The organism is Phycicoccus flavus (assembly GCF_004025965.2).
Lineage (GTDB): Bacteria > Actinomycetota > Actinomycetes > Actinomycetales > Dermatophilaceae > Phycicoccus > Phycicoccus flavus.
This window is the reverse complement of the sequence record NZ_SAYU02000015.1, coordinates 1-57,671: the sequence shown is the minus strand read 5'-3', so window position 1 is coordinate 57,671 and position 57,671 is coordinate 1. Positions and strand designations below refer to the sequence as shown.

Sequence of the window (57,671 nt, the reverse complement as noted above, 5' to 3'; positions counted from 1 at the left end):
GAAGGGACCGGTGATCGCGGTGTCCTGCTCGATGACGTACCAGCCGTCGTAGCCGGAGGCCTCGAGGGTGCGGACGACCTCGGCCAGCGGCAGGTCGCCCTGCCCGAGCGGCGGGAAGAGGCCCTCCTGCACCCCGGCCATGATCGAGGTCGACCGGTCCATGAGCCGCGGGACGAGGTCCATGCGGACGTCCTTGAGGTGGACGTGCCCGACGCGCTCGGCCGCGCGACGCGCGAAGTCGACCGGGTCGGTGCCGCCGATGGCCAGGTGGCCGGTGTCGAGGCACCACTTGACGTCGCAGTCGTCGAGGACGCGCTCGACGTCGGTCGAGGTCTCGACGACGGTCTGCAGGTGCGGGTGCAGGACCTGCGTGAGGCCGGCGTCGGCGCAGATGGTGTCGACCTCGCCGAGCATCCGCACGAGGTGGGCGTGCTCGTCGCGGTCGAGCGGTCGGGGCACGGACCAGTCGTCGTCCATGACCGGGCACGACACGAAGGTCGAGGCCCCGGCGCGGCCGAACAGCCCCGCGACCTCCTGAACCCGCGCGAGCTCGTCGTCGCGGCGGGCGGGGTCGTGCAGCACGAGGGGGGTGAAGCCGCCGAGCAGGCTCATGCCGTGGCTGCCCAGTACCTCACGGACGGCGTCCGGCTCGACGGGGAGGAACCCCGGCGCGCCGTACTCCGTGGCGGTGATGCCGAGATCCGTCATCTCGGTGAGAACCCGGTCGGTCGGGAGCATCTTGCCCCACCCCGGGACCTCGCAGATGCCCCACGAGATGGGGGCGGACGCCACACGGTCGAGGAACACCATCGAGCCTCCTTGCTGGAACGGTCCAACAAATGTTCGCACATAGGTCGCCGCCGTCGCAAGGGACTCCTTCCCGGGGACGACGCGCCCGCGGCACGCATCTCCAGCCCCGACGCCGGCCCCGCCACCGCGCCGGCGGACCATTGCAGGCGCACGTCCAGCGGCTAGAACCTCAATAGCGAGTAACGCACTGGATCGACCGCTGACGAGGCGGGAGTCGGCTCTGGCCAATTTGACCCTCGCCCCTATCGAGGCTTCAACGACGCCCACTCGAGTGGTGCTTGCTGGCTCGCGGGCAGCGACCACTGCAGCCGTTCTTGCGCGATGGACGCGTCAGGGGCCCGTCGCGAAGTTCGCGAAGGGCCTCTAACCTGCGGTGGAGCTAAGGGGACTCGAACCCTTAACCCCCTGCTTGCAAAATCCCCGAGAGGGGTCCGTGAGCCGGTGCATAGGCGCAGTTCAGGGCGCTGCGAGGCAGCTGATCGCGCCACTTTCACCCCCCCGCTGCCGTACTTTTGTGGGGTACGAATCCGGGGTACGGCCGGGGCAGGTCGGGGTCACGATGAGGTCCCCTTGGGTCCGGCGTGCCGTCGTCCGGCGGAGAGAACCACCAGGCGAAGCGCGCAACACCTTCTGACCGCAACACCGGACCAAGGCACCGGGCGGCGCTCCTGGTGATGCAGCACGACCCACGCTGGCAGCGTTGGCGCGTCAGATCCCGTTCGCTTCGCTCCGAGGACCAAAGGCGGAGCTCATCTGGAGGCGGTCGCCTCAGAGCGGCTGATCACTGAGTCAGCGCGGTCTGCTTGTCCTCTAGCCAGGTAGGGATGTCTTCAAGTTGAGCGCGAATGATCTCCCACGGCTGGCCCAGGTCTAGTGTTCGAGCACCGATTCGGTTGCCCTGGATGACGACGTCGAGGTCGGGCTGCTCCGGTGCGTGTGTGCGTGCGTAGAGCAGCAGGCCGCTGACGGATCCGTCACGATGGACGTCGGCGTTCTTCGCGTATGCCAGCATCTGGTAGAGGTTCGCCGAGTGCACCGTCGGCTTGCCCCACATGCCGACCTGCATCGACTGGCCGTAGTACTTGGCGTCCACTATCAGCGTGCGCTGCCCCGACCGGAGCGTGACGTCGGTGCGCATGGCTGGGAGCTGTTCGACCCCGTGAGCGTTCGTGTCGTCGAAGTCCCAGGCAACCGAGGGCGCGCCCGGCGACAACTCCGGGTGGTGGAGCACGAAGTACTCGCGCACGAACCGTTCGTATAGCCGGTTCATCTGCTCGTCCGACACCCACGAGGTGAGCCGCATAGCTCCGGGGCCTTCGGTAGGTAGGAGTCCGCGGACGACCAACTCACATACGCCAAGCAGCAGCCGGTACGTGGCGTTGGCGCGGTGGAAGGTGAGTGCGTCCCAGCGGATCGAGGTCGGTGCGATAAGAGTCACCGCATCGAGGTAGGGCAGCAGTCGGCGCAGAGCAGCCTTGCGCGATGCGTCCACGTCGCCGCTGCGAATCAGGAGCACGATGACCGACTTCAGCGCTCGGTTGTGCGGTGTGTCAGCCTCGTACTCGTCGAACTCGCACACCATCCGCCCCCGCGTCATTGATCGGGTGGCGATGGTCCGGGTGATGTTGATTCGACCGCGAACAGTGGCTAGCTCGTCGCGACGGTTCAGGTAGTCGCGGTGAAGACCGCGCTTGACCTGCGCGCCGACGCCTCGCACAAGGATCTCCGCCAGCAGATCGTGGAGATGGTCGAACCGCTGAGCCTCGATCCGATCCTTGCCCCTGGAGCGAATCGCCCGGAACGCGTAAGCCAACATGATGTACACGTTGGAGATGGCGATCGTCCTGTCGATCATGCGACCGCGGCCCTCAACCTGCCTGCCCACTCCTCGGCCTTGGTCGGCTCATCGAACCAGTACTCGTCCAGCAACGGGATGAGTTCGTCCTCGACGACCGAGCACAGCCATGCATCCTCAGCGTCGCTGCCCATGGGGCGAGAAAGGAAACTGTGTCCAACGGCGAAGCCTTGGCCGAGCGCGGGGTCCGCGGCGATCGCTGCATTCAGCTCGACGACAGCCTCGACCAGGCGATCAAGAGTGGGACTGCCGGCTTCCTGCTGCCAACGACCGAACCCAGCTGAGTCGAAGCCAGGGGACATCTCGAAGAATCCAAACCGGCGGCGCAGCGCGTAGTCGAGTACTGCAAGGCTGCGGTCGGCGGTGTTCATCATGCCGATAATGTGTACGTTCGCTGGGACGGAGAACGTCTCGTTCTTGTACAGGAGACGCAGGTCCTGTCCTCGCTTGTCTGCCTCGATGAGCATGAGCAGCTCGCCGAAGATCCTCGACATGTTGCCGCGGTTGATCTCGTCGATGATGAAGAAGTACTGCCGGTCGTCATCGTCGGCGCGGGCAGCATCGCAAAACCGGTAGAAGGGGCCTTCGGCAAGCGTGAACGCGCCAGACTCTGTTGGCCGGTACCCCATCATGAAATCTTCGTACGAGTAGCTCTGGTGGAACTGGACCATCTGGACTCGCGCGGGATCCTTGGCGCCCATGATCGAGTACGCCAGACGTTTCGCAGCGAAGGTCTTCCCCACACCGGGCGGCCCCGCGAGGATGACGTTCTTCTTGCGTGCCAAGAGGGCGCGCAGCCGCTCGTAGCGCTCCTCCGACATAAATACCTCGTTTAAGAACGCCGCCTTGTCATAGGCCGGGGGAGGCGTTGGAGTCTCCAACAGAGATGGCTCGTCGTCGCCGGTGACGAGTCTCTCGAGCCTCTCGACGTAGTCGTGGTAGGTCGTGATGTCGGTCAGGGTCTTGGTCGCGGCGTCACCGGGATGCTCCCAGGACCCCGTTTGGGTCCACGTCACCGAGCGCACGTGGCGGTACGACGCACGAGCCGGCTCGTGCTGGGCGTCGGAGGTCACCTCGCCGCGCCCGACAATCTCCCGTCGCCCACGCTTAGCGAACACGATGTCGCCGGCGGCGATCTCATTTTGGAACTGCCAGATCGCAAGGACGTCGTTCCTCATCGACCCGCCGGTGCCTGCCGGGTCGAGTGCCTGGCGGATCGCCTCGCGGCTTGGGTAGGTGGCGAGGTCGTCAAGCTCGTCCCAGCCGATGGCCATGATTCCGTCCGATGAGAACTCGTCCCACTCGGACGCCTGCGGGCCCGGGGAGTAGAGCCAGTAGTGCCGGGGCCGGGGCTCTTCCACGACCGAAGATCCATCATGCGACTCGGGCTCGCTCGGAGAGCTGTCCCAGAGCTCGTTCACGCCTGGAGACCAGAAGTGGAACGGTCCCTCGACCTCGCGGGCTAGGGCGGCGCGGATCGCGAGCAGATCACGGTCTATGGCTGCAGGGTCTGTGCCGTTCGGCCCACCGATCCGATCGGCGAGTACATCACGGATCTTCTTCTTCATCGACGCCGACGAGATCGGTTCGAACACGTCAGGCCAGGCGAGGAACTGCAGCACGTTCCGCATGTCGGAGCGGTCGTCACCCGAGGCGAGCATGACGCGCTGCAGCTCCCACGGGTCGTCCCGGGCCTTCTCGCGCTCGGCTGGCGTCAGGCCAGACCAGTGACGCACGAAGGTCGCGGCCCAGATGACGTGCCGCCACAGCGCGCCGTTGTACCAAGTACCCGGCTCCAAGCCCGCAGTTCCAGACGGGCGCGCCAGCCAGGTGGACATTGGCTCGGGGATCGGCACGGGTGGGTCGAGGTGCGCCAGGACCCGGTCGACGTGGGCGCGCCGGGTCTCAGGCTTGGCTGACAACAGGGGGTGCTCCCGGAGAAACACAAGTTCGGCCGCCAGGAGCACTACCTCTCGAGGTGCGTCCTGCAGTTGGTGGTCGAGCTTCTCCCACTGGCCCTGATCCGCCCCGACCATCGGGTTGTCCCCGATCCTCGCCCGGAGTTCCTCCGCAGCCTCGGCCGTCCAGATAGTCGTCGCGGGATCGATCACAGACCGACCGTCACCGAGCAGGTGCCCGATCAGTTCACCGACTTCGTGAGCTATCGCCATGTCGGGGAGCGGCCGCGAGCCTGCGGTGGCAGCGAGAACATCCTCGTCTTCGTTGGTCACTGTTGCATTCTTACGGTTCATGGGACGTCCAGTGGCCCGACAGTCCTGGTTCGCAGACGCGACGGGGCGGAGCGCCCGCATCAAGCTGTCAGGGGTACGTTGTCGTAGAGGGCTCCGCGCGGGGGCTGGTTGGGTAGCAGTTCAACATATTCAGAGGTCTCTCCTTCGAGGCCCGGGGTGTCCACCGAGAACCGGTACTCACCGGCTGCAACAGCAGTTTCAGCGCGCTAGCGTCACTCATACCGCCAACAACGAGCACGCCGACGAGCCTGGGTCCCGGCCCAGAGTCGACCGATTCGTGCATAGCCTCAAGCTGCGACTGTTCGCCGCAGGGGGTGCAGGCCCCTTTGGCTCGGTGCACTCGGTGACGGTCCACCGCGGCCCGGCCGTGAGTAGCAGGGCACGATCCTCGGAGGGTGAGGCCGCACCTCGCCGCCGCTTAGGCGAGGAAGCGCGAAAGGCTTCGTGGGACAGGCAGAGTCCTCCACTATAGATGTCATGCCGCAGGAGGGGGATAGTGCGAATGGTCGCCTGAAGTTTCTCTTGGACTCCAACGTTGTGATAGCGGTCGAGCCGTTCTCAGGCGAGCTTGAGGAGAACATCGATCTCGGCGTGCGCTTCCTCAGATTGGCGAACGAGCAGCGCCACCTGCTCTGCGTTGCCCCTGCGACACGCGATGACCTGCTCGAGGGAAAGGACGCGTCGCGGCGCCGGCAGCGGATCGCGGAACTCGGGAAGTTTCACCAGTTGGCGGAGGCTCCGATCACGTCGGATCTAACGAGCCGGGCTGGCACCAGCGTCCCGGGGTCCAATGATGAGCGCGACTTGCGGCTTCTGGCTGAAGTGGAATCTGGCGCCGTCACGTACCTCGTCACTGACGACGCGCGTCTGCGTCGAAGGGCAGCCCGGGCGGGGCTTGGTGACCGGGCCCTTTCACTTGCAGACGCTGTCACGATACTCGCCGGCTTTGAGCCGACAGAGCTCACTCCCCCTCCTCGGGTCAGTACGGTGCCCTGCTATGCCATCGATCCGGAGGACAAGATCTTCGAAGGGCTCCGATCCGACTACCCCGAGTTTGACGAATGGTTTGCCAAGGTGCGCCAACAGAGTGACACCCGGCGGTGCTTCGTGATCGAGGAAGACGGAGCCTACGCCGCCCTTGGCCTCCTGAAGTTCGAGGGCGACTGTGAGTACTCGATCGCGGGCCCCGTCGTCAAGATGAGCACATTCAAGGTCTCGGAGGACCACTCCGGTGTCAAATACGGAGAGCTGCTGCTAAAGGCCATCCTTCACAGCCTCACCACCACAGAGTCCGCGAGCTTGTACGTGGAAGTGCTTCCGTCACACCCTGAAGTTCTCGACTTTCTCGCGGCGTTCGGCTTCGTGGATCAGGGCTACCAGAGCGCGCGTGGCGAGCACGTCTTGACGAAGTCTCTGCGGCCTCCTCCCGATGGTGGGGGGGTGTCGGACCTCGAATACCACGTGATATTCGGCCCCCCCGCGCTTCTGTGCCGGCAACGCATCTTCGCGGTTCCGATTGAACCCCGATGGCACGACCAGCTGTTCCCCGAGCAGGCTCCGCCCTCCCAGTCCGCGCAGCTTGCCCTCTTCGGGAAGACAGGAGAGCAAACGCACCCGTGGGGCAACGCCCTTCGCAAGGCGTACTTGTGCAATGCCGCGACCAACCAGGTAGCGGCGGGGGACGTTCTACTCTTCTATCTGTCGAGGGGACGACGCTTCAGTGCGGTAGGCATTGTGGAGGAGGTCCTTAGATCCACCGAGCCCGACGAGGTGATGCGGTTCGTCGGCCGCCGCACCGTCTACAGCGCGTCCGAGATCACGGAGATGGCACGGCGTGCCCGCGGGGTCCTCGCCATCCGATTCCGGCAAGATCGGTTCTTGGAACCTCCCATCACCTTGACCGATATGAAGCTGGCAGGAGCGCTTAGATCGTGGCCGCAGTCCATCACCCGCCTCCGCGAAGAGGGCATGCCGTGGATGAGGGACCTGCTCGTCGGGTAGCGCTGATGGCGATCCAACCTGCCTACGCGCAGGCGATCCTGGACGGGAGGAAGCTCGTCGAGTTCCGTAAGCGCCGTCTCGCCAAAGACATCGACACTGTTCTCATCTACGAGAGCGCCCCAACCCAGCGCATCGTTGGAAACTTCACTATTGAGAGGACTGAGCTCGCGACCCCCTGGGCGTTGTGGAAGTCATTCGGGTCCGTCGGATGCATCGCCCGATCTGACTACCTCAACTACTACGGGAACAGTGAGCGAGCTGTCGGCCTCGTCATCAGTCATGCGGAGCGTTACCGGCAGCCAGTCGCCTTGGCCGAGCTCAGTGTGCGGCCGGCCGTTCCCCAGAGTTTCCTGTACCTTCCCGCCTCCGCCCTATCGGAGGCTGAGTCGTTCCAGGTCGTCGAGCCTGGGTGGATAGATCGACTTCTTGGCATTGTCGGGCAGCCAAGTTCGGTTGCCGAGCTTGCCCGCCGAGGCGCATCGGCCGTCGCCTTACTGCGCTGAGCCAAGGACTCTCACTGCCCTGAGCGCCGTCCGGGCTCGTTGCCCCCTGTGTCGCGTCAGCGCGCGCCTGAGGCTCCCGATTGGCGGCGAATCGGTTTCGCTCCGTTCTGTTGCTCCTCCCTGGCAAGCTGCGGTGGGTGACCACTGGGGATGGCAGCCTGCTCGAGGGCCTGTACGAAAGCTTGATCACGCGCGCACTGGAGAAGCGCCTGGCGGGGATCACCAAGCTCGACATTCACCGCGGGCTGATCGACGAGGCCGACGAACCTGACGTTCTGGCCAGGCACGTCCGGGATGTCACCCTGCGAGCCCTGCGTGAGGAGAAGAACGCCGAGCGGCGTCTGGCCCTGGTCAACCAGCTCGTGGAGATGCTCGGTGCCTCGGAGGACTCGCTGTCGGCGGCGAGGCAACTGCTGGCTATTGCCGTTCCGCCGGTGCCTGGAGGCCACCTTCGGTTGCTGAGTGACCGTCCCTCGACTCCGCTCTCCGAGGCGGCCTTGCTGACGAACGCCGCGGGTGAGCCGGGGCTCGGCCATGAAATCCGCGCCGAGCTTGCCAGTGCCGACCGCGTCGACCTGATCATGGCCTTTGTCAAGTGGTACGGGCTCCGCCTCCTCGAAGACAGGCTGGAGGCGCTCAGGGAGCGAAGGGTCCCGCTTCGCGTCATCACCACGACGTACATGGGCGCGACCGATCGCGCCGCCCTGGACCGGCTGGTCCGGGACTTCGGGGCCGAGGTGAAGGTCCAGTTCGACTCCCAGCGGACCCGGCTCCACGCGAAGTCCTGGCTGTTCCGGCGCAACACCGGCTTCGACACCGCGTACGTGGGCTCCAGCAACCTCTCTCGCGCGGCCATGCTCGACGGTGTCGAGTGGAACGTCCGGCTCTCCGCCATCTCCACTCCTGCGCTACTGCAGAAGTTCCAAGCGACGTTCGACAGCTACTGGAACGACGCCACATTCGAGACCTACGACCCGGATGCCGATCGGGACCGGCTCGACGATGCCCTCGCCGAGGCGGCCGGCAAACGGCCTCACGACCGCGTCACCCTCACCCTTTCCGGGCTCGAAGTCCGTCCGTACGCCTACCAGCAGGAGATGCTCGACCAGCTCGACGTCGAACGCCTGGTCCACGGCCGGCACCGCAACCTGGTCGTCGCCGCGACAGGGACCGGCAAGACCGTGGTGGCGGCGCTGGACTACCGCCGGCTCGCAGCCGGATCCGCGACGCTGCCTCGACTGCTCTTCGTCGCGCACCGACGGGAGATCCTCCAACAGTCGCTGCGCACCTATCGCGAGGTCCTGAGCGACGCCAGCTTTGGGGAGCTCTATGTCGACGGGCACCGGCCCGAGCGCTGGGACCACGTCTTCGCGTCCGTCCAGTCCCTGTCGTCGTACGGCATCACCAACATCCCCCCGGACGCGTACGACGTCGTCGTGGTCGACGAGTTCCACCACGCCGAGGCCCGCACGTACCGGTGCATCCTCGACCACCTCCAGCCGCGAGAGCTGTTGGGGCTCACCGCCACCCCGGAGCGCGGCGACGGGCTCGACGTCCGCTCCTTCTTCGAGGGACGAACGGCCGCCGAGCTACGGCTGTGGGACGCGCTCAAGGCCGACCTCCTGACGCCCTTCCACTACTTCGCGGTCGCCGACGGGATGGACATGACCCGGGTCGATTGGAAGGCCGGCGCCTACGACGCCGGCGAGCTGTCCAACCTGTTCACCGGCAACGACGCCAGGACGCGCATCGTGCTCAAGGCGGTCCGCGACAAGGTCGCCGACCTCACCGCCATGAAGGCCCTGGCCTTCTGCGTGTCCCGTGACCACGCCAGGTACATCACGCGGGTCTTCAACGAGGCCGGGATCCGGGCCGCCGTGGTCCTGGGAGACACGACGAAGCCTGAGCGGGACGACGCGGTGCGGGATCTGCGCGACGGGGCGATCCAGGTGCTGTTCGCCGTCGACGTGTTCAACGAAGGCGTCGACGTCCCAGCCATCAACACCGTCCTCTTCCTCCGCCCGACTGAAAGCTCCACCGTCTTCCTCCAGCAGCTCGGGCGAGGCCTGCGCCGGGCCACCGACAAGGCCGTGCTGACCGCCCTGGACTTTGTCGGACACCACCGCAAGGAGTTTCGCTTCGACCAGCGCTTTCGGGCCATGACGGGCAGCACACGGGCCGCTCTCGAGCGGGACATCCAGCACGGCTTCCCGTTCCTTCCCGCCGGAACCCAGATCGTGCTCGACCGACAGAGCCGGGAACTAGTGCTGGAGAACATTCGCAGCCAGGTCACCACGCGCTGGACCGGCATCACCGCCGAGCTGCGGGCCCACCCCACCCATGACCTGACCACCTTCCTCGACGAGTCCGGAGTCGAGCTCGCGGACGTGGTCCGGGCGGACCGCTCCTGGGCGCGCCTACGACGCGATGGCGGGCTCGGGGTCCCCGAGGGAGGTCCCTTCGAGCAGGCGCTCCTCAAGCGGGTACGCGCTTTGTGCCACATCGACGACCCGGATCGCGCAGCCGCCTACCTGACCTGGCTCGCTGACAACGCGCCCGACTACGACCAGGCGGACCCCACTCTCCAGGCCTACGGTCGGATGCTCTTCTTCTCCCTCTGGCCGGACGGCGGCGGCTTCGAGTCGTACGCCGAAGGACTGAGAGCCCTTCGCAGCGAGGCCGCCGTTCGGCAGGACCTGCGGGCGGTCATCGAGATCGCCTTGGGCTCCGCGGAACGCGTGACGTCGCGGCTCCAAGGGTCGCTCGGCCTGCGCCCGCTCAAGGTCCACGCTCGGTACACCCGTGAGGAGATCGTCGCTGCCCTGGACTACGTCTCGATCGACGGCCGCAAGCCCAACAGCTTCCGCGAGGGAGTCCTGTTCGCGGCCCAAGCCAACTCCGACGCCTTCCTCGTGACCCTGCACAAGTCCGAGGCCGACTACTCGCCGACCACGATGTACCAGGACTACGCAATCAGTCCCGAGCTCTTCCACTGGGAGTCGCAGTCAGGGACCACGGTGGCGTCGCCGACGGGCCAGCGGTACCTGAACCACCGCACCAACGGCAGTCACGTGTTGCTTTTCACCAGGCCGCAGAAGGTTTCCGCGTTCGGCAGTGGCGCGCCTTACCTGTTCCTCGGCGAGGCGGACTACGTCGAGCACCGCGGTGAGCGACCGATCGCCATCACCTGGCACCTGCGGACCCCGATGCCTGCGGCGGACTTCGCCGCCGCCAGCGTGGTGGTGTGACCGTCAGCGTCTCGGTCCGCCGGCCCCACGCCCGACAGGCGCTCTGGCAGGAACGGCGCGCTGCTGATGGTTCCGTCCCGTTGACAATCGGTCCCCGTGGTCAGGCGCGCGTCCTGGGAGCTCCGAGAGGGACGCAATCTCGTCGATGCGACCGGCGAGGCGCTCGAGGTAGGCGCCCGCCCACTCGTGGCTGCGAATGAGTCGCGGCACAGCTGGCAACCACCGTGCTGACCCGACGTCGCTCGTCCCAAGGTTCGTGCGCGCAACGTTGCGGGCGAGCGCGGCTGCAGGGTCGTCCTCGCCAGCGAGCTCGTCCTTGGACTGCCACCAGGTGGCCTGCTGGAGGACTTCGTTCGGGGAGTCGCCATCTGCCCATCTGACCGCGATCTGGCCTCGCAGACCCGGGTACCCGGGCTGGGCGGTGAGCCCGTGCATCCATCGTTCGAGCCCGTCGTTGAGGGCACGCATGTGGTCGTCGCCCAGGACATGCTGGGCAAGAAGCGGTAGTGCGTCCTCGTACTGCTGGACGAGCGTCGCGAGCTCGTGGTGTGGGTCGGGCATGCCTGCCCGGGTGGCGGATTCGGCTCGCTCGTCGTGGTCGAGGATGCGGGCGAGTAGATCGCGTGGTCCGTCATCCGGCGGCTGGCTGCCGAGGGGAACATCCTCTGCGGGTGTGGCGTCGTCGCCGAGGTAGAGGTGGTTCTCGCGGCGTCCTCTGGAGAGGGCGACGTAGAGGCTCTGCCGGCTCTCGGTACCCGCCAAGACGGTGTGGGTGGTGTCGACGGTGGCGCCCTGGGCGCCGTGAATGGTGCCCGCGTAGCCGAGCTGGACGTGCTGCTCGACGTACCCAATGGGGAGGGTGACGCTCTCGTGGCCGCCGGCCCGCCGATTGGCTGGGCCGACGAGCAGGGCGCCGTCGGGACCGACACTGCGAACGGCCCAGCGGGCGCCGTTCTTGACCCAGGTGCCGCTGCGCGTGCGGAGGGATCGGTCGTTGTGGCGGGTGACGATGAGGTCGCCGGCGCTGGCGTGGGTGCCGTCGGCGAGGCGGACCTGCCGGGTCGGGCCCTGCCCGGCGAGCCGGTCGGCGCGGGCCCGCTTGTTGAGGTCGCGGACGACGTCTCGGCTGGCGGCGAGCAGGAGGCTGCTCGATCCGGCGGTGATGTCGGCGCGCCAGGCGTCGTAGGCCTGTTCGGCGGCGGTGCCTGCGTCTCCGACGTGGACCCGGCCGCGGGTAAGGTAGTGCTCGAGCGCGGTGGGGTCGCCGTCGCGGATGCCGAGGGTGGCGGTCGCTTCGGCGGGGTCGGTGAAGCGGTGCAGCTCGGTGAGTCGGACGGTGGTGCCGCTGCGGTCGCCGAGCTCGGCGAGGTCGCGGAAGACGCCGCTGGCGGCGACGGCGGTCAGCTGCTGGTCGTCCCCGACCCGCCGGACGCTCCCCCCGCGGGCGAGGACGTGGTCGACGACGGCGGCGAGGTCCTTGGTCCCGACCATGCCCGCCTCGTCGACGACCAAGAGGGTCCGTGGCCCGAGCGCCGGGAACGCGGCGACCCTACGGTCCTCGGTGGTGAGCGAGGCGGTGCGGAGGAACTTGGCGACGGTTTCGGCGGCGGTGTCTATCGCCGCCGCGAGCTCGGCCGCGGCAACCGCGGTCGGGGCGAGCCCAACGACGTCGCCGCCGCCGGCGCGCCAGGCCTTGGCGAGCGTGGAAATCGCGGTGGTCTTGCCGCTTCCGGCGGGCGCGAGGGCGACCTGAACGCGCGCGCCACTGGTGGCGAGCCGGGCGACGAGGTCGGCCTGCCCGGGGTCCAAGGCGGCACCGGCCTCAGCTGCACGATCGACGGCGAGGCGGACGAAGATCTCCTGGATCGTCAGCCCGTCGGTGCGCTCTGCGGCCTCGATCAGCCGGCTTTCGGCGTCGAGCATGCCGATGGAGGTGTAGGTCCGGCTGCCGTGGACGGTGTAGACGGGCTCACCGTCGGAGCGGCGCAGGATCTCTGGCTCGCCGAGGTCCGGGGTCTCGCCAACAGGCACAGAGAGCTGCTGGGTGACCCGCTCGGTGACGACACGGAGCGTCTCATCGAGGTCGGCCAGTGGCACCCCGGCGTAGCGGGCCTGGCGGAGCGCCTCGGCCCGCACGTGCCAGACCTGCCAGGTCGAGCGTGACGCCTCGAGCACCGCGAGCACCCTTGTGGATAGTTCGTTGCCGCCTTCGTACCCACCCCTGTGGACAACGTGTTGCCGCCCGCGCCCGAGCACGCCCGCGAGCATGTCGGCGACCGGCTTGGAGCCGACGCGGCCGGGGCCGGCGAGCACGGTCTCGGCCTCGGCGCGCCACTGCTGGCGCTGGTCGAGCAGGCTGCGGGGTTCGTGCTTGTCCGGACGGGTCTCAAGGTTGGCCTGCTGGGCCAGCGCCAAGGACTGGATGCGAGTGGGTGCGCGGCCGTGGTCGGCCTGGAACGTCTCGGCGAGCTCGCGCTGCCGGTCGGTGATGTCGCGGCGGCGCAATGACCACTCCTCGAGCAGGCGCGGGTCAAGGCCGTCGATCTCGCGGACCGGGCGGCGGCCTTGCGGGCCGGGCCGGTCTACGAATCGGACGCCGAGCCGGTCGGTGAGCTCGGCCTCGAGGCGGGTGTTGTAGTGCTCGCTGGCCATGACCTTGGCCTTGAACAGGATCCGACCGTCGAGGGTAAGCCACTTGCTCCCCTCGGCCGGGAGCGTCTGGACCTTGTTGGAGACCACCAGGTGGGTGTGCAGGTCGGGGTCGCCGGCGCGGGAGTCGCGGTGGTCGAACGCGGCGGCGACGAGTCCGGTGACCGGCACCTGCCGGATGCCGCCCTTTCCGACCCGGGTGAACGCGACCTCGCGCTCGAGCATCGCGAGTGTCGAGCGGACCGCGGCGTGGTGGGCCGCCTCGACCTGGCCGGCGACCTCCGGCGGGGCGAGCGCCCACAGCGCGGAGACCGACTTCACCGGGCTGAAGGTCAGGTCGTAGCCGGCTACGGGGACCTGCGCCGGCCGGGACGAGGCCGCGAGGAAGCCGGTCAGCTCGGCATCATCCCGCGGCGGTCGGCCGTGCTCGCGGGTGAACGCCGCGGTGACGACGGCGGTGCGGATCCGGGCCCGCTCACCCGGTGGGATCGGCGCGTTCCACGACAGGCCCTGGCCGGTGTTGTGGTCGCTGAACGCCTGCGCGACCTCCTGCCGAAGCGTGGTCGCGGCGAAGGTCGGGAAGGCGCGGCCCAGAGCGCCCCACCCCTGGATGGTCGCCTCCGGCTCCCCGGAGCGCGGGTGCCGGCCCTGGCCGAAGAGCAGCCGCATCTGCTCCTCGGTGACCGCGTCCCCGACCGCGAGGTCGAGCCCCGCGAGCCCGGACCCCATCCATCGGCCCGGCGCCTCGCCCTTCTCCTCGTAGTAGCTCGCCAGCCCGGCCTGCCGGATCTCCGTCGCGTCGTGGGCCGCGACCTGCCGGGTCAGGTACGTGTACCCGCTCCCGGCGGCCAGCTTGTGCAGAGTCATCACATATGGAAAAGCCTCCGGGGAGGCCCCTCCTGGACCTGTCGTTGCGGAATCAACCACTTCAGTGCACCGGGTGTGTTCCTGGATCGTGGTGGTGGCGGTCACGTCGGGACCTGGGCAAGCGCTGGGCGGCGGGGGTGGAGAGGTGGGTCGGCGGTCGGGGGCATCGAGAGCGTCGGGAGGTGAGTTCGTTCGAGGTTTCTCGGCGAGGGAGGTCCAGGAAGGGCGGGTCCAGAGGCTTTTTCAGATTGGCGGGCACGTCGTGTCGGTGGTTATCCACAGGTCGCGAGAGCCATCGCCGTACCGGGTGAGACGTGACCTACTGGAGGTCAGCCCGCGACGAGAGGAGTCGGACATGTCCACGGCGGCACAGCAGAACACCGGCGGACCCACCAACGAGCGGAAGGCACCCATCGGGCCGCTGCGGCGGCGCTGGTACACCGTTCCCGAGGTCGCCGAGATGCTCGGGTACGGCACGACGAAGGTGCGGATGATGGTCATCAGCGGCGACCTGCGCTCGCTCAAGGACGGTGGCTCGCGGCGCATCCTGCCCGTGTGGGTCGACGAGTACAGCGAGCGGCGGGCCGCCGAAGCGGAGGCGGACTGGCCGTTCGAGGTGGAGGACGACTGGCCGTGAGCCGGCGGCCGAACGGGGAGGGGTCGATCTACCCGTACCGCAACGGCTGGGCCGCGCACGTCTGGATCACCACCCCGACGGGGCGCCGGCAGCGCAACTCGGTCTACGGGAAGACCCGCGAGGAGGTCCACGGCAAGTGGCTCCGCCTCCACCAGCAGGCGCGGCGGGGACCGGTGGCGCCGGTCTCCCCGCGCCTGCGGGACTTCCTCCGGCGGTGGCTGCGCGAGACGGTTAAGCCCAACCTGTCGCCGACGACCGCGAAGAACTACGAGATGTTCGCCCGCCTCTACATCGTCCCCGACCTCGGCAACCGCCCACTCGACAAGCTCATGGTCCGCGACGTCCAGGTCTGGGTGAACGCGCTCCGGACCCGGTGCCAGTGCTGCGCCCAGGGCAAGGACGCCGCCCGCGCCGTCTCGCAGTGCTGCGCCATCGGGGACTGCTGCCACGAGGTCGCCTCCGACTGGACGATCCACCAGGCGTGGCGGGTGCTGCGCGGAGCGCTGACCCAGGCCGTGCGCGAGGAGCTCGTCTTCCGCAACGTCGCGGCGCTGGTGCGGGTGCCGATGCCGCGACGGAAGAAGCAGCCGGTGTGGACGGTGGAGGAGGCGCGACGGTTCCTCGAGTCGGCACGGCTCGATGACGACCCGCTGTATGCGGCCTACGTGCTGCTCCTGACACTGGGGCTCCGGCGCGGGGAGCTGCTCGGGCTGGCGTGGGAGGACGTCGACCTCGAGCGGGGTGAGGCGCTCATCGCGTGGCAGGTCCAGCGGATCGACGGGCAGCTGGTGCGCCGGCACACCAAGACGCCGAGCTCGGACGCACAGTTGCCGCTGCCGGGGCTCGCGGTGCGGGCGCTCGAGCGCCACCGTGTCGACGAGAACCGTCGCCGGCTCGCGTCCGGCGATTTGTGGGGCGACTGCGGGCTCGTCCTCACAACGCGGCACGGTGACCCAGTCGACCCGCGCAACTTCCACCGCGACTTCAAGCTCCGTGCGCAGAAGGCCGGCGTGCCGGTCATCCCGGTCCATGCAACGCGTCGGACCTGCGCCAGTCTCCTCGTCGCGCTTGAGGTGCATCCACGCGTCGCTATGGCCGTCCTTCGTCACAGCCGCATCGCCCTGACCATGGAGGTGTATTCGCAGGTCTCCACACGGTCGGCCCAGGAGGCGCTGTCACGGTTGGGGTCAGAGTTGGGGCGGCCGGGCTGACTCTGCGGAATCCCTTGGCCATCCCGTCCCGCGGGCGCAGGGGCTATCGGACCCCGGCTTCGGGGGGACCCGGGGGGACGACCACGTTGGTCACTGCTCGACTCAAGGCACGGTTGGCGGCGGACAACTCTGACGCCACTTCCTGCTGAAGCTCCAGTGCGCGAGCCTCGTGCTCTCTAGCCTCGATCAGCAGCACAAGGGCCTCTTCGAGTGCCGCCACTCGATCACTACCGCCAGCCGGGGAGTCCCCCAGCGGCCGCCCATTTGTAGGAGATGGTCCGAGTCCGCGGTGCTGACGTAGGGCGTTGACCGCCCAGACAGGTACCCGGAACGGCGCGTTGTAGCCCGCGCCTCGATGGGCTGGCAACCGACCCGTGATTATCAGTCGTCGGACACCCTCCGTGGAGCTCAACCCGAGCAGGGGTGCGGCCTCCCTCAGGGAGTAGGTGGGGCCCACCTCTGCGCCGATCGGCCGCGCACGGTAGTCCCTGTTGGGGTCATAGGCTTCCGCCATGCCATTTCCTGCCAACACGCCACGGTCATGCTCCGTCAAGATGCCATTCGATGCCATTCTACTGGCATGCTGGCGGTTGCGTACACACGAGACCACCGTCGTAGTAGTCGCACGTGGCGTGTCGATCGCCTAGTCTCGCTCCAACGTGCTATGGACCAGTCCGCCGCGAGCGACGAGTATGGCGTTGACCGCACAGTTGACTGTCAGAGCGCCCGCCTACGTTTGGCCATATCGCCAAGGGTAGGGGAGAGACACCATGTCCCAGTCAGTTGAGTCCGAGGAAGGCGTGACCGGCGTGAAGACCCTGGAACAGCCAATCATGACCTCCACAGATGTTGCCGCCGATGACTTTCCGAACCACGCCAATGTCTTGGCGCTAGTCAGCGCCTACACCCAGGCCACGGGGGAACCAATGCCTTGGGCCGCAATCGTGGAAGTCGTAGAGCGCCTGCAACTCGAAGGCAACCCCGCCGGGCTCGAGATGAGGGGTTCTTTGCGCGTCGGGGAGGCACTCGGGGACATCGTGACCGACCTACGCCGGCTCAACCTGCTGCACTTTGGTGTCAACGGCACCGACCTCACAGCGGCCGGTGAGGAAATGGCCTCGCGTTGGAATGGACGGTTCACCCAGAGGCGAGAGAGCGCCACGACGGCACTTCGGGAGCTCCGGGTCATCTGAAGTTTGCTCGGCAGCACACTAGGCTGCCCGTATGCCTTCTCCGCCGCCGGGCTACTCCGAAACTGATGTCGAGCAGTTCGGCTTGGGGTCGGCGGTTGGAACAACAGACTCCGATCACCGGTCTCCGTTCCAGCACGACGTCGACCGTGTCCTCTACACCCCGGAGTTCCGGGCTTTGTCCGGGCGCACTCAAGTCATCGCTGCCGATCAGCTGGGTGTTTACCACAACCGATTGACTCACTCGCTCAAGGTCGCACAGGTAGGCAAGCGCATGGCCTCACTGCTTGCTGCCCGCGCCGTCCAAGACGGTGAAGGCGGGGCGGGACCGGACCCCGACCTTGTGGAAGCGGCCTGCCTGATCCACGACATTGGCCATCCGCCATTCGGCCACATCGGCGAGAAGCAGATCACGAAGACGTTGGACGAGCTGGCCGGCGGCCGCTACGAGAACGGATTCCAGGCCAACGCCCAGAACCTACGCATCGTCACCTACATGGCCGTAAGGCGGGGACGGATGGCTCGGGGGCTTCACCTGACACGAGCAGCGCTCGACGCGAGCGTCAAGTACCCCTGGCGACGTGGGCCGAAGACTGCCCCCGGCAGCGAGGACGACTTCGCCAGCAAGCACTGGGGCTGCTACGCGGACCTAGAGGACACCCTCTTGTGGATCAGTGGAGACGCACAACTCCCTGACCCACCAGTCGAAGCCAAGGATGCCCCCGCCCGGCCCGTCGAGGAACAAATCATGGACTGGGCCGACGAAGTGTCCTACGCGTGCCACGACGTAGATGACTTCTACCGCGCGGGCCTCATCCCCTTGGCCGACATCCTGAACGGCATGCCGAGGACCGCCCTGAAGGCTGGCGGGCGAAACTCGGCCGGATACGAGACGAATCGCTTCCTTGCCTACTTGGAGCGCACGGAGGACGAGGGCTTCGACATCGACTCGGTGGTGCGTGGTCTCTTTAGTGTCCAGAATACGGTTGGGAGCATTCACCCCTACGAATCCGACGCTTCCGGGCGGGGCGAGGCGTCCGCGATAACGAGTGCTCTCATCTCTGCCTTCTTGAGTCCCGATGCGATCCGTCTTGAGCGTCAGAACGACAGCGAACATCTGACTCGCTACGGTGCATCACTCTCCGTGAACCCAGAGTATCGCGAGGCCGTTGTCGCACTCAAGAAGCTTCTCTGGTGCTACGTGGTGGATCGTCCGGGGTTGGCCACCCAACAGGCGGGACAACGTCGAATCCTCGACGACCTCGTGCGTTGGTACGCAAAGGAGCCTGGGCGCCTCCTCGCTGAGGACCGCCGAGAGGAGTACGAGGAGGCCGATCCGATTACGGGCCAACCCGGGCACAGCGACGCGCTGCGGGCCGCCGCTGACACCGTGGCCTCGCTGACCGAAGCACAGGCGGTCCGCATCCACCGGCGACTCTCCGGAGTCGACTACGGACAGGTCACCGATCTCCTGTAGGTGAAGACCTGGAGCCCTGCGGGGAGTGGGGCGCTCGGGCGCACGAATCAGCGACTGCAGTACTTTGCTGGGGTACAGGCGCGTCAGAGGCCCTTCGCGAACCTCGCGAAGGGCCTCTGACCTGCGGTGGAGCCAAGGGGACTCGAACCCCTAACCCCCTGCTTGCAAAGCAGGTGCGCTACCAATTGCGCCATGGCCCCTGGTGGCCGCGGGATGCGCGGCGGTGTCGGGCCGGCGGCCCGGGTGGAGTCAGCTCCGGGGAGTGTCCGTGGCCTCGGCCCAGAGCTTGTTCTCGGCCTGCTTGTCCTTGATCTGCTTGGTGATCGCGAACGCGCCGGCTGCGGAGGCGAGAAGGACGAGGAGCTTCTTCATGCTGGCACCACCTGGCGGGATGAGGGGGTCGGTGGTGGGCCTAACAGGACTTGAACCTGTGGCCTCTTCCTTATCAGGGAAGCGCTCTAACCGTCTGAGCTATAGGCCCGTCGCCGACCGGCGGCGCGCCCTCACAGCGGAGGGCGCGGTGCACGAGGTTACCGCACCCCACCGGGTCGGCCCAAAACGGGTGCGGGAGCGGTCGATGACACGGGTCGTGGTTCACGAAGCCTCCCCGTGAGCCTGAGTTCTGGGCCCCCGCATGCGCCAGGACGGTCGACGGGGCCGCCTCGGACGGGTCAGCGATCCCACGCCAGGTGTCCAGTTGCGGGGCAGCGTCGGGTGATGGTCGTGGATCCAGGAAGGCTGGGTGTCAGTCCGCGCGGAGGGTGGTGTCGAGGGCCGCGAGGAGCAGGGCGACGCGGTTGCCGGTCTGCGGCACCCGTGGGTAGCGGCGCAGGACGTCGCGCAGGGCGTGCGAGGCGCGGTCGGCGGCGTCGGCGAGGGCCTGGTCGGCGACGACGGCCGCGTCCGGGGAGCCCTCACGGCCGTGGACCTCACCGTCAGCGTCAGTGCCTGCCTCCGCAGCGAGCTCCAGGGCACGGGTGGCACAGGCGGCGGAGCCGAGGATGTGGCGGACCTGCCCCGGGTCGGCGAGCGGGTGCAGGTAGGCGGCAGCCGCGGCATGGCCGGCGGCGCGGGCGGCCTCCCGGGCGGCGAGGTCGGTCGACTGGGCACCGGCCCGGTGGGCGTCGACGCTGGCGGTCCGCTGGATCCGGGACCGGGGCGAGCCGTCGGCGAACGTGCGGGCGGCGGCGATGGCGGCGGCGGGTCGCTCGTCGTCCGGGTGGGCGCGCTCGAAGAGCGGGAGCGCGACGGCCGCGCACTCGGCGGCGTAGCGGGCGACGAGGCGCAGGTCGTGGACGCTCAGGCTGATGGGGCGAGCGGCGTCGGACACGCATTCAGTGTTGACGAATTGACGCCCCGGAAACCGTTGTCGAGCACGAGATCGTCCGTTCGGCGAACTTTGGCACCCGGCCGTCCCCGGCCCCGACCTGCGACAACACCCTCAGGGCCACCGCGGGCTGGCCGTGGGGCAGGACACGCAGCCCGCCTGAAGTGGCCATCCCTCAACTCAGGAAGTCGACGCACGAACACCGGGCCACGGGATCCGGACGACGAGCGACGTGCCCGACGCCGCGTCCGTCAGCCGCGATGTACCCAGAGCTCGACGGACCGGGAGACCAGCGGCCGATCACGTCACCAAGACGCCGCGCAGGGCGCCCGCGTCGCTCAGTCGTCGGTGAGGGTGAGGTTGACGCCGCCGACGAGCGCCGAGGAGACGTTGTAGAGGAACGCCGACAGGGTCGCGATCGCCGTGAAGAGGATGACGTCGACGACGCCGATGACGATGGACAGCGACACCACCCGGGTGAAGCCGACGAAGTCGAGGATGTCGAACTGCTGGCCGTCGGACTCGACGACCTGGCCGATGACGCCGTTGACCTGGTCGAAAACGCCCATGGCGTCCAGGACGGTCCACAGCACGACGGTCATGACGACGAGCGCGATGCCGAGCGCCACCGAGAGCAGAAACGACATCTTCATCGCCGACCACGGGTCGATCCGCGAGACGGTGAGCCGGACCCGGCGGGCGCCGGTGCGGCGCGGCGCACCCGGACGGGCCGGAGCACCCTGACGGACGGGGGCGCCACCGGTCGGACGGGGGGCGCCGGGCGACTGCTGCGGACGCTGGGCCGGGACGGCAGCCGTCCGCGGGGCACCGGGGGCGCCGTTCTCGCGAGCGGCGGGCACCGGACGGGTGGGCTCGCCGGCCCTGTCGCTGTCCCCACCGGCCTCGCGCTTCATCCCGCGGTCCTCGGCAGTGGTGTCACGCCCGCCGTCGCCGGCGAGGCGACGCAGCGAGCCGCCGTCGCCGCGCGCCGGCCGGCCGCTGGGAGCGGACGGTCGAACGGGGCGTCCCGCGTGGTCTGCGGTGCTCACTCACGGCCTCCTGGCTCGGCGCTGCCGTCGTCCGACGACTCGTTCTCGTCAGACGACGGTACGGCATCGCTCGTGGCGTCTGCGACTTCCGCCCCAGGGGTCTCGGCAGTCTCCACCGAACCGTCACCTTCGGCCCCGCCGTCGACGTCCCCGGCGTTCGCGCCACCGGCCGCGCCCTCCGGGGTGGCCCCGGCGGTGGCCGCCGACGCCGGGGTGACGTCGTCGCCCGCGGGCTCGAGCCCGGCCTCCTCGGCCGCCTGCTCCGCGACCTTCTCGGGGTTGCGGGCCACGGCGACGACCCGGTCGCCCTTGCCCGGCTTGACGAGGATGACGCCCTGGGTGTTGCGGCCCTTCGGCGCGATGCCGTCGACCGAGGCCCGGACGATGTTGCCCTTCTCGAACACGACGAGCAGCTCGTCGTCGCCGGTCGTGGTCAGCGCCCCGGCGAGGTCGCCGTTGCGGTCGGTGATCTTCGCGACGGCGACGCCGAGCGTGGCGCGGCCCTTGGCGTTCCACTCGCTCGCGTTGGTCCGCTTGGCCATGCCGTTCTCGAAGACGACGAAGACGTCCGGCTCGGTGCCCTCGGCGAGCACCGACATCGACAGCAGCTCGTCGTCGCCGCGGAACTTCATCCCGGTGACCCCGGAGGTCCCGCGGCCCATCGGGCGCAGCTGGGCGTCGTCGGCGTGGAAGCGGACCGACATGCCCTTCCGGGAGACGAGCAGCAGGTCGTCCGAGGCCGAGACCAGCCCGACGCCGACGAGCTCGTCGTCGTCGCGGAGGTTGACGGCGATGAGGCCGCCGGAGCGCGGGCTGTCGTACTCCGACAGCCGCGTCTTCTTCACGAGCCCGCCGCGCGTCGCGAGGACGAGGTAGGGCGCGTCCTCGTAGGAGCGGATGGCCAGGACTTGGGCGATCTGCTCGCCGGGCTGGAAGGCCATGACGTTGGCGACGTGCTGGCCCTTGGAGTCGCGGCTGCCCTCGGGCAGCTCGTAGGCCTTGGCCCGGTAGACCCGCCCGAGGTTGGTGAAGAACAGCAGCCAGTGGTGCGAGGTCGTCGCGAAGAAGTGCTCGACCATGTCCTCGCCGCGCAGCTGCGCGCCGCGCACCCCGCGGCCGCCCGGCTTCTGCGCGCGGTAGAGGTCGACCCGGGTGCGCTTGGCGTACCCACCCCGGGTGATCGTCACGACGACGTCCTCCTCGGGGATCAGGTCCTCCATCGACATGTCCCCGTCGCCCGGCATGATCGTCGTCCGCCGGTCGTCGCCGTACTTGTCGACGATGGCCGCGAGCTCCTCGGAGACGAGGTCCCGCTGCCGCTGCGGCGTCGCGAGGATGTCGCGGTAGTCCTCGATGCGCTCCTGGATCTCGTCGTGGGTGTCGACGATGCGCTGGCGCTCCATCGCCGCGAGGCGGCGCAGCTGGAGGTTGAGGATGGCGCTGGCCTGGATCTCGTCGATCTCCAGCAGCTCCATGAGGCCGGTGCGCGCCTCCTCGACGGTCGGGCTGCGGCGGATGAGGGCGATGACCTCGTCGAGCAGGTCCAGCGCCTTCAGGTAGCCGCGGAGGATGTGGATTTCCTCCTCCGCCTTGCGCAGCCGGTGCTCGGTGCGGCGGCGGATGACCTCGATCTGGTGCTCGACCCAGTACCGGATGAAGGCGTCGATGGGGAGGGTGCGCGGCACGCCGTCGACGAGGGCGAGCATGTTCGCGCCGAAGGTCGTCTGCAGCTGGGTGTGCTTGTAGAGGTTGTTGAGGACGACCTTGGCGACGGCGTCGCGGCGCAGGACGATGACGAGGCGCTGGCCGGTGCGGCCCGAGGTCTCGTCGCGGATGTCGGCGATGCCGGCCAGCCGGCCGTCCTTGACGTGCTCGGCGATCTTCTGCGCGAGCGAGTCGGGGTTCACCTGGTAGGGCAGCTCGGTGACGACGAGGCACTGCCGGCCCTGGATCTCCTCGACCTCGACGACCGCGCGCATGATGATCGAGCCGCGGCCGGTGCGGTAGGCGTCCTCGATCCCGCCGTGGCCCATGATGAGCGCGCCGGTGGGGAAGTCCGGGCCCTTGACCCGCTGCATGACGGCGGCCAGGGTCTCCTGGCGCGGGGACTCCGGGTTGCGCAGGACCCACTCGGCGGCCTCGGCGACCTCGCGCAGGTTGTGCGGCGGGATCTGGGTCGCCATGCCGACGGCGATGCCGGCGCTGCCGTTGACGAGAAGGTTCGGGAAGCGCGCCGGGAGGACCGAGGGCTCGAGGGTCTTGCCGTCGTAGTTGGGGACGAAGTCGACGGTGTCCTCGTCGATGTTCGCCACCATCTCCATCGACAGCGGCGCCATCCGGCACTCGGTGTACCGCGGGGCGGCGGCGGGGTCGTCGCCCGGGGAGCCGAAGTTGCCCTGGCCCTGCACGAGCGGGTAGCGCATCGACCAGTCCTGCACGAGCCGCACGAGGGCGTCGTAGATCGCGCCGTCGCCGTGCGGGTGGTACTGGCCCATGACGTCGCCGACGACGCGGCTGCACTTGTTGAAGCCGCGGTCGGGGCGGTAGCCGCCGTCGTACATCGCGTAGAGCACGCGGCGGTGGACGGGCTTGAGGCCATCACGGACGTCCGGCAGCGCGCGGGAGACGATGACCGACATCGCGTACTCGATGTACGAGCGCTGCATCTCGGCGTTGAGGTCGATCGGCTCCGTGCGGTCGGTCTCGATCGGCGGCTGCTCGGTCATCGTGGTCCTTCGTCAGAGCGGATGGTTCGCAAGGCATCGGCGGGGTTCGCGTGGCCGGTCGACCCTTGCGGACCCCGGGCTTCCCGGATGGGGCGGGAAAGTCGGGGGCGGGGGTCAGATGTCGAGGAAGCGCACGTCGCGGGCGTTGCGCTGGATGAAGCTGCGGCGGGACTCGACGTCCTCGCCCATGAGGACGCTGAAGATCTCGTCCGCGGCCGCGGCGTCGTCGAGGGTGACCTGGAGCAGGACCCGCTGGTCGGGGTCCATCGTGGTCTCCCACAGCTCCTGGTAGTCCATCTCGCCGAGACCCTTGTAGCGCTGGATCGGGTTGTCCTTCGGCAGGCGCCGGCCCTTGCTCTGGCCCTCGGCGACGAGGGCGTCGCGCTCGCGGTCGGTGAAGGCGAACTCGTGGGCGTGGTTGCTCCACTTGAGGCGGTAGAGCGGCGGCTGCGCGAGGTAGACGTAGCCGGCCTCGATCATCGGCTTCATGAACCGGAAGAGCAGCGTGAGCAGCAGCGTCCGGATGTGCATGCCGTCGACGTCGGCGTCGGCCATGAGGACGATCTTGTGGTAGCGCGCCTTCTCGATGTCGAAGTCCTCGCCGATGCCGGTGCCGAAGGCCGAGATCAGCGCCTGGACCTCCTGGTTGGCCAGGGCCTTGTCGAGCCGGGCGCGCTCGACGTTGAGGATCTTGCCGCGGATCGGGAGGATCGCCTGGGTGTGGGGGTTGCGGCCGCGGACGGCCGAGCCGCCGGCGGAGTCGCCCTCGACGATGAACACCTCGGACACCGCGGGGTCCTTGGCCTGGCAGTCGCGCAGCTTGCCGGGCAGCCCGCCGGACTCCAGGACCCGCTTGCGGGTGGCCTCGCGGGCCTTGCGCGCCGCCATCCGGGCCGTCGCCGCCTGGATCGCCTTGCGGACGATGTCCTTGCCCTCGCCGGGGTGGGCCTCGAGCCAGTGGCCGAACTCGTCGGTCATGGCCCGCTGGACGAAGCCCTTGACCTCGGAGTTGCCGAGCTTGGTCTTGGTCTGGCCCTCGAACTGCGGCTCGCCCAGCTTGACCGAGATGACGGCGGTGAGACCCTCGCGCACGTCCTCGCCGGTGAGGTTCTCGTCCTTGTCCTTGAGGAGGTTGTTGCGCCGCGCGAAGTCGTTGACCAGCTTGGTCAGCGCCGCGCGGAACCCCTCCTCGTGCGTGCCGCCCTCGTGGGTGTTCACGGTGTTGGCGTAGGAGTGCACCGACTCGCTGTAGGAGGTCGTCCACTGCATCGCGAGCTCGAGGGAGAGGGCGCGGCCCTCGTCCTCGACCTCGATGCTCACGATGTCCGGGTGCACGGCGTCGGTCTTCTTGCTGGAAACCAGGTGGCGCACGTAGTCGACGATGCCGTCGTCGTACCGGTAGCTGACCGAGCGGGCCGTCGTCCTGCGGGTCTCGCCGGTGGACTCGGCGTCCTCGGAGTCCTCGACCTGGGCGACGTCGCTGTCGACGCCGTCGAGGTCGGGCTCGCCCTCGTCGTCGGTGGCCTCGACCCGCTCGTCCGTGAGGTTGATGGTGAGGCCCTTGTTGAGGAAGGCGTACTGCTGGAACCGCGCCCGGACGGTCTCGTAGTCGTAGGTGGTGGTCTCGAAGATCTCGGGGCTGGCCCAGAACGTGATGGTCGTGCCGGTGCGCTCGGTCTCCTCCATCGTCTCCAGCGCGCCGGTGGGGACGCCCCGGTCGAAGGACATCCGGTGGGCCCGGCCCTTCTGCCGCACGCAGACGTCGAGCCGGGTGGAGAGGGCGTTGACGACCGAGGAGCCGACGCCGTGCAGGCCGCCGGACACCTTGTACCCCCCGCCGCCGAACTTGCCGCCGGCGTGCAGCTGGGTGAGGACGAGCTCGACGGCGCTGACGCCCTCGGTGGGGTGGATGTCCGTGGGGATGCCGCGGCCGTTGTCCTTGACCCGGACGGCGCCGTCGGCCATGAGCGTGACGTCGACGGTGTCGGCGTAGCCCGCGAGCGCCTCGTCGACCGCGTTGTCGACGATCTCCCAGACCAGGTGGTGCAGTCCGCGCTCGCCCGTGGAGCCGATGTACATGCCCGGGCGCTTGCGGACGGCCTCGAGACCCTCGAGGACGGTGATCGCGGAGGCGTCGTACGCAGGGCCGGCGTCGGCGACGGGGTCGACCACGGGCTCCGTCGCCAGGTCGGCCACGGGGACGTCGGGGTTCTGCTCGGGCTGGTCGGCCACGGGTCTCCTTCGGGCTGGCCGGACCGGCTGCACCGGTCCTGCACACGGAGCGCACCCGTGGTGGTCGTGCCGCTCCGGACCGGGATCCCCCACGGGCGCGCGCTCTGCCCGTGAGTCTACCGGTCGGCACCGACGAGACACCGCCTGGGAGGCCCGTGGCGGCCATTTTCCGGGAGTTGTGGGTGGCTCCACGAGTCCCCACACGTGACCGGGGCCCACAGCGGCCCTGACCGGGCTCCTGCGGCCGGCCCGTACCGGGGAGGACGGACCGGCCGCAGGCGCCTCGCCGACCTCAGGACGAGGCGCGGCTGTGGCAGTCGATGCCGTCGCGGACGAGAGTCGCGACGGCGTCGGCGTGCCGGGTCAGGGCGGTGCCGTCCAGGGGCACGCGCGCCAGCAGCATCCCGACGCCGTGCAGCGCGCGCACCGCCGCGCCGACGTCGAGGTCGTCCGAGGCGTCGAGCAACGCCCGCACCGCGTCGTGCCGGGCGTTGAGCAGCAGCGTCGAGCGCGTCCCGGTCGGCTCGCCGTCGACGCCCTCGTGCGGCCACCACAGCACCGGCCGGTCGGCGGGCGAGACGTCGGCGACCCCGAGGGTCACCCCCTCCGGGAGCGCCGACGACGCCCTGGCCACGAGCCGCTCGGCCGCGGCGGCGTCCGGGGCCGCCCCGACCTCGGCGATGTCGGCCGCGTCGGCGGAGGTGACCTCGCGGAACAGCCGGCCCTCGGGGTCGAAGGCGGCGACCAGGCCCGCGTCGTACGGACCGGAGGCGTCGAGGACGAGCGTGCCGGAGTGGCGCGCCAGCTCCTCGAGCGCGGCGTAGACGGAGGCGTCGGTGACGTAGCGGACCTCCTCGCCGACGGCGTGGAGCCCGTCGAGGGTGCGGTCGCCGAGCGTGGTGCGGAAGGGCATGGTCGAGCGCAGGAGGTCGAGCATGTCGGCGCTCTTCAGCGCGAGGGCCTTGAGGCCGCCGGCGTGCAGGCGCATGACCTCCTCGTAGGCGTGCGGGTGCATGGCCTGGACGAGGATGAGCTCGCCGATGAGGACGTGGCCGAGCCGCTCGCGGGCGACGGCCAGCGCCTCGGACTCCTGGAAGGACTCCCGCGAGGCCGTGAGGGGCAGGTCCCCGCCGTCGATGACCGCGCGGCAGAAGAAGGCCCACCCGGGCAGGACGTGGTTGTCGCTGTCGGCGACGAGCATGCCCTTGGAGTACAGGCGGTCGCCGGTGCGGTGGCCGGGCATCGCCGTGTAGGGCAGGACGAAGCCGACGCCGCGGACCCCGCCGAGCGAGGAGTCCAGGGGCACGATGCCGAGCGGGTCGAAGCCCATCCGCTCGCGGCACCACTCGAGCTGCTCCTCCAGGGGCAGGTCCCACGGCGGGGTGACGCCGGAGACGACGGTGCCGTCGACCTCGACGGTGATGGGCAGGTGCTCGGCGAAGGCGGCCGCGAGCTCGTGGGTGCGCTCGGCGGTGCACCAGTCCAGGTCGTCGGCCCGCGGGTACACGCGGATCTCGGTGCCGGGGGAGTCCAGCGGCTCGTCGGCGACCGAGATCGAGAAGGTGCCCTCGGACCGGCCGACCCAGAGGATGGTGTCGGCGTCCTCGGTGCGGGCCGAGCGCGAGCGGACCTCGACGGTGTCGGCGACGAGGAAGCACGAGAGGAGGCCGATGCCGAACTGCCCGAGCAGCTGGCGGCGGGCCCCGGCGAAGTCGCCGCGCTTGCTCGTCCCGCCGATGGTCGCGAGGAGGGCGTGCATCTCGTCGGCGGTGAGGCCGACCCCGTCGTCGCGCACGACCAGCGGCGAGAAGGGCGTCGCGGGCGTGACCCGGATCCCCCGACCGGGGCCCTCGTCGAGCCGGCTGCGCACCTCCAGGGCGTCCACCGCGTTCTGCAGCAGCTCGCGCAGGTAGACGCGGGGGCTGCTGTAGAGGTGGTGGCTGAGGACGTCGACGATGCCCCGCAGGTCCACCTGGAACTGCTGGGGTCCGGCGTCACCGGAGCTGTCGACCACGTGGAGCGTGTCGGTCGAACGGACGACCCTGGCCTTACGCACGGGCGCTCTCCCTTCTGCACTACTAGCCTGCGCCGCATGGGTTGGTGGAGATCGATGGCACCCGCAGCGGCCGAACGTGCGGAGGCGGTTCCGGACGCAGAGGCGGGACCGACGTCCGCGGACGTCGGCTCCGACTCCGTCCCCGGAGTCGCCCCTGCTGACGTCGACACTGCCGTCTTCGCGCCCCCACCGCCGGACGAGCACGACCTGCTCGTCCCTTCGGCCGACGGCGAGCGCCCGAACGGGGGACGGGTGCCCGCGGGCCCCGGGCCGGCCCTCGTCGAGCTGCCGACCGTGCCGGTCGCGGGCCCCTCGGCGCCGCTGGAGGGGTCGGACCTGCCGGGCGCCGTCGTCCGCGAGGCGATGGCGATCGACGGCGCGCTGGCGGTCGCCGTGGCCGACAGCACGACCGGCTCGCTCCTGGCCCGGACCCCCGACCCGGACCGGCTCGACCTCGCCGACGCCGTCCGCGACTACGCCGCCGTCGTCGCGTCGATGCACGAGACGCTGGCGCGGATGGGACGCACCGACCACGTCGAGGACGTCCTCGTCACGTACGGCGGGCAGTACCACGTCCTGCGGATGCTGGCCGCCGACCCCACCGTCTTCGTGCTGCTCGTCCTCGACCGCCGCTCGGCGACCCTGGCGCTGGCGCGGATGCGGCTGTCGCGGGTCGAGCGCGACCTGCGCCGCTGACCCGACCGGCGGCGCCGGTCCGCGCCCGGGGACCGCTAGGCGGGCGGGTCGGTGTCCCCGGTGTCGTCGAGGCCCTGGCGGACGAAGGCCATCCCGAGCTGGAAGCGGGTGTCGACGCCGAAGCTCTCGAGCATCCCGGACAGGTAGCGCCGCAGGGTCCGCGAGGAGATGCCGAGCCGGCGCGCGATCGCCTCGTCCGTGCGCCCGGCCGCGAGCTCCTGGAGGATGGCGAGCTCGACCTCGCGCGGGACCCGCTCGTCCCCGACGGCCTCGTCCTCGATGCGGCGGCCCCGCTCCCAGAGGAAGTCGAAGATCTGGTGCAGGTAGGCCAGCACCGACGGGTCCTTGACGACGGCGGCGCTGGCCTCGCCGGAGACGACCGGGATGATCGCGTGGTCGTCGTCGATGAGGATGATCCGGTTGGGGATGATCGAGGCCGTGCGGACCTCGGCGCCCTGGCGCTGCATCGTCTGCAGGTAGGCCAGCGACTGGTGGTAGCGCAGCGCCGTGTGGGTGAAGAGCTGCCGGTAGGCGATGCCGCGGGCCAGGAGCCGGCCGTCGGCCTCGAGGGAGGCCTTGAGGACCTCCGGTGAGGCCATGGTCGGGTGGGCCGAGGCGACCGACCGGCGGATGCCGGCGCTCAGCTCGTCCAGCCGGGCACCCACCTCGTCCGAGCCGTACAGCAGCTCGGCGCCCGCGGTGAGGAGGCGGCTGCCGGCGGCCGTCCGGTACAGCGGCGCGAGCTCGCGGAGCATCGTGCGCAGCTGCACCGCCTGCCGGAGGCGCTCGTAGGCGTCGGCCTCCCGCGGACCGACGAGGTCCTCGGCGGCCTCGGTGGGGCTGACGGCCTCGTAGCGGCCCCCGCCGGCCCGGTGGACCAGCCGCAGCGCGGCGAGGCGCTCGAGCGCGCCGTCGACGTCGACCTCGGGTCCGATGACCGGCCGGGCGGCGTCGAGGTCACCCCCGTGCTCGAGCAGCACCCCGTAGACGACACGCATGTCGGGGTCCAGCCGCGGTGGGCCGGACCCCGACACGGTGGTCCTGCGGTGATCCTCGTCCGGCACGCCCCGCCCCCTTCTGGAGCGGCACGCTACCAGCGCGGAGCGGATGCCGTCAGAGGCCTCCGTGCGCGGGCCACCAGAGGCCCTCGACCGTGATCGAGGTGCCCGGGGCCGCGCCGGTGACGACAGTCGGGTCCTGGGCGTGCGCGGCGCTGGCGGCGATGCCGGCGCCGATGATGGCGGTGAGGACGATGACGTGAATGCGCTTGATCATGGCTGCTGTCCTTTGCTGCTGCTGCTGGCGATGGGTGTCGTGCTGGTCCCCTGCGGGGTGCTGCTGCTGGTCGTGCTCGTCGTGCGAGGTGCCCCGGGATGCCCCCCGGTCGCTCCGCCGTCGGGGCGACCGGGATCAGTCAACGGAGCGCGGCCGGGGAGGGACAAGGGGGAGGAGATGTCCGTGACCGGTCAGCCGATGACCGACGTCGGACACGACCTCGACCGGCCCCGACCGGCCCGCGGTTGTGGCTCGTCCTCGGGAAGGGGTGCGCCACAACCTCTTCGAGGGCCGGCTGGGCCGGTGGGCAGGTCCTGACCGGCCGTCCGCGGACGGCCCGCGTCTCACGGGGTGGTCGCCGGACCGGCGAGGGACGGTCCGTCGCCGGTCCCCGCGGCGGTCTTCCCCGGTGAGCCCCCGGGTCGTCGTGAGACCCGGGACGTCACGCGGGAGGACCGCCATGCACCTCGTCCACCGGGAGCCGGCCGCCACGGTTCCAGCCGTCGTCACCGCCGGGCGGCGTCCGTCACCACCTCGTCACGCCCCGGCCGCACCCCTCGGGCCTCCCGGGCCCGCACCGGTCGACCCCGAGTCGCTCACCACCTGGCTCGTCTCCCGCGTCGCCCGGCTGCTCGGGGTGGGTCCGCACCTCGTGCGCGCGGACCAGGACGTGCGCGACCTCGACCTCGACTCCGCGGAGGCCCTGCTCCTCGTCGACGACCTGGAGAAGGAGCTCGGCGTCCGGGTGCCGGCCGGCTGGCTGTGGCTCACCGGGTCGCTCGGCGGCCTCGCGGAGCAGGTCGTCGCGGCCGGGCCCACGGTCCTCGTCGCCATCGGGACGGGCGCGCCGGGGTGGCCGTCGTGACCATGCGCCTCGGGCCGGGCTGTGACCTGTGGGTCCTCGCCGAGGCGGACGTGGACCGGGTGGCCCACCGTCTCGGCGGCCTCCAGGCGCTCTCGCCCGACGAGCGGGCGCGGCTGGACCGGCTGGTCCGGCCCGGGAGCCGCCGCCGGCACCTGGGCGCCCGCGTCCTCGCCCGCTGGGCGATGTCCCGCTACCTCGGGGTCCCCCCGGCCGTCGTTGAGTTCGCCCAGGGCCGCTTCGGCCGGCCGGTGCTCGCCGACCCCGCCCGCGGTCCGGACTTCAACCTCACCCACACCGACGGGATGATCGCCTGCGCGGTGACCCCCCGGGGCCGCGTCGGGGTCGACGCGGAGACCTACCCGGCCCGCCCCGACTCCGTCCGCCTCGTCGGCAAGGTCCTCACCGAGCGCGAGCGCGCGCTGCTGCTCCAGGCCCCACCGGGAGCGCGTCCGGGGATGCTCGCGGAGCACTGGGTGCTCAAGGAGGCCTACACCAAGGCCCTCGGACTGGGGCTGCACCGGCCCTTCGACTCCTTCGACATCCGCGACGGCGGCCTCGGGCCGGCGCTGCACGACCCGCACACCGACGCCCTGCCGCACCGCGACTGGACCCTCCAGCTGCTCCGGTGCGGCGCCGGGCACGTCATGGCGCTGGCGTCCGCCGCCGGCGTCCCCCCGGGGTCCATGCGCGTCCTGGACGCCGCCCTGGTCCTGGCCGACGTCGACGGGGCCACCGCGGCCGCGCTGCCGCGGCTGCAGGCCCGGATGACCGCACCGGCGGCGTGAGATGTCCACACCCGGACAGTCCGCTTCACGCCACCGCTCCTGCGTTGTGGACGCCGCCCGGCGCGGCCCACGATGGGTCACGGAGGCCCCCGGGCGTCCGTCGCTCAAGGCCTTGAGCTCCTTCACCACCGCAGGTCCGACGACGCACCGGCCACGCCTGGCCGGTCCCGCCGGACCGGGGGACACCGCCGTCGGCTCGTCCGACTCCACGAAGGGCTCAACGAGATGACCACTGCACCGACCCGACCCGCCGCGCCCGTGCTCGAGCCCGGCACCCCCGCCCCGACCGAGGAGGCCCCCGACCTCTCGACCCTCGACACCGCGGCCCTCGTCGCCCGGTGCCGGGAGGGCGAGCAGGCCGCCTGGACCGCCCTGACCGACCGCTTCGGCCGGCTCGTCCACAGCATCGCCCGCCGGCACCGGCTGAGCGCCGCCGAGTGCGACGACGTCGCCCAGGCCACCTGGCTGCGGCTCGTCCAGCGCATCGACAGCATCCGCACGCCGGAGAGCTGCGGGGACTGGCTGGCCACCGTGGCCCGCAACGAGTCCCTGCGGATCATCACCCGCGAGCGCCGCGCCACGCCGATGGCCGACCCCGCGGGCGACACCGCGGCGTCGTCCTCACCGCACGACGACCCCCTGGTGCGGGTGCTCCGGGACGAGGAGCTGCGCACCGTGGCCGACGCCCTGGCCTCGTTGGAGCCGCGCCACCGTGAGCTCCTCCGGCTCGTCCTGCTCGACCCGCCGCTCAGCTACGCCGAGATCGGCGAGCTGCTGGGGATGCCCGCGGCCTCCGTCGGCCCGACCCGCACACGCTGCCTGCGGCGCCTGCAACGGGCCATCGAGGAGCGGTCCGTGACCGAGGACCGTCTCGTCGGCTGACCGCCGCGCCGGCGGCCGGCGGTCCGGGCTCCTGTCCGGATCGCGGCCGCCGGCGGTTCTCCTCCCGTGAACGGCGCACACCAGCGCGCCACCGACGGAGCGGAGCACCGCAGTGACCGACCCCAGCACGAGCCCGGGCGACCGGGCCCTCGCCGTCGTCCGCGCGACCGTCGCGACGACGCTCGACCTGCCCGTCGGGGCCGTCGGGGCCGTCGACACCCTCGTGGACGCCCTCGGCGCGTCGTCGTTCGACCTCGTCGAGATCCTCTTCCGGCTCGAGGAGGCCTTCGGGCTCGACCGCCCGTTCGACGACCTCGCCGACCTCCTGCGCGGCGAGCTGCCCGCCGGTGACTTCTCCCGGCCCGACGGCCGCGTCACCGACGCCGGCCGGGCCCGCCTGGCCGCGGTGCTCCCGCCCGCCCGGGCCGACCTCCTGCCCGACCCGGTCCCGGTCGCCGACCTGCCCGGCATCGCCACCGTGGGGGCCCTAGCGTCCGCCCTGGAGCGGCACGCCGGCGTCCGGCCCGAGGGGGCCCGGTGAACACCGGGGGCGGCGTGCGCGTGCACGCCGCGCCGGTGCCGCGCGGGTCGAGCATCACCGCCGCCGTGCGCCGGCTCACCGTGGACGCCCTGGACCCCGGGCCCGCCCTGGCCCGCCTGGACCTGGTCCGGGTCGAGGTCGTCGACCGCGAGGTGTGGGTCGAGCTGCTCGAGCCGCTCGCCTCGTTCGCGCGCGAGAGGGGCTGTCGCACCGTGCGCGCCCACGTCCGCGAGAACGGGGACGCCGCCGTCGTGGCGGTCGTCCTCGTCCGGCACCCCCAGCCCGTCCTCCGGGCTGCCTGAAGGGCCGGCTCGGGCGGGGCGTTGCTGCCGCCCACGTCCGGGTCGAGGGGAGGAGCACGCCGTCCGCACTCTGTCCTGCGGGCGGCGTGTTCCGCTGTCCGCGGGCGGACGCCGGCGCGCTCGCCTCGAGACCCCGCCTCTCCCCCGACGCCCCGACTCTTCGCCGGCGGCCCCCGGCCCCCGGCCCCCTTCTCCTCCGGGGACGAGGCCCGTCCGCCGCGACGTAGCCCCTCCGGGCCACCTCGTGGCTCCCGCCCAGCCGGCCCGGCCCGCTCACCGCCCGCCCGTGCGCGCGCGGACACGCGTGTTCCTCCCGGCCTCGACGGCCGCGTCGAGGTGAACGGCCCCGCTCGCCACCACCACGCGAGGGACCCGCGCTCCGCCGGTCGGGCGGGGCGCGGGTCCTCGGGGGGTGCGGCGGGTGGCGCCGCACGGTCGGGGGGCCGTCAGTCGGTGGCGACGGCCGCCGCGTTCATCCAGCGAGTGCCGACGACGGCCAGGACGAGGCCGACGACTCCCATGCAGATGCCGGACCACGGTTGGGCCGGGCCCATCCAGGCGGTGAGGACGGTGTCGAAGCCGGCCTGCCGCATGAACGGGGAGCCGAAGCCGAGGACGACGAGGGCCGAGCCGATGGCGCGGATGATGCGAGGGTTCACGTGCTTCTCCTTCGGGTGGTGGGGACCGGCGTCAGACCCTCTCGGAGGGCAGCCGGGACAGGGCGGTGAACAGGACCACGGCGAGGACCCCCAGCAGCAGCAACGGCCGCACGAGGTCCCAGGTCGGGGGGGTGAAGCCGCTGAACAACGTGCCGTTCAGCTGGGTGACCCACGTCGTCGGCAGCACCTGCGCCACCTGCTGCATCCACGTCGGCATGATCGTGAGCGGCCACAGGGCGCCGCCGAGCATGGCCGCCGGCAGGGTGACGGCGGTGACGAGCAGGCGTCCCACCGACTCCTTCTCGGTGCGGCTCACGAGGAGCAGCCCGACGCTGATGGCGACGACGTTGAAGAGGGCGTAGGCGAGCACGAGCAGCGCGCCGCGGCCGGGGGACAGGCCCACCGGGACGTGGAAGACCCAGCGCATGGCCGCGACCATGAGGAGGAACTCGGCGACGGCGACGAGCGCGAACAGCGCGACGAGCTGCAGGTAGTAGGTGAGGGTGCTGCGGGTGGCGACGAGGATCCGCTGGGTCGTCGTCATCTGCTTGTCCTTGAGGAACACGAGGATGTTGCTCATCGTCAGCAGGAGCATGACGAAGACGATCATGTTGAACGAGGACTGCAGGACGGTGCGCTGCGGATTGCCGAGCACCTGCGTCGACGTGCGCACCGGGGCCGGCGCGGCGTCGTACCGGTCCAGGGCGCGCTCGAGGCCCTGGGCGGTGTGGGTGGTGCCGGCCAGGTAGGCCAGCGTCGAGACGATGCTGTCGAGCCGGGTCGCGAGGAGGACGCCGTTGGCGGACACGCTCCCCTGGTCGACGTGGGCGTCCAGGGCGTCCGGGTGGCCGGCGACCTCGGCCGGGGTGCCGTCGACGGCGACGAGCACGCCCGCCGCCGAGGACCGGTCCGCGACCGCCACGGTCGTGTGCTCGACCCCGGCGGCGTCGAGGCGGCCCTCGACGAAGCGGGCGAACGTCGGGTCCGGCACGGACACCGCGACGGTGAGCTTCGTGGCGTTCTCGTACTGCAGCACCACGCCCTGGACGAGCACGAGCGGCATGACGACGGCGACGAGCAGGGCGAAGGGACGCTTGAGCAGCCGGCGGGCGTAGAGGAGGAAGACGCTCATCGTCATCGCACCCCCACCCGGCGGACCATGACGGCCGAGGCCAGGAAGACCGCACCGCTCAGCGCGAGGCAGGTGAGCAGCGGGGACCAGTCCGGCCGGATGCCGGAGACCTCCCGGAAGAGCGCCGACTGGAAGACGTGGTTGACGGTGAGGTCCTGGAGCCGCCCGGTGTCGAGCTTGACGAAGCCGCCACCGAGGAAGGTCATCACCGGGATGAGCAGGGAGACCAGCGGGTCCAGCCACGGCCGGCTGCGGCCGAGCAGCCCGAGGAAGAGGCCGAGGACGTTGAAGAGCACCGCGGCGACGGCGACGATCGCGGCGACGACGAGCGGGCTGTGCCCGAGGTCGGCACCGAACAGCGCCACCGCGGCGCCGACGACGACCCCGCCCTGGATGGCCGAGGTGAGGGTCCCCGAGACCACCTGGGCGGCGACGAGCTGCAGGGTCCCGGTCGGCGAGGCGAGGTAGCGGTCGCCCAGCGGGCCGTCGTACTCCTCCTTGACGAAGTTCATCGTGTTGCCGAGGCCGTACAGGAGGATGAGGACGAGCATCGTCACCGTGTAGTAGGTGATGCCGGTGACGCCGGCCGCGGGGTCGGTGCTCGTCGGGGTGCCGCTGCCGACGTAGTCGCCCAGGGTGTACGCCGGGGGGTGGGCGCGCCCCGTGGCCGCCTGCGCCCGGGCCGCGTCGCCGACGGTGTCCAGCGCCACCTGCGCCGCGGCCAGCCGGTCGACCTGGGAGTCCAGGGCGGTGAGGCCGACGGTCGGCGCGGTGCCGTCCGCCAGGTCGCTGCCGTAGCCGGAGGGCACGGTCGCGAGGACGTCGACGTCGCCGGCGGACAGCGCGCCGCGCCCGGTGTCGACGCTCGGGTAGGCGTGGACGGCGAAGGCGCCGCTCGCCGCGAGGGACGCGACGAGGGCTCTGCTGCCGGCCGAGGAGTCGAGGTCGACCACGCCGAGCGAGGTCTCGTGGGTGGCGGTGCTCGCGTGGGTCTCGGACGTGAACGTCGAGGCGAGGGCGTTGCCGAGGATGACGATGAGGAGCAACGGCATGACGACGAGGTTGAGCAGCACCGAGCGGTTGGTCAGCTTGCGGCGCATCGAGGACAGGACGATGGCGGTCACGGTCAGTCCCTCAGCGCCTTCTTGGTCAGCCGGAAGAAGACCTGCTCCAGGTTCGGCGGGATGTAGGTGAAGCGCTGGACCTTGTCGTCGAAGCGGTCGGCGATGAGCCGCATGACGTCCAGCTGGCCCTCGGGGACCGAGACGCTCACGCCCCCGGACCGCTGCTCGAGGATCTCCAGCCCGGCGAGGTCGTCGGCGTCCACCGTCGTGCCCGTCGTCAGCTCGAGGTCGACGATGGCCTCCGGCGCGTGGGCGTGCAGCAGCTCCTCGAGGGTGCCGCCGCAGAGGTAGGTGCCCTCGTCGATGACCCCGATCGTCGTGCAGAGCCGCTCCACCTCCTCCATGTAGTGGGAGATGTAGACGACCGTCGTGCCCTGGTCGCGCAGGGTCTCGATGGACTCCAGGATGTGGTTGCGCGACTGCGGGTCCACACCGACGGTGGGCTCGTCCATGATGACGACGTCGGGGTCGTGGACGATGCCGCAGGCGATGTTCAGCCGGCGCTTCATCCCGCCCGAGTACTCGCCGGGCTGCTTGCCGCGCTCGTCCCACAGCCCGACGAAGTCGAGCACCGTGCGGGTGCGCTCCTCGAGGTGCTTGCCGGACATCCCGTTGAGGCGCCCGAAGAAGCGGACGTTGTCGTGGGCCGACAGGTCGTAGAGCAGGGCCAGGTCCTGCGGGACGTAGCCGATGCGCCGGCGGGTGCGGGTGGTGAGCGGCTCGCCGAACCAGGTGACGCTGCCCTCCCCGGCCCGGTTGAGACCGAGGAGGATCTTCACGAGGGTCGACTTGCCGGCGCCGTTGGGGCCGAGGAGGCCGAAGATCTGGCCCCGCTCGACGGCGAAGGTGACGCCGTCGAGGACGGGGCGTCGCTTGTGGTAGCGGAAGGACACGTTCCGGCACTCGAGTGCAGTGGGCATGCGCGGTCCCCTTGGGGTGAGAGACGTGGGCTGACAGTGGTCCTGGGGAGAAGACCCCGCGGTCAGCGGATCCGGACAGCGCCGGCGGTCATGGCGGCGGCCTCGCCGGCGTGCACCCGGGCGGCGGTCGCGGCCACGACCTTCTCGACCCTGCGGCCGATGACGGGCAGCGGGACCGAGACCTCGGCGGCGAGCTCCCAGCGGCAGCCCTCGCCCTCGGGGACCACCGTGTAGGTGCCGCGCACCCCGCCGCGCCCTTCGACGGACTCGACGACGACGACGGCGGTGAGGGTGGCCGGGCCGAGCGTCCAGACCTCGGTCCGGTGGTTCTCCGGGCCGTGCTGCGGGAAGCGGGAGGCCATCCAGCCGGGCAGCTCGTCGCGGCGGCCGAAGTAGCGGGTCTCGATGCGGACCCCGTCCCCGCTCCCGGCGAAGCGGACGAGGACGGGGTCCTCGCGGCCGGCGGCCTCCAGCCGCCGGACGGCGTGCTCGGGCGTGCGCAGCAGGTCCGCGACCGCGGCGAGCGGCAGGTCCAGCCGGACCGACCGGGTGATCGTCGTGCTCATGGGTGCTCCTGGGGGGTCGGGGGTGGTGGCCGGCTCAGGCGGCCAGCGCGGTGGGGACGAGCGCCTCGAGGGCGCTGATCGTCGGGTCGTCGAGGACGTCGAAGAGGCTGAGCTCGAGTCCGTGGGCGTCGTTGACGGCCGCGACCACCTTCCACAGGGCGATCGAGTCCAGCCCGAGGGCGAAGAGGTTGTCGGCCTCGGCGGGGACCGGGGCCCCGAGGTGCGCCGCGACCAGCTCGCGGATCCCGGTGGCCGCGGGAGCCGGCGCGGCGGCCGACGGGCCGGCCGGGGTGAGAAGGCCCGGGGCGGAGGTCGCCGCCCGCAGCGCCCGCACGTCGGCCTTGCCGCTCGGCATGAGCGGGATGGCGTCGACGAGGAGGATGGCCCGCGGCTGCATGAAGGCGGGCAGGTACTCCGCGACGAGCGGGCGCAGCGCGTCGCCCACGCGGGTGACGGCCACGACGACCTTGCCGTCGTCGACGAAGGCCTTGGCGGTCCCGGCGCCGCACTGGAGGAACGCGTTCTCGACCTCCTGGAGGTCGATGCGGTAGCCGCTCACCTTGACCTGGGAGTCGACCCGGCCCTCGAAGGCGAGGCGGCCGTCCTCGCGCACCGTCACGTGGTCGCCGGTGCGGTACGCACGCCGGCCGCCGACGTCGACGAAGCTCGCCGCGGTCTTGGCCGGGTCGTTGACGTACCCGACGGCGAGGCCGTCGCCGAGCGCGAGCAGCTCCCCGTGCCTGGCCGGGCGGCCGTCCTCGTCGACGACGAGGACGTCGGTGCCGGCGACGGGGGTGCCGATGGCGATCGCGGGCACGCTCGCGCCGTCCATGACGTCCAGCGTCGTGAACACCGTGTTCTCGGTCGGGCCGTAGCCGTTGACGACCGTGACGTAGGGCAGGGCCAGGTTGACGTGGTGCAGGCTCAGCGCCTCCCCGCCGACGATGACCCGCTCCAGGCCCGCGAAGGCCTCCGGGCGGCGGTCGACGAAGAAGTTGAACAGCGAGCTCGTCATCCACATGACGTCGGCGCCGAACTCGATGAGGTCGAACATGACGAACGGGTCGAGCACCTGGCGCGAGGAGACGCAGACGACCGTCATCCCCGACAGCAGCCCGCCCCACAGCTCCACGACGGAGGCGTCGAACTCGATGGTCGACAGGTGGGTGATGCGGCGTCCGGGTCGCAGCCCCAGCCGCGGCTCGCGGAGCAGCCGGAGCACCGCCCGGTCCGGGACGCCCACGGCCTTGGGCACCGAGGTGGTGCCCGACGTGAAGATCACGTACATGAGGTCCTCCGCGGTGCGCGGGACGTCGCGGCCGGCGTCGGGCGTCGGGGGGTCGGGGACGACGTCCGCGTCGAGCACGAGCCCGACGTCCAGCGCGGCGAGCATCCCGGCCAGCCGGTGCTGCGGGTAGCCCTCGCCGATGACGGTGTAGGCGCCGCCGGCCAGGAGGATGCCGATCATCGCCGCCGTGGCGTCGATCCCGCGCTCCCGCTGGAGCACGACGACCTGGCCCCGGCGCAGCCCGCGCCGCAGGATCGCGTCCCGGTAGCCGCCGGCCAGCGCCGCGAGCTCGGAGTAGGTGAGCTCGCGGGCGTCCTCGCGCAGCGCCACGGCGTCGCCGTGGGCGGCGACGACGGCTCGGAAGGTGGTCGTGAAGGAGGTCATGCTGCGGTCCTCTCGCGGTGGGTGCCGAGGTGGGCCACGACGTCGCGGACGAGGGCGTCGCGGCACTCGGTGACGAAGAAGTGCCCACCGTCGTAGACGTGGGTCCGGGGCGGGGCGGCGGTGAGGTCGGCCCAGCGGTCCTGGTGGGCGACGGTGGCGTCGTGGGCGCCGGTGAAGACGACGAGCTCGGTGGCGGCGGGCAGCGGCCGCCGCCCGCGCGCGGTCGGGTACCGGTCGACGGCGAGGATGTCGTTGCGCAGCGCGGGCAGGAACAGCCGCCGCATCGTCCCCTCGGGGAAGGATCCCGGCGAGACGAGGCCGTACTGCGCGCAGTGCTCGAGCAGCTCGTCGTCGGTGCCGAGGTCGAGGTCGGTGCCGTCCAGGTGCGCCGGAGGCGTCGCCGCCATGGCGAGGAGCCGGACCGGGGGCTCGCCCCGGTCCGCCAGCAGGTGCGCCAGCTCGTAGGCGACGTAGCCGCCCATGCTGTAGCCGAGCAGCACGGTCTCGCGGTGGCCGGACCCGCGGCGGGCCCGGTGCTCGTCGATCTCGCCGAGCGCGTCGTGCGCCATCTCGAGGATGGTCGGCGCGAGCGCGCCGTGCACCCGGCCGCCGTGGCCCGGGTAGGTGACGGTCATCGAGGCCAGGCCCGGGACGGCGCTCTCGCACTCGCGCCGCAGGGCGTGGAAGGGGTCCATGTGCGCGCCGGCGAACGGCAGGCACACGAGGTCGACGGGGGTCATGCGGCCTGCTCCTTCGGGTGGGGGGCGTCCCCGGCGCCGGCGGCGTCGGAGAGGTCGAGGACCACGGCGACGCAGCTGCCGTGGACGGAGTACGCGACGAACACGACGGTGGTGAAGCCGTCCGGGTCGGCGGTCAGGTGGCGGAGCGGCCGGGCGGCGAGCAGCTCGCTCGTCGGGTGCGACGCCAGGTCGCGGACGGGGGTGCGCCCGGCCCGGGCGGCGAGCATCCGGACCAGGCCCTGGAGGCCGTGGGCGCCGATGACGTAGTGCCGACCGCCCTTGAGGTAGGCCGTCTCCAGCCCGGGGTAGGTCTCGCGGACCTTCTCCATGGCCGAGAGCTCGGCGCCGTCGTCGATCCGGTTCCCCCGGCCGTAGAGGTCGACGAGCACCGGGGTGGCGGGGTCGACCTCCGCGTCGGCCAGGGCCCGCAGCACGACGTCGGTGACGACACGGCGGTTGACGACCGACGAGCCGAAGGTGCCGTAGGCGTACCCGGCCACCCGGGCCAGGACGGCGACGCCGTCGGCCCGGGCCGACTCCTCCTCGCGCAGCAGGAGCGCCACCCCGCCCTCGGCGTTGTAGTGCCCGGCGGCGCCGTCGGTGAACGGCTCGTGGGTGCGGTCCGCGCCGGCGCCCACCGGCACCGCCTCGAAGGGGATGGGGATGGACTTGCCGCTGGCGGAGGTGACGACACCGGCCGTCCCGCTGCCGTTCTCGATCCGGCTCACCGCGTCGATGAGCGCGACCGGCCCCGACGCCGAGGCCTCGACGGTCCGTCCGACCGACCCGCGCCGGATCCGGGGCAGCCGCCGGTAGAGGCCCATGGGGTCGAAGGCGGCGTCGGCGAGCTCCGGGCCGACCGGGATCCCCGTCGAGGCGACGAAGGTCGGCTTGGAGAGGTCCTCCTCCGGGTCGGCCGTCGACAGGTGCAGGGTGGCCGGCAGCGGCCCGGCCCGCTCGATGAGCGTCTCGGCCAGGTGCAGCGAGACCCGCTCGGCGGTGGTGACGAAGGCGGCGGGCACCTCGGCGAGACAGCCGACCGGCAGCTCGGCCTCCGGGTCGCGGAAGAAGACACCGCGGAACGCGGGGCCGGCGGCGAGCGCGGGCCCGCCGACGGCGGCCAGGTTGCGGTTGAGCCCGGCCACCCGGTCGGCCCAGATCCGCTCGCCCTCGTCGGCGCGCTGCTCGGCCTCGGCCCGGCCGGCCACCGGGTAGACCTCGGCGACGTCGGTGATGACGGCGGTGCGGGGGTGCCGGCGGCGGACGCGGCGGCCGGCCGCCTCGTGGGGTGCAGCGCTCACGGGTCAGTCCTCCTGGAGCTCGCGGACGTGGGCGCTCAGCTCGAGCACCGTCGAGTGGATGAAGATGTCCGCCACCTCGAGGTCGACGCCGAGACGGTCGACGAGCGGGGTGTAGATGCTGAAGGCCTTGAGGGAGTCCCCGCCGAGGTCGGTGAAGCTCACCGTGACGTCGATGGCGTCGGCGTCGAGCACGGAGGCGAACAGCACCGTGACGAGCTTCTCCAGGTCGTCCAGCTCGCGGTCGGTCCCGGTGACGGTGAGGGACGCGTAGTCCTTGATCGTCATGCCGCCGGTGTCCGTCGACGGGCCGGCCGGTGCCGCGGGAGCGGCCGCCTCGGCCGGGGCGGCACCCGCGCGCTCCAGCCACGGGTCGAGCAGGGCGGGTGCGGCGGCCGTGAGGTCGCCGACGACGAGGTCGGTGAAGCTCCCGGCCAGGCTGCGGCGGACGTACTCGGCGCCGGCCGCCGTCGTGAGCGGGGCGAGGAGGAAGGCGTCGTCCGCGGCGTCGGCGACCCCGAACCGCAGGGCCATGCCGGTCTCCTTCCAGCCCGGCCAGCGCACCGTCGACACGGTCCCGGACCCGGAGCGGGCCAGACCCTCGAGGACGGCGTTGGCCAGGGTGTAGCCGAACTGGCCCGGGGCCCCGGTGAGGGTCGTCATCGACGACGCCGCGAGGACCCAGTCGACCTCGTCGCCGAGCGCCGACAGGAGGGCGCTCGCGGCGCCCGCCTTCGGGGCGAGGACGGCCGCGAGGTCGGCCGGCTCCTTGCGGAAGAGCATCCCGTCCTCGGGGACCCCGGCCAGGTGGACGACCCCGCTCACCCGCACCGAGTCCGCCCGCAGCTTGGCGACGGCCTCGCGGACCTCCGCCGGCCGGTCGAGGTCGCACGGGACGAAGCGCAGCTCCATGCCGTCGGCGACCAGGGCCCGGGCCCGGGCGGCCCGCTCCCGGTCGTCGGCGTGGTCGCTGGCCGCGAGGGCGTCCAGGTCGCGGCGCCCGAGGACGACCGCGTGGGCCTGGTGCTCGCGCCACAGGGCGTCGAGGTACTCCAGCCCGATGCCGCCGAAGCCGCCGGTGAGCAGCACGGTCGAGCCCGGGGTGACGGTCCGGGCCGGGAGGTCGCCGGACCGGGGGCGAAGGACCTCCCCGCGCAGCCGGTCCCCGTCGACCCGGACCTTGCGGCCCTCCAGCCCGGGGGAGCGGGCCAGGTTCAGCGCCCGGGCGAGGTCCAGGTCGGCGTCGCTGACGGCGAGGGTGGTGACCCGCGGGTTCTCCATCTGCACCACCCGGGCCGCGGCGAGCGCGGCGTGGCCGAACGGGTCGACGCCGCCGTCCCCGGGCTCGGCCGGGTCGGCCAGGCCGCGGGCGGCGAGGACGAGCAGACGCCCGCCGGTGCCCAGGCGTCGCGGGGCGGCCTTGGCCACGCCGAGGTACTCCTGCGCGGCGGCCGCGAGACCGGCCGGGTCGTCGGCCGCGCCCGAGGGGATCACCCACACGACCGCGTCGGCCCTGTCGGTGCCGGTCTCCAGCTCCTCGGGCGTGACCCGGCGCACCCGCGCCCGTCCGCCGTCGTCGAGGCCGGCCCAGGCGGTGTCGGCGTCGGGGCCGGAACCCACGAGCAGCACCGACGCCGGCGGCTCGGGCGTGGTGGCCGGCCACTCCAGCGCGGTCAGCCCGACCTCGTGGAGGCTCGGCTCCGCGGGCGCGCCGGTGAAGGCGCGCATGGCGTAGCGCTCCAGCTGGACGACGAGCTCGCCGTCCTCGTCGTAGACCCAGACGTCGGCGGCGGCGACCCGCGGCTCGGACGTCGTGTCGTAGCGCAGCGTCGTCCGCGAGGTCACCCGGGCGGTGAAGGGCCGCCCGGTGAAGCGCAGCCGGCCGTAGGAGAGCGGCAGGAACGCCTGGCCCGTGGTGGAGGACCGCTCCCAGCTGGTGACGCCGGCGACGAGGTCGAGGATCGCCGGGGAGAGGTGGAAGTCGGCGAGGTCCTGCCGGTGCTCCGGGTGGAGGGTGAAGTCCAGCAGGTGGTCGCCGTCCTCGAGGGTCTCGTGCAGCATCGTGGCGAGCCGCAGGTCCCAGCGGCCGGCGAAGCGCATGCCGGAGGTGCCGCCGTCCTCGCCCTGCCAGGCGAGGCGGTCGGCCGCGGCGCTCGCGGTGGCGACCCCCTTGCCGGGGTCGAGCGTGGCCGGGTCGAGCCGGCGCAGGGTGAACGAGCCGTGCGCGACGACCGGGGACGCCTCGTCCTGCGCCGGGCTGAAGACCTGGACGTCGAGGACGTCGCCGTCGCGCCGGGCCGCCTCGACGAGGACGGTGCGGCCCTGCGGCACCTGGATGAGGTTCTTGAACATCATCCGGCTCAGCTCGTACGCGGGCGTCCCGAAGTGGAGCGTCGCGAGCTCGGCGGCCACCTGCGTGTAGGCCGTCCCGGACAGCGTCGGGTGTCCGGCGATCCGGTGGTCGGCGAGGAACCAGCGGCTCGGGTCGAGCCGGATCGAGTACAGGTCGACCGTCGGCGTCGAGAGGACCTTGGTGTCGAGCAGCGGTCCGTCCAGCGGGGTGCCGGGCAGCTCGGGCTCGGTCTCGTAGACGTTGTACGTCTTCACCGTGCCCCAGTAGGCCTTCGTGTCGAAGACGTGCCCGGGCAGGCCGCAGGTGCGACCGTCCGCGAGGTCGCCGTCGGAGAGGAGGTCGGCGCCCTCGGTGACGGTGAGCCCGAGGCGCTCGGTGAGGGTCAGCAGGTCGGGCATGGCGGCCATCCGGCTGCGCAGGAGGTCCAGGGCCCGCGAGCCGGCGCCGTCCGCCGCCGCGTCCGCGGCCGTGCCGACGACGACGCCCGCGACCGGCGTGCCGGTCACCAGTGCCTCCCGGGCCGCCCGCAGGCCGGCGAGGAGTCCGTCGTGGTCGCCCGCGGTGAAGCCGACGGTGGTGGCGTACCGGGCCCGGCGGCGGGCGAGGGTGAAGGCGACGTCGGGCAGGTGCCGCTCGGCGACGAGGGCGGCGCCGCGCAGGAACCCGTCGATGACGCCGACCAGCTGGTGCGGCGTGGGCGCGCTGAGGAGGAAGGGCAGCTCGCGGCCGTCGTGCGGCCCGCGGTCCGGGGCCTCGAACTCCTCGAGCACGGTGTGGCCGTTGGTGCCGCTGAACCCGAAGGAGCTGATGGCCCCGCGGCGCGGGTGGTCGCCACGCTCCCAGGGCGAGAGGGCGTCGGGGACGTAGAAGGGGGTGTCGATGAACTTGATGAAGTCGTTCGGGACCTCGAAGCCGCACGCCGGGTAGATGAGCCGGGAGTCCAGGGCGAGGGACATCTTGATGAGGCCGCCGACGCCGGCCGCGCCGACCGTGTGCCCGATGTTCTCCTTGAGGCTGGAGAGCGCGGTCGTTGAGTAGCCGGTGGCCCCGGCGCCGCGGAAGGCGTCGGTGAGTCCGCGGATCTCGATGGGGTCGCCGAGCTTGGTGCCCGTGCCGTGCGCGTCGACGTAGTCGATGGTGTCCGGGGTGATGGACGCGGCGGCGTAGGTGTCGAGGACCAGGGCGGTCTGCGCCTTGGGGTTGGGCGCGGTGAGCCCGTTGGAGCGGCCGTCGCTGTTGATCCCCGTGGCCCGCACGACCGAGTAGACGTGCTCACCGCGCTCGAGGGCCTCGGGGAGGCGGCGCAGGACGACGAACCCGACGCCCTCGCCGAAGATCGTGCCCGAGGAGGCCTGGTCGAAGACCTTGAGGTGGTCGCGGGAGGTCTCGACCGACGCGTAGTCGCCGAACACCTCGCCCTGGCGCGGGGCCAGGCCGAGCGCGATGCCGCCGACCAGCGCCAGGTCGATCTCCCCGTCGCGCAGCATCTTCGTCGCGATGTGCAGCGCGACGAGACTCGAGGAGCACGCGGTGTCGACGACGAGCGAGCCGCCCTGGAGGTCGTAGAGGTAGTTGAGCCGGCTGGCGAGGATGCCCTCCCAGGTGCCGGGGTTGATGAGGTCGGAGTCGGCCTCGATCTCCGAGGCGTAGGAGCCGGCGATCGAGCGGTCCTTGCCGACGTAGACGGCCGTCCGGGAGCCGTACACCTCGGCGCGGGTCAGCCCGGAGTGCTCCAGCGCGAGGTGCAGGTGCTTGAGGACGAGCCGGTGCATCGGGTCGACGTAGGTCGCCTCGTGCTCGGGGATGTCGAAGAACCCGGGCTCGAACTGGTCGACGTCCTCGAGGTAGGAGCCGGGCTGCCCGCACATCTGCAGGAACAGCTCCTCGGGGTCGCGCTCGTAGGAGCGTGCCGCGTCGACGAGGTAGCGGTGGTCGCGCGGGAAGTACTTGCGGCGCGACTCCGGGAAGGGCGCGAACCCGTGGCGTCCGCTGCGCAGCAGCCGCTCGAGGTCGAACAGCGTCGGCGCCCCGGTGTACTCGCAGGACATCCCGACGACCGCGATCTCGCGGGGGAGGACCTGGCCGAGGTAGCCGCGGCCCTCCTCCTCGTCGAGCCGGCCCGAGGTGATCTGGGCGTAGAGGTACTGGGCGAGTTCCATCAACGGGACCTTCCGTTCGCGTGGAGAAGCCGCTGGATCGCGGAGATGTCGACCGACACGGCCGTCGAGGCCGTCGTGGCCTCCAGGTGGCGCTCCACCCACTGCGTCTGGTCACGGACCGTCGCGCAGGAGAAGAGCGTCGTGACGTCGAAGACGTCGGGGAAGTCGCGGCCCAGCTCGTCGCAGAGCCGGACCACCGAGACGGAGTCGCCCCCGTACTCGAAGAAGGTGACGTCCGGGGCGTACTCGTCCGGGCCGAGGACCCGGCTCCAGGCGCCGAGGACGGCGGCCTGCACCTCCGCCGGACGAGCGGTGCCGGCCGGCCGGGGGGCGGCGGGGGCGGCGACGGCGGCGGTCCGGTCCGGCGCAGGGGCGTGCCGGGCCGCCGGACCGGCCGCGCCGGCCAGCAGCGGGGAGTAGGCGCCGGAGCCGTCCAGCAGCCGGAACAGCGAGGCGCACCGCTCCTCGCTGGCGACGAACGCGTGCAGCACGGGCAGACCCTCCTCCGGCGTCGTCCTGACGAACAGCTCGTCGGTGAGATCCCGCGACATGCCGATCTCGGACCATCCGGTGAGGGCGATGCAGCGGAAGGGCGTCCCGCCGTGCCGGTCGGCGAGGCCCGTGAGGTAGGCGTTGGCCGCCGCGTACTCGGCCTGGCCGATCGCACCGACCCACCCGGCGACCGACGAGACGAGCACGACGTCGGGGCACCCGGGGAAGGCGGCCGCGACGTTCTCGGCGCCGTGGACCTTGCTGGCCATCCGGGCACGCACCGTCTCCTCGCTCTTGGTGACGAAGAGCCCGCCGGCCGGCTCGCCGGCGAGGACGACGACGTGGTCGGGGGTCCCGACCCGCTCGGCCAGCGCCGCCAGCGAGGCCGGGTCGGTGACGTCGGCCCGGTGGTAGGCGAAGGGCAGCGGGCCGTCGGGCGCGCTGCGGCCGGCACCGTGGACCGCCAGGCCCGGGAAGCGCTCGACGAGCCAGCCGGCGTAGGCCCGGCCGATGCCCCGCGAGGCGCCGACGACGAGCACGGTCCCGGTCGCGTCCGGGGTCCACGGCCGCGGCTGCTCCAGCGCGTGCTCGCGCAGCCGGGCGGCACGCAGCACCCCGTCCTCCAGGCGCAGCAGCCCCTCGGGGAGGTGGTCGTCGAGCGCGGCGAGGCTCGCCGGCTCGGCCGGCGCGTCCAGGACGGCGACGTCGAAGCGGAACTCCGTCCGCAGCGAGTGGCCCGTGGCGGCCCGGGCGCGCACGGCGGCGTCCACGGCGGGACCGGTGCTCAGCGACCCGGGCTCGAGGAGGACGACGGTGCGCACCTCGGTGTCGGTGTGCAGGTGCAGCAGCAGCCGGCCGAGGGCGTGGGACCCGGCGGCGACGTCGGGGTCCGGGCCGTCGCCGACGACGACGACCTCGTCGACGCCGGCCAGCACGCCGGGCGCCGCGGCGTCGTCGCGGCCGACGACGACGCACCCGGCCGCCCGCCACGGGGCGGCGGCCTGCGAGGCCGGGAGGACGACGGCGCGCCGCGGGGCGCCCCCGGTGCGGGGGGTGGGCTCGGCGTCGAGGACCAGCCGGTGGAACGCGAGCACGGGGGCGCGGCCGTCCGGCCGGTTCTTCACCCGGTAGCCGCGGGTCGACACCAGGCAGCGGCCGCGCTCGTCCCACAGGTCGGTATCGACGGTGACGATGACGTTGCCGCGGCCGTCGCGGGTCGTCCCCCGGTGGCGCAGGTGCGCGGTGAGCTCGCCCGGCGGCAGTGCCGGCACCCGCACGACGAGGCGCTCGCAGACCCAGGGCAGCAGCACCTCACCGGCGCCGAGCAGGGCGTTCATCCCGTTGAGGGCGGCGTCGAGCACCGGGGGGTAGAAGGCGTACCCGGCGGCCTCGGCGGCGTGCGCCGGCGGCACCGCCAGGCGCAGGACGGCCTCCTCGCCGTCGGGCGAGCGCCACATGGCGCGGGCCACCTGCCACCGACCGGAGACGCTGACCGTCGCGTCGTCGCCCACCCGGGTCTCGACCGGGACCGGGACGAGGCCCGCGGGGTCCGGCGGTGCGTCGGCCAGCGGCGGCACCCCCTGCGCCGGCTCCACCCGGAAGCGCACCCAGGGCTCGGGGTCCTCGTCGCCGGCCCGGGCCGTCACCTCGCCCCGGCCGGAGGACTCCTCGACGGCGGCGACCACCTCGAGCAGCGGTTCCGTGGTCGTCAGCGGGCGGAGGATCGTCAGGTCCGTGACGTCGTGCTCCGGCAGGGCCAGGTCCGAGCCGTCCAGCAGGCGCGCGAGGACCTCGACCACGGCCGTGCCGACCATGAGGGGTGTGCCCGCCACCCGGTGCTCGGCGATCTCCCAGTCCCGGTGCGTCTCGACCGTGTGCACCCGGGTGCGGACGCCGAGGACGGTGCGCGCGCGCGACCCGGGCTTGGCGAAGGTGTTCCGCTCGACCGGGAACCAGGCCCGCCGCGGCTCCAGCGGCAGGTCGGCCGTCGGTCCCGGACGCCGGCCCCCGCCCCGGAGGACGACGTGGACGTCGGTGCCGGTCATCCCGAACGAGCTGACGCCGGCGAGCGCCCCGGCGCGCAGCGGGGCGGGCTCGACGGGGACGTAGAACGGCGAGGTGACGAGGTCGCCGGCCGGGGACGGTGCGACGAACGACGGGTGCGGCGGCACCTCGCCGGTCGAGAGCGCCCCGAGGGCGGCCACCGTCGACAGCAGCCCGGACGCGGCGTCGAGGTGCCCGGCGTTGGCCTTGACCGAGATGAGCGGCACCGAGCCGCGGGCGACCCCGGTGAAGGCGGACGCGGAGGCGAGCGCCTCGAGCTCGACGGCGTCGCCGACGGCGGTGCCGGTGCCGTGGCTCACGAGGAGCCCGACGTCGGCCGGGTCCGCGCCCGCGGCCGCCCACGCGGTGTCGACGACCGCGACCTGGGCGGCCGGGTTCGGCGCGGCCATCGTCGCGGTCCGTCCGTCCTGGCCGACGCTCCAGCCCTCGACGACGCCGTAGACGGGTCCCGCGACGTCGTCGGCGCGGCGCAGGACGAGCGTGACGACCCCCTCGCCGACGGAGGTGCCGTCGGCGGCCGCGTCGAAGGCCCGCGTGCGGCAGGTCTCGGAGACGACGTCGACGGCGGCGGTGCCCCGGGCCCCCGGGTCCAGGTAGAGGTTGGCCGCGGTGACGACGGCGGCGTCGACGGTGCCCGCCGTGAGGTCGGCGCAGGCGACGGCCAGCGCGTAGAGCGAGGACGAGCAGGCGGTGTCGAGCACCGTCGCCGGTCCGCGCAGGTCCAGCACGTGGCTCACCCGCGCCGCGACGCCCGACGACAGCACCGCCAGCAGGTCGGGAGCACCCCCGTGGGCCCGCTGCAGCGTCGCGTAGGCGCTCTGCTGGAGCCCGTTGACCGCCGCGTAGACGCCCACCCGCTCGCCGGCGCCGGGCCGGGCCTCGCCCGCGTCGTGGACCGCCCGGGCGCTGGAGGTGAGGCACCACCGCTGGTAGGGGTCCATCTCCGCCGTTAGCCGCGCCGGGAGGCGGAAGGCCCGGTGGTCGAAGAGGTCGATCCGCTCGAAGTAGCCGCCGTCGTAGTGGTCCTCCGGCGCCGAGAGCAGCGCCCCGTCCCGCAGCCGTCCCGTCGGGAACGGGCGCGCGGCGACCCGCCCCGCGCGCAGGGCGCGGGTCAGCTCGGCGAAGGAGGAGGCGCCGGGGACGTGGACGTCGGCGCCGACGACGGCGATCGGGGTCATGGGGGTGCTCCGGTCCTCTCAGGCCGCGGCCCGCGCGGCCCGCCAGCGCAGGTCGGCGAGCTTGCGCTCACGGGTGGCGGGGTCGACGGCCTTGGCGACGAGCACGGTCTCGACGAGCTCGAGGATCCGCTCGACCGGGGCGTGCGCCGACTTCGCCATCCCGCGCAGCTCCTGGTAGGCGGGGATGACCGTCGTGCGGTACAGCTCCTCGTCGTCCTGGAGGTTGCGGGTGGTGACGATGGCCCCGAGGGCCCGGGCCGCGAGGTCGTACTCGCCCTCGACGGCGATGACGTGCCGCAGCTCGCGGCGGCCGGCGTCGATGCCGTCCGGCGTGCCGCAGCGGTGGACCGTGACGCCCGGGAGGTCGGACATCCGCGCGAGCATCCCGGTGGAGGACAGGTCGAGCATCACCTGGCTGCCGTGGTCGTGCGCGTACCCGACGGCCTCGGCCCAGCGGACCGGGGAGACGACCTGCGCCGCGAGCTCGGCGAGCACGTCGGTGCGGTCGTAGGGCAGCGCGGTGCGGTTCGCGACGACGGTCGGGCCGTAGGTGGGCGGCAGCTCGAGACCGTCGAGGGCGGAGCGCAGCGCCGCCGCGGCCGGCGCCATGTACGGCGTGTGGAAGGCCCCGGTCACCGCGAGCGGGACGGTGCGCAGCCCGGTGGCGGCGACGAACGCGTCCAGCCCGGCCAGGCTGCCGCTGATGACGACCTGGCGTGCGGAGTTGAGGTTCGCGACGTGGACCCCCTCGGCGGCCTCGACGAGCCCGACGAGGTCGGCGGGCGGGTCGACGACGGCCCGCATGCCCGTCGGGGGGCCGGCGGCCACGGCGTCGAGCATGGCGCGGCCCCGGGCCTCGGCGATGCGGGCGACCTGCGCCGGGCCCAGCCCGTGGGCGATGCCGAGCGCGGCGACTTCGCCGACGCTGTGCCCGACGACGAACGTCGGGGCGACCGGGATCTCCCGGGCGACGACGGCGTAGGTGGCGAGCGAGCCGACCGCGCTCAGGAGCTGGGCCCGGCGGGTGTCGGCGGGGGTGCCCTCGTCGAGCCAGCGGTCCAGCGGCTCGCCGACCGCGTCGGCGGCCTCGGTCCAGACCGCCCGGGCGGCGGGGTCGTGCCGCCACATCGTCACGGTGTCGGCGGCCGGGGTCTCGCCCTGGCCGGAGAGCAGGAGGGTGAGCTTCACGGGGAGACCTCCCCCGCCCGCTGGAGGACGACGGCCGCGAGGTCGGCGACGGTGAAGTGGGTGAAGAAGTCCGAGAAGGTGAGGGCGACCCCCAGCTGCTCGGCGACGGCCTCCTTGATCTCCACGAGGCTCATCGAGTCCACGCCGAGGTCGAAGATGTTGTCGTCGGGGGCGACCCAGGCGCCGTCGGCGTGGGTGCCGACGATCCGGGCGAGGTCGTCGGTGACCTCGTCGAGGGTGAGGGTCCGGACGGCGGGCGATGTGGTCACGGGGGGCTCCTGGGTGGTCAGGCCGGCACCGGCACGGCCGGTCGGTCGGGGTCGTGGCGCCGGGCGAGGGGGCCCGTCGCCGGAAGGGCGCGCAGCGCGCCGAGGCGCAGCTGCTGGAGGTACAGATCCGCGAGACGCCCCAGGACGGACACCGGGAGGTCGCGGCCCGTGAGCGTGAGCTGCTGCCCGGCTCCGGTCTGGTGGACGCTGACGTGCAGGTCGTACTTGCAGTCGACGTAGGTTCCGTCCTCGACGAGGTGCGCGCCGAGGCTCGCGTCGAGCGTCTGCGGGACGAGGGACTCGCGCTTGTAGTCCAGGACCACGCCGACCTCGGCCCGCCGCACCAACCCGCGGCGAGGGGGTGGCGCAGGCGCGACGGAGCGCAGGGCGAGCGTGGCCGCGAGCCGGCCCACACCGGCCAGCACTTCCCGCGGGCCGAGGTCGACCCAGGCGTCGAGGTCGAGCGCCAGCGGCTCCAGCCGCACGAAGCTGCCGACGGCGCGGGCGTCGGCCGGGGTCCGCCCGGCCAGGCCCGAGGAGACCACGACGACGTCGATGTCGCACCAGAGCCCGAGGGCGGGGACGAGGGCGGCCAGGGTGCTCGCGTAGGTCGGCGTCCCCGGGACGGTGAGGTCGCGCCGCACGACGCCGACGCCCGTCCCCGGTACCCGCAGGGCGGCGAGCGCGGCGAGGAAGGCCTGCGCCGACCGCTCGTCGACGTCGGCGTCGACCCGCGGTCCGGGCAGCGCCGCGGGGGACGGTCGCACCGGACGGACGGTCCGGTCGCTCCCCTCGGGCGCGCACGGCTCGTCGGGGACGACGAGGGTCCCGGTGCGGTAGGTGTCGAGCACCGCCCGCAGGACGTGGACCAGCCCGATGCCGTCGACGAGGGCGTGGTGGGCGTTGAGGTGCAGCCAGACCTGCGGCGGACCGGTCCCCGACGCGACCTCGCAGACCGCGGCCCGGACGAGGACGGGGTCCAGGACGCGCACCCGGCGGGCCCGGGCGACGGTGTCGAGGTCCGCGGGAGCGATCCGGAGCAGGTCCACCACGGGTGTCGCGGCCGGACCCCGACGGATCCGGCGGCCGTCGCGGACGTAGGTCCGGCGCAGCGTGGGCGAGGCCACCAGGACCGCCGCCACCGCGTCGCGCAGGCGGGCCGGGTCGACCGGCTTCTCGAAGCGGACGTGGACCGGGACGTTGTACGTCGCCGGCTCGTCGCTGACCAGGCAGGCCACGACGACGTCGCGCTCGGCGCCGGTGACCTCGGGGGCCGGTCCGGCGACCCCGGCGGGCTCACCGGACATCACGCAGCACCTCCTCCAGCGGCGCGGTGAGCAGGGCCGCCATGTCGACGAGCACCCCGAGCCCGTCGAGGCGCCAGACCGCGTCCATGGCGAGGATCGAGTCGCCGCCGAGCTCGAGGAAGGTGGCACCCGGGTCCTCGATCTCCGGGACGACGGCGGCGAACACCTCGCGGGCCCGCTCCTCGGCCGGGGTCGTCGCGCGGGCGCGGGCCAGGAGGGCCGTGACGTCGGTCTTGCCGTTGCGGGTCAGCGGCAGGAAGCCCACCGCCGTGACGACCGGCACGAGGTAGCGCGGCAGCCGCGCCCGCAGGTGGGCGCGCAGTCCGCGCAGGTCGGTGCACCCGGTGACGAAGAGGCGCAGCCGGCCCTCGTCGCCGACGACGAGCGCGCTGCGCGCCGAGCGACCGTCCGGGGCGGTGTAGCCGAGCGCCTCCTGCTCGATCTCGGCCGGGTCCACCCGGTGCCCGGAGACCTTGAGCTGGCGGTCCTTGCGCGCGACGAAGGTGACGACGCCGGCGGCGTCGGCCGTCACGAGGTCGCCCGAGCGGTAGTGCGGCGCGCCGTGCAGCCCGACGAGGGCGGCGGCCGTGGCCTCCGGCTGGTCGCGGTAGCCGCGCATGAGGCCGGTGCCACCGATGACGAGCTCTCCCGGGACGCCGGGGACGACCTCGGTCCCGTCGTCGGCGAGCACGTGGAGGCAGGAGCCGACCAGCCCGGTGCCGATCGGCACGTCGGCGCCGTCGGGCACCTCCTGCACCTCGTGCAGCGTCGCGAACACCGTCGTCTCCGTCGGGCCGTAGGCGTGGACCACCCGGCAGCGGCCGAGCGCGGCGCGCACGTGCCGGGGGGAGACCCGCTCGCCCCCGAAGACGACGAGCTCGACGGCGTCCAGCGCCTCCGGCGAGCGGTCGACCAGGAGGTTGAACACCTGGGTGGTGACGAACAGGACGTCGACGCCCCTCAGCGCGACGGGCGCACGGTGACGGTCCATGACGTCGTCGGTGTCGAGGACGCGGACGGTGAGGCCGTTGAGCAGGCCCCCGAGGATCTCGTAGATGCAGGCGTCGAACTGCAGGGCCGCCAGGTGCGCGACGGTCCGGCCGGGGTAGATGCCCGGCTGGTCGGCGAGGTGACGCACGCACCGGTCGGTGATCTCGACGGCCTTGGGGTCGCCGGTGCTGCCCGAGGTGAAGATGACGTACGCGAGGTCGTCGTCGCCGCGCACCGGGAGCCCGGCGTCGGGGTCGCCGGGCAGGGCCAGGGCGTCGGCGAGGCCGTCGAGGACGACGACCGGCCGGGTCCGGGCCCGGATGGCCGCGACCCGGGCGGGCGGGTACGAGGGCGGCACGACGCAGAAGGCGGCGCCGGCCCGCAGGGTCGCGACCATGAGGACGACGGCCTCGACGTGGTCGTCGGTGTGCAGCTCGACCACCGTGTCCCGGCCGGCGCCCATGGCCCGCAGGCCGGCGGCGACCGTCCGGGTCACGCGGTCCAGCTCGGCGCCGGACCAGCTGCCGCGGGCGGACTGCAGCACGGTCTCGGCCCCGCGGCCGGCGGTCGCGGCGGTCAGCCGCTCGGAGACCGGGCCGGCCGGGGCGGTGGGCGCGCCGGCGGGCCGGTCGGTGCCGCGGGACGGTGCCGCGGACGTGGGGACGGCGGTGGCGGTCATCGGTCCTCCTCGAGGGGGGTCGTGGTCGCCTCGACGAGGTGGTCGAGGAGGGAGTCGGCGTCGTCGTCGCCGACGAGGCGCCGGTCGGTCTCGGTGTGCAGCTCGACCAGATCCCGGCGGGCGACGATCCGGACGTAGAGGCCGAAGCGGGGGTGGGTGTCGACCGGCACGTAGCGGCCGCGGGCGAAGCCGAAGTCCTCGTAGGACACGACGACGTCGGCGTGGTCCGCGAGCACCCGGTCCGGGCCGATCGTCGGGTCGGCGCCGGTGGCCATGAGGGCGCGGGCCAGCGCCGCGTGGCCGGCCGCGGGCGGCGGCTCGTGGGCGAGCAGGGCGGGCAGGTTGCCCACCGCGCCCTCGAGCCCGAGGGTCCACCGCCAGGTCGACACCGACGCGTAGCCGGTCCCCGGCCACCTTGAGGCGAGCCAGTCCTCGACCGCGGCCTGGAGGAGGACGCGTGGGAAGACCCGCAGGGCCCGCGCGCGGCTCCTCACCTGATGGGTCGCCACCTCCCGGTGGGCCCGGCGCAGCCGCGGCTCCGGTGCCGGCGGCGGGTCCGGACGGGTGCTGGGCGGACGCCGGACGGGGCGGGAGCGCTCGGCGGCGGCGACCCGCTCGTAGGCGGCGAACGCCTCGGCGGGGTCGTCCGGGTCCGGCACGACCCGCCCGAGGAGGCGCTCCTCGACCACCGCCGCCCCGATGCCGTCCAGCGCCAGGTGGTGGTACTCGACATGGAGCAGCGGACGGCCCCCGTGGCGCAGGAACCTCGCGGTGAGCGGCAGGCCGCGGCGCAGGTCGGGCTGGTGGGCCGGGTCGGCGCACTCCGACTCCGGGTCCGCCACCTCGCCGACGTCGGGGACCTCGAGCGAGCCGAGGAGCTCGGGGGCGTGGCGCTGGGTGAACCGGTCGGTCGCGGGGTCGTAGCCGAAGCGGGCCAGCAGCGCCGGGCTCGAGAGCAGCAGGCCGTGCAGCCGGTCCCGGGCCCAGTCGGAGCCCGCGTCGTCGGGCAGCCGGTAGAGGAACGGCAGCCGGTAGGCGGGGCGGCCCTGGGCGACGAACATCAGCCGCTGCACCGCGGTCATCGGCACCGTCACCCCGCCCGGCGCCGGCGTGGTCGTGGCCGTGGCCGTGGTCACGGGGCGCTCCGGACCGGCTCGGGCGCGCGGCGCCGCCGGCCGGGGTCGTGGGCCGCGGCGAGCGCGGCGAGCCGGTCGGCGTCCGCGGCCGAGTAGAGGTCGCTCGAGAGGGTGACCTCGAGGACGTCCTCGCGCTCGCCGACGCACAGCGTGAGCAGGACGCCGAACTTGGTGAGGGCGGGGAAGTCCACCCGGCGCGACAGCCCGGAGGGCAGGGAGCCGTCGTCCCGGAGGGCGTGGACGACGACGGGCAGCGGCTCGCCGCGCGTCGCTCCGACGACGGTGCCGTCCGGCAGGTCGGCGGCGGTGAGCGCCTGGCCGGCCCGGAGCCGGGCGGCGGTGTCACGGACGACCCGCGGGTCGTCGAGGTCGAAGTGCGCCGGCAGCACGCGGGCCAGCCCCCCGACGAGGCGGTCCGCCCCCGGGACGGTCCGGCCGTGGTGCACGGAGCCGACCACCCCACGGCGTTGGCCGGTGAACTCCGCGACGAGCCCGGTGAGGTCCTCGAGGGTGTCGGCGAAGTCCCACGGCCCGTCGTCGCGCCGGCCCCAGGGCACCCGGTGCCGGACGTGGCCGCCGCGCACCGTCCCGGGCCGGCCCACCGGGCGGGCGCCGGCGGGCGCCGGGAGATCGGCCCAGACCTGTCGGGCGCGTGCCTGCGAGCGCGCCAGGGCGGGCGCGACCTCGGACCAGCGCGCACCCGGGACGGGGTCCTCGCCCCGCAGCGTGCGGGCCAGGTCCTCGAGCAGGACGCCGAGACCGGTGCCGTCGAGCAGCAGGTGGTGGACGTCGAGGTACACCCCCACCTCGTCCCCGACGCGGCAGACGGCGACGTCCGCCAGGTGCGTCGGGCGGCGGACGCGCAGCGGCCGGGGATCGCGCACCTCGTCCCAGTGGTCGGCGGTGACGCGTCGGACCGGCACGGGGACCGCTCCCGGCGTCAGCTCCACGCCCGCGGGCCCGAAGCCGACCCCGGCGGTGAGGCCGTCGTGCCGGCGAAGCACCTGGGTCAGGGCGGCGGCGACGGCGTCGACGTCCGTGGTGACCACGCGCGGGTCGAGGACGACGGCGCACTCGACGGCGTAGGGGTCGCCGGCCTCGTGCCGGACCGCGTCGACGAAGATGTCGCGCAGGTGCGGGAGGACGACGCCTTCGACCGACCCGTCCGTCCCACCCGCCGCGTGGCCGCGACCGTCGGGGTGGGCGGGCCGGGGTCCGGCCGCCACCGCGGCGACGGCGCCCTGGACCTCCCCGGCCGTCGTCCAGCGGTAGAAGTCCTCGACGCCGGCCCGCAGCCCGAACCGCCGGCCGAGGTCGTCGAGCAGGGTGAGGACGTCGAACGAGGTGATCCCGAGGTCGCGCAGCGCGGTGTCCGGTGCGGCCCCGACGACGCGGTCGACCGCAGCAAGGGGCTCCGGCGTCCCGGGCGGTCCGGTGCTCGACAGCGCGAGGGCCGGTGGAGCGTCCGACGCGGGAGCGACCGGGGCGGCCCCTCCGACGCACTCGGCCACGACGGCGTCGAGTGCGTCCAGGTGTGCGGCGAGCAGCGCCCCACCCCCGGTCTCCGCGTAGGCCTCGACGACGACCTCACCCCCCACCACCTGCACCTGGACGTGCCGCGGGTACTTGACGACGTAGTCCCCGAGGGTCACCCGCCGCACCCGCTGCAGACCCCGGGCGGAGGGGGCGGCGGCCAGCGAGACGAGCAGCTGGTCGGGTACCGGTCCCGCCGCGGCGCGCCGGCCCCGCCACGTCGCGACGAAGTCCTCGAAGCTGCCGCGCACGTGTGCCGCGCCACCGCCGTGGTCCCCGATCCGCACCGACAGGTGCGCGGTCGCGTTCCCGCTGCGACGCGGCGGGCTCTGCATCAGCCGCTCGCTGACGACCGCACCGAGCGTCGTGCCGTCCGGGCCCGCGGTGGCGGCGGCGACCCGGGCCGCGGCCGCCCAGTGCAGGGCGAACGGGGTGACGCCGCAGGTCCGCGCCGCGGCGGCGAGCCGGTCGGCGTGCTCGGACGGGATGCGGGCGTGCGCGTGCGTCCCCGGGGCCGGGCGACGCGCCGGGACCGGCTCTCCGCCGCACGGCGTGCCGGAGCCGGACGAGAGGCCGGCACCGGCCGCGGGCTGCGGGAGGGGGCGGGGGCCGGGTGCCCCGCCGTCGGCCGGGTCCCACGGCCACTCGGGCGCGGCGGCCGGGTCCCGACCCGCGAGGTGCCCGTCGAGGTCGGCGACGAGGGCGGCGAGCGAGTCCGCGTCCAGGAGCAGGTGGTGGGCCAGCAGCTGGAGCCGGTCGCCGTCGAGCCGGTAGCG

At 72.4% G+C, this 57,671-nt stretch carries 41 protein-coding genes and 2 tRNA genes (1 of these 43 running past the window's edge); 13 read left to right on the top strand and 30 right to left on the bottom strand.

Annotated elements, in window-relative coordinates:
* The 3 genes from EPD83_RS06650 to EPD83_RS06640 all read right to left on the bottom strand — a co-directional run.
* Positions 1-807: the 5' portion of a TIM barrel protein gene (locus EPD83_RS06650; protein ID WP_164896125.1), read on the bottom strand. 93 nt of this gene lie to the left of the window's left edge; the window shows 807 of its 900 coding nt (coding positions 1-807); the start codon lies at positions 805-807; its stop codon lies beyond the left edge, outside the window.
* 784 nt (positions 808-1,591) lie between these two features.
* Positions 1,592-2,665 (bottom strand): 5-methylcytosine-specific restriction endonuclease system specificity protein McrC, encoded by a 1,074-nt coding sequence (mcrC, locus tag EPD83_RS06645; RefSeq protein WP_128365504.1) that lies wholly within the window; start codon positions 2,663-2,665, stop codon positions 1,592-1,594.
* Positions 2,662-4,896 carry an AAA family ATPase gene (locus tag EPD83_RS06640; RefSeq protein WP_235950380.1) on the bottom strand — a complete coding sequence of 745 codons (2,235 nt, stop codon included), beginning with the start codon at positions 4,894-4,896 and terminating at the stop codon, positions 2,662-2,664. The genes mcrC and EPD83_RS06640 overlap by 4 nt, the downstream gene beginning before the upstream one ends.
* A 498-nt stretch (positions 4,897-5,394) precedes the next feature.
* Between EPD83_RS06640 and EPD83_RS06635 the strand changes: the two genes are divergently transcribed.
* From EPD83_RS06635 to EPD83_RS06625, 3 genes are all read left to right on the top strand, one after another.
* Positions 5,395-6,918 carry a GNAT family N-acetyltransferase gene (locus tag EPD83_RS06635; RefSeq protein ID WP_128365505.1) on the top strand — a complete coding sequence of 508 codons (1,524 nt, stop codon included), beginning with the start codon at positions 5,395-5,397 and terminating at the stop codon, positions 6,916-6,918.
* A 5-nt stretch (positions 6,919-6,923) separates the two neighbouring features.
* Positions 6,924-7,421, top strand: a complete 498-nt coding sequence (locus EPD83_RS06630) for a hypothetical protein (protein WP_128365506.1) — start codon at positions 6,924-6,926, stop codon at positions 7,419-7,421.
* A 158-nt stretch (positions 7,422-7,579) separates the two neighbouring features.
* Positions 7,580-10,669, top strand: coding sequence for a DUF3427 domain-containing protein (locus EPD83_RS06625; protein WP_128365515.1), 3,090 nt, complete (start codon positions 7,580-7,582; stop codon positions 10,667-10,669).
* 3 nt (positions 10,670-10,672) lie between these two features.
* Here EPD83_RS06625 and mobF read toward each other — a convergent pair whose 3' ends face one another.
* Positions 10,673-14,185, bottom strand: a complete 3,513-nt coding sequence (gene mobF / locus EPD83_RS06620; protein WP_128365507.1) for a MobF family relaxase — start codon at positions 14,183-14,185, stop codon at positions 10,673-10,675.
* Positions 14,186-14,540: 355 nt separating this feature from the next.
* On the opposite strand from mobF, the gene EPD83_RS06615 reads away from it, so the two are divergent.
* From EPD83_RS06615 to EPD83_RS06600, 4 genes are all read left to right on the top strand, one after another.
* Positions 14,541-14,822, top strand: coding sequence for a helix-turn-helix domain-containing protein (locus tag EPD83_RS06615; protein ID WP_128365508.1), 282 nt, complete (start codon positions 14,541-14,543; stop codon positions 14,820-14,822).
* The gene (locus EPD83_RS06610; protein WP_128365509.1) at positions 14,819-16,033 is read left to right on the top strand and encodes a tyrosine-type recombinase/integrase; all 1,215 of its coding nucleotides are present in this window, start codon (positions 14,819-14,821) and stop codon (positions 16,031-16,033) included. Before EPD83_RS06615 ends, EPD83_RS06610 begins: the two co-directional genes overlap by 4 nt.
* An 800-nt stretch (positions 16,034-16,833) precedes the next feature.
* On the top strand, positions 16,834-17,226 hold the full coding sequence (locus tag EPD83_RS06605) for a hypothetical protein (RefSeq protein WP_128365510.1): 393 nt from the start codon (positions 16,834-16,836) through the stop codon (positions 17,224-17,226).
* A 31-nt stretch (positions 17,227-17,257) separates the two neighbouring features.
* Positions 17,258-18,700 carry a deoxyguanosinetriphosphate triphosphohydrolase family protein gene (locus tag EPD83_RS06600; RefSeq protein ID WP_128365511.1) on the top strand — a complete coding sequence of 481 codons (1,443 nt, stop codon included), beginning with the start codon at positions 17,258-17,260 and terminating at the stop codon, positions 18,698-18,700.
* A 127-nt stretch (positions 18,701-18,827) separates the two neighbouring features.
* Here EPD83_RS06600 and EPD83_RS06595 read toward each other — a convergent pair.
* The 8 genes from EPD83_RS06595 to EPD83_RS06565 form a co-directional block, all read right to left on the bottom strand.
* Positions 18,828-18,900, bottom strand: a tRNA-Ala gene (locus tag EPD83_RS06595).
* A 49-nt stretch (positions 18,901-18,949) separates the two neighbouring features.
* Positions 18,950-19,072 carry a DLW-39 family protein gene (locus EPD83_RS20600; protein ID WP_235950379.1) on the bottom strand — a complete coding sequence of 41 codons (123 nt, stop codon included), beginning with the start codon at positions 19,070-19,072 and terminating at the stop codon, positions 18,950-18,952.
* Positions 19,073-19,104: 32 nt separating this feature from the next.
* Positions 19,105-19,181, bottom strand: a tRNA-Ile gene (locus EPD83_RS06590).
* A 264-nt stretch (positions 19,182-19,445) separates the two neighbouring features.
* The gene (locus EPD83_RS06585; RefSeq protein WP_128365512.1) at positions 19,446-20,030 is read right to left on the bottom strand and encodes a putative immunity protein; all 585 of its coding nucleotides are present in this window, start codon (positions 20,028-20,030) and stop codon (positions 19,446-19,448) included.
* 335 nt (positions 20,031-20,365) lie between these two features.
* Positions 20,366-21,076, bottom strand: coding sequence for a DUF3566 domain-containing protein (locus EPD83_RS06580; protein ID WP_235950378.1), 711 nt, complete (start codon positions 21,074-21,076; stop codon positions 20,366-20,368).
* A complete protein-coding gene (gene gyrA / locus EPD83_RS06575) occupies positions 21,073-23,802 on the bottom strand; it encodes a DNA gyrase subunit A (protein WP_128367154.1) in 2,730 nt (909 codons plus the stop codon). Before gyrA ends, EPD83_RS06580 begins: the two co-directional genes overlap by 4 nt.
* A gap of 114 nt (positions 23,803-23,916) precedes the next feature.
* The gene (gene gyrB / locus EPD83_RS06570) at positions 23,917-25,998 is read right to left on the bottom strand and encodes a DNA topoisomerase (ATP-hydrolyzing) subunit B (RefSeq protein WP_128367155.1); all 2,082 of its coding nucleotides are present in this window, start codon (positions 25,996-25,998) and stop codon (positions 23,917-23,919) included.
* Between the two features lie 328 nt (positions 25,999-26,326).
* Positions 26,327-28,048, bottom strand: coding sequence for an HSP90 family protein (locus EPD83_RS06565; protein ID WP_165566379.1), 1,722 nt, complete (start codon positions 28,046-28,048; stop codon positions 26,327-26,329).
* A gap of 294 nt (positions 28,049-28,342) precedes the next feature.
* Between EPD83_RS06565 and EPD83_RS06560 the strand changes: the two genes are divergently transcribed.
* The gene (locus EPD83_RS06560; RefSeq protein ID WP_164896339.1) at positions 28,343-28,786 is read left to right on the top strand and encodes a roadblock/LC7 domain-containing protein; all 444 of its coding nucleotides are present in this window, start codon (positions 28,343-28,345) and stop codon (positions 28,784-28,786) included.
* Between the two features lie 35 nt (positions 28,787-28,821).
* On the opposite strand, the gene EPD83_RS06555 is transcribed toward EPD83_RS06560, so the two are convergent.
* Complete coding sequence (locus tag EPD83_RS06555) at positions 28,822-29,850, bottom strand: helix-turn-helix transcriptional regulator (protein ID WP_165566378.1); 1,029 nt, start codon at positions 29,848-29,850, stop codon at positions 28,822-28,824.
* Between the two features lie 49 nt (positions 29,851-29,899).
* On the bottom strand, positions 29,900-30,061 hold the full coding sequence (locus EPD83_RS06550) for a hypothetical protein (RefSeq protein ID WP_164896341.1): 162 nt from the start codon (positions 30,059-30,061) through the stop codon (positions 29,900-29,902).
* Between the two features lie 460 nt (positions 30,062-30,521).
* Here EPD83_RS06550 and EPD83_RS06545 point away from each other — a divergent pair, with 460 nt between their 5' ends.
* The 5 genes from EPD83_RS06545 to EPD83_RS06525 all read left to right on the top strand — a co-directional run bounded on the left by EPD83_RS06545 (position 30,522) and on the right by EPD83_RS06525 (position 33,436).
* Positions 30,522-30,926, top strand: a complete 405-nt coding sequence (locus tag EPD83_RS06545) for an acyl carrier protein (RefSeq protein ID WP_165566377.1) — start codon at positions 30,522-30,524, stop codon at positions 30,924-30,926.
* A 2-nt stretch (positions 30,927-30,928) separates the two neighbouring features.
* Positions 30,929-31,711, top strand: a complete 783-nt coding sequence (locus EPD83_RS06540; protein WP_235950381.1) for a 4'-phosphopantetheinyl transferase family protein — start codon at positions 30,929-30,931, stop codon at positions 31,709-31,711.
* A 225-nt stretch (positions 31,712-31,936) separates the two neighbouring features.
* Positions 31,937-32,593, top strand: a complete 657-nt coding sequence (locus tag EPD83_RS06535; protein ID WP_164896343.1) for an RNA polymerase sigma factor — start codon at positions 31,937-31,939, stop codon at positions 32,591-32,593.
* 112 nt (positions 32,594-32,705) lie between these two features.
* Positions 32,706-33,134, top strand: a complete 429-nt coding sequence (locus EPD83_RS06530; RefSeq protein ID WP_165566376.1) for an acyl carrier protein — start codon at positions 32,706-32,708, stop codon at positions 33,132-33,134.
* Positions 33,131-33,436 (top strand): hypothetical protein, encoded by a 306-nt coding sequence (locus EPD83_RS06525; protein WP_128366923.1) that lies wholly within the window; start codon positions 33,131-33,133, stop codon positions 33,434-33,436. Before EPD83_RS06530 ends, EPD83_RS06525 begins: the two co-directional genes overlap by 4 nt.
* Positions 33,437-33,882: 446 nt before the next feature.
* On the opposite strand, the gene EPD83_RS06520 is transcribed toward EPD83_RS06525, so the two are convergent.
* From EPD83_RS06520 to EPD83_RS06445, 16 genes are all read right to left on the bottom strand, one after another.
* Positions 33,883-34,095 (bottom strand): hypothetical protein, encoded by a 213-nt coding sequence (locus tag EPD83_RS06520; RefSeq protein ID WP_128366924.1) that lies wholly within the window; start codon positions 34,093-34,095, stop codon positions 33,883-33,885.
* Positions 34,096-34,126: 31 nt separating this feature from the next.
* On the bottom strand, positions 34,127-35,227 hold the full coding sequence (locus tag EPD83_RS06515) for an ABC transporter permease (RefSeq protein ID WP_164896440.1): 1,101 nt from the start codon (positions 35,225-35,227) through the stop codon (positions 34,127-34,129).
* Positions 35,228-35,229: 2 nt separating this feature from the next.
* A complete protein-coding gene (locus EPD83_RS06510; protein WP_128366926.1) occupies positions 35,230-36,351 on the bottom strand; it encodes an ABC transporter permease in 1,122 nt (373 codons plus the stop codon).
* 2 nt (positions 36,352-36,353) lie between these two features.
* Entirely contained in the window at positions 36,354-37,271 is a 918-nt protein-coding gene (locus tag EPD83_RS06505; protein WP_165566375.1) for an ABC transporter ATP-binding protein, read from the bottom strand.
* A 62-nt stretch (positions 37,272-37,333) separates the two neighbouring features.
* On the bottom strand, positions 37,334-37,837 hold the full coding sequence (locus EPD83_RS06500) for a DUF2505 domain-containing protein (protein WP_165566374.1): 504 nt from the start codon (positions 37,835-37,837) through the stop codon (positions 37,334-37,336).
* A 34-nt stretch (positions 37,838-37,871) separates the two neighbouring features.
* A complete protein-coding gene (locus tag EPD83_RS06495; RefSeq protein ID WP_165566373.1) occupies positions 37,872-39,509 on the bottom strand; it encodes a non-ribosomal peptide synthetase in 1,638 nt (545 codons plus the stop codon).
* Positions 39,506-40,249, bottom strand: a complete 744-nt coding sequence (locus tag EPD83_RS06490) for a thioesterase II family protein (protein ID WP_128367596.1) — start codon at positions 40,247-40,249, stop codon at positions 39,506-39,508. Before EPD83_RS06490 ends, EPD83_RS06495 begins: the two co-directional genes overlap by 4 nt.
* A complete protein-coding gene (locus EPD83_RS06485) occupies positions 40,246-41,550 on the bottom strand; it encodes a beta-ketoacyl-[acyl-carrier-protein] synthase family protein (protein WP_128367595.1) in 1,305 nt (434 codons plus the stop codon). The genes EPD83_RS06490 and EPD83_RS06485 overlap by 4 nt, the downstream gene beginning before the upstream one ends.
* 3 nt (positions 41,551-41,553) lie before the next feature.
* The gene (locus tag EPD83_RS06480; RefSeq protein WP_165566372.1) at positions 41,554-46,059 is read right to left on the bottom strand and encodes a beta-ketoacyl synthase N-terminal-like domain-containing protein; all 4,506 of its coding nucleotides are present in this window, start codon (positions 46,057-46,059) and stop codon (positions 41,554-41,556) included.
* On the bottom strand, positions 46,059-49,793 hold the full coding sequence (locus tag EPD83_RS06475) for an SDR family NAD(P)-dependent oxidoreductase (RefSeq protein ID WP_165566371.1): 3,735 nt from the start codon (positions 49,791-49,793) through the stop codon (positions 46,059-46,061). The genes EPD83_RS06480 and EPD83_RS06475 overlap by 1 nt, the downstream gene beginning before the upstream one ends.
* Before the next feature lie 18 nt (positions 49,794-49,811).
* Positions 49,812-50,981, bottom strand: a complete 1,170-nt coding sequence (locus EPD83_RS06470) for an ACP S-malonyltransferase (protein ID WP_128368023.1) — start codon at positions 50,979-50,981, stop codon at positions 49,812-49,814.
* The gene (locus tag EPD83_RS06465) at positions 50,978-51,250 is read right to left on the bottom strand and encodes an acyl carrier protein (protein WP_164896680.1); all 273 of its coding nucleotides are present in this window, start codon (positions 51,248-51,250) and stop codon (positions 50,978-50,980) included. The genes EPD83_RS06470 and EPD83_RS06465 overlap by 4 nt, the downstream gene beginning before the upstream one ends.
* Positions 51,251-51,267: 17 nt before the next feature.
* Positions 51,268-52,557: a condensation domain-containing protein gene (locus EPD83_RS06460; RefSeq protein ID WP_128366598.1), complete on the bottom strand. Its 1,290-nt coding sequence runs from the start codon at positions 52,555-52,557 to the stop codon at positions 51,268-51,270.
* Positions 52,547-54,226 carry a non-ribosomal peptide synthetase gene (locus EPD83_RS06455; protein WP_128366599.1) on the bottom strand — a complete coding sequence of 560 codons (1,680 nt, stop codon included), beginning with the start codon at positions 54,224-54,226 and terminating at the stop codon, positions 52,547-52,549. Before EPD83_RS06455 ends, EPD83_RS06460 begins: the two co-directional genes overlap by 11 nt.
* On the bottom strand, positions 54,223-55,362 hold the full coding sequence (locus EPD83_RS06450; protein ID WP_165566370.1) for a hypothetical protein: 1,140 nt from the start codon (positions 55,360-55,362) through the stop codon (positions 54,223-54,225). The genes EPD83_RS06455 and EPD83_RS06450 overlap by 4 nt, the downstream gene beginning before the upstream one ends.
* Positions 55,359-57,671: phosphopantetheine-binding protein (locus EPD83_RS06445; protein ID WP_235950377.1), on the bottom strand; the 2,313-nt coding region annotated here is incomplete at its 5' end. The genes EPD83_RS06450 and EPD83_RS06445, both read right to left, overlap by 4 nt.

What these genes read in the sequence shown, in the direction of transcription:
- EPD83_RS06480 (WP_165566372.1), bottom strand. Translation starts at nt 46,059, where the DNA reads ATGGAACTCGCCCAGTACCTCTACGCCCAGATCACCTCGGGCCGGCTC.
- EPD83_RS06615 (WP_128365508.1), top strand. Translation starts at nt 14,541, where the DNA reads ATGTCCACGGCGGCACAGCAGAACACCGGCGGACCCACCAACGAGCGG.
- EPD83_RS06535 (WP_164896343.1), top strand. Translation starts at nt 31,937, where the DNA reads ATGACCACTGCACCGACCCGACCCGCCGCGCCCGTGCTCGAGCCCGGC.
- EPD83_RS06545 (WP_165566377.1), top strand. Translation starts at nt 30,522, where the DNA reads ATGCACCTCGTCCACCGGGAGCCGGCCGCCACGGTTCCAGCCGTCGTC.
- mobF (WP_128365507.1), bottom strand. Translation starts at nt 14,185, where the DNA reads ATGACTCTGCACAAGCTGGCCGCCGGGAGCGGGTACACGTACCTGACC.
- EPD83_RS20600 (WP_235950379.1), bottom strand. Translation starts at nt 19,072, where the DNA reads ATGAAGAAGCTCCTCGTCCTTCTCGCCTCCGCAGCCGGCGCGTTCGCG.
- EPD83_RS06550 (WP_164896341.1), bottom strand. Translation starts at nt 30,061, where the DNA reads ATGATCAAGCGCATTCACGTCATCGTCCTCACCGCCATCATCGGCGCC.
- EPD83_RS06635 (WP_128365505.1), top strand. Translation starts at nt 5,395, where the DNA reads ATGCCGCAGGAGGGGGATAGTGCGAATGGTCGCCTGAAGTTTCTCTTG.
- EPD83_RS06505 (WP_165566375.1), bottom strand. Translation starts at nt 37,271, where the DNA reads ATGCCCACTGCACTCGAGTGCCGGAACGTGTCCTTCCGCTACCACAAG.
- mcrC (WP_128365504.1), bottom strand. Translation starts at nt 2,665, where the DNA reads ATGATCGACAGGACGATCGCCATCTCCAACGTGTACATCATGTTGGCT.
- EPD83_RS06630 (WP_128365506.1), top strand. Translation starts at nt 6,924, where the DNA reads ATGGCGATCCAACCTGCCTACGCGCAGGCGATCCTGGACGGGAGGAAG.
- EPD83_RS06455 (WP_128366599.1), bottom strand. Translation starts at nt 54,226, where the DNA reads ATGACCGCCACCGCCGTCCCCACGTCCGCGGCACCGTCCCGCGGCACC.
- EPD83_RS06460 (WP_128366598.1), bottom strand. Translation starts at nt 52,557, where the DNA reads ATGTCCGGTGAGCCCGCCGGGGTCGCCGGACCGGCCCCCGAGGTCACC.
- EPD83_RS06495 (WP_165566373.1), bottom strand. Translation starts at nt 39,509, where the DNA reads ATGACCTCCTTCACGACCACCTTCCGAGCCGTCGTCGCCGCCCACGGC.
- gyrA (WP_128367154.1), bottom strand. Translation starts at nt 23,802, where the DNA reads ATGACCGAGCAGCCGCCGATCGAGACCGACCGCACGGAGCCGATCGAC.
- EPD83_RS06475 (WP_165566371.1), bottom strand. Translation starts at nt 49,793, where the DNA reads ATGACCCCGATCGCCGTCGTCGGCGCCGACGTCCACGTCCCCGGCGCC.
- EPD83_RS06515 (WP_164896440.1), bottom strand. Translation starts at nt 35,227, where the DNA reads ATGAGCGTCTTCCTCCTCTACGCCCGCCGGCTGCTCAAGCGTCCCTTC.
- EPD83_RS06540 (WP_235950381.1), top strand. Translation starts at nt 30,929, where the DNA reads ATGCGCCTCGGGCCGGGCTGTGACCTGTGGGTCCTCGCCGAGGCGGAC.
- EPD83_RS06600 (WP_128365511.1), top strand. Translation starts at nt 17,258, where the DNA reads ATGCCTTCTCCGCCGCCGGGCTACTCCGAAACTGATGTCGAGCAGTTC.
- EPD83_RS06500 (WP_165566374.1), bottom strand. Translation starts at nt 37,837, where the DNA reads ATGAGCACGACGATCACCCGGTCGGTCCGGCTGGACCTGCCGCTCGCC.
- EPD83_RS06490 (WP_128367596.1), bottom strand. Translation starts at nt 40,249, where the DNA reads ATGACCCCCGTCGACCTCGTGTGCCTGCCGTTCGCCGGCGCGCACATG.